At 72.2% G+C, this 57,671-nt stretch carries 48 protein-coding genes and 4 tRNA genes (1 of these 52 running past the window's edge); 25 read left to right on the top strand and 27 right to left on the bottom strand.

Translation table 11 applies throughout. The features are described from left to right. The 5 genes from ACZ52J_RS03570 to ACZ52J_RS03550 form a co-directional block, all read left to right on the top strand. On the top strand, window positions 1-284 hold the end of the coding sequence (locus ACZ52J_RS03570; RefSeq protein WP_465615482.1) for a S53 family peptidase. 1,876 nt of this gene lie to the left of the window's left edge; the window shows 284 of its 2,160 coding nt (coding positions 1,877-2,160); its start codon lies off the left edge, out of view; it ends in the stop codon at window positions 282-284. Window positions 285-622: 338 nt separating this feature from the next. After that, window positions 623-1,675, top strand: coding sequence for an XRE family transcriptional regulator (locus ACZ52J_RS03565; RefSeq protein ID WP_360498124.1), 1,053 nt, complete (start codon window positions 623-625; stop codon window positions 1,673-1,675). Window positions 1,676-1,928: 253 nt separating this feature from the next. Continuing rightward, on the top strand, window positions 1,929-2,399 hold the full coding sequence (locus tag ACZ52J_RS03560; protein WP_360498126.1) for a VOC family protein: 471 nt from the start codon (window positions 1,929-1,931) through the stop codon (window positions 2,397-2,399). Between the two features lie 48 nt (window positions 2,400-2,447). Further along, window positions 2,448-3,359 carry a pyridoxamine 5'-phosphate oxidase family protein gene (locus ACZ52J_RS03555; RefSeq protein WP_465615480.1) on the top strand — a complete coding sequence of 304 codons (912 nt, stop codon included), beginning with the start codon at window positions 2,448-2,450 and terminating at the stop codon, window positions 3,357-3,359. Window positions 3,360-3,582: 223 nt separating this feature from the next. Continuing rightward, window positions 3,583-4,935, top strand: a complete 1,353-nt coding sequence (locus tag ACZ52J_RS03550) for a peptidoglycan-binding protein (protein WP_465615478.1) — start codon at window positions 3,583-3,585, stop codon at window positions 4,933-4,935. Window positions 4,936-5,032: 97 nt separating this feature from the next. Here ACZ52J_RS03550 and ACZ52J_RS03545 read toward each other — a convergent pair whose 3' ends face one another. The 5 genes from ACZ52J_RS03545 to ACZ52J_RS03525 all read right to left on the bottom strand — a co-directional run bounded on the left by ACZ52J_RS03545 (window position 5,033) and on the right by ACZ52J_RS03525 (window position 11,322). Then, on the bottom strand, window positions 5,033-5,785 hold the full coding sequence (locus ACZ52J_RS03545; protein WP_360498131.1) for a TrmH family RNA methyltransferase: 753 nt from the start codon (window positions 5,783-5,785) through the stop codon (window positions 5,033-5,035). Between the two features lie 35 nt (window positions 5,786-5,820). Beyond that, the gene (locus ACZ52J_RS03540) at window positions 5,821-7,935 is read right to left on the bottom strand and encodes an FUSC family protein (RefSeq protein WP_465615475.1); all 2,115 of its coding nucleotides are present in this window, start codon (window positions 7,933-7,935) and stop codon (window positions 5,821-5,823) included. Window positions 7,936-7,944: 9 nt separating this feature from the next. Continuing rightward, the gene (locus tag ACZ52J_RS03535) at window positions 7,945-9,270 is read right to left on the bottom strand and encodes an HTTM domain-containing protein (RefSeq protein WP_465615473.1); all 1,326 of its coding nucleotides are present in this window, start codon (window positions 9,268-9,270) and stop codon (window positions 7,945-7,947) included. Next, on the bottom strand, window positions 9,267-9,929 hold the full coding sequence (locus ACZ52J_RS03530) for a DUF5819 family protein (RefSeq protein WP_465615471.1): 663 nt from the start codon (window positions 9,927-9,929) through the stop codon (window positions 9,267-9,269). The genes ACZ52J_RS03535 and ACZ52J_RS03530 overlap by 4 nt, the downstream gene beginning before the upstream one ends. A 130-nt stretch (window positions 9,930-10,059) precedes the next feature. Further along, window positions 10,060-11,322, bottom strand: coding sequence for a rhodanese-like domain-containing protein (locus ACZ52J_RS03525; RefSeq protein WP_465615469.1), 1,263 nt, complete (start codon window positions 11,320-11,322; stop codon window positions 10,060-10,062). 278 nt (window positions 11,323-11,600) lie between these two features. Between ACZ52J_RS03525 and ACZ52J_RS03520 the strand changes: the two genes are divergently transcribed. After that, entirely contained in the window at window positions 11,601-14,378 is a 2,778-nt protein-coding gene (locus tag ACZ52J_RS03520; RefSeq protein ID WP_465615467.1) for an ATP-binding SpoIIE family protein phosphatase, read from the top strand. A gap of 32 nt (window positions 14,379-14,410) precedes the next feature. Here the strand turns inward: ACZ52J_RS03520 and ACZ52J_RS03515 are convergent, their stop codons facing one another. Beyond that, on the bottom strand, window positions 14,411-15,124 hold the full coding sequence (locus tag ACZ52J_RS03515; RefSeq protein WP_360498143.1) for a hypothetical protein: 714 nt from the start codon (window positions 15,122-15,124) through the stop codon (window positions 14,411-14,413). A 256-nt stretch (window positions 15,125-15,380) separates the two neighbouring features. Further along, window positions 15,381-17,150, bottom strand: coding sequence for a phosphatidylglycerol lysyltransferase domain-containing protein (locus tag ACZ52J_RS03510; protein WP_360498181.1), 1,770 nt, complete (start codon window positions 17,148-17,150; stop codon window positions 15,381-15,383). A gap of 403 nt (window positions 17,151-17,553) precedes the next feature. Here ACZ52J_RS03510 and ACZ52J_RS03505 point away from each other — a divergent pair, with 403 nt between their 5' ends. Together ACZ52J_RS03505 and ACZ52J_RS03500 are read left to right on the top strand one after the other, a co-directional pair. Then, window positions 17,554-18,204, top strand: a complete 651-nt coding sequence (locus ACZ52J_RS03505; RefSeq protein ID WP_360498183.1) for a response regulator transcription factor — start codon at window positions 17,554-17,556, stop codon at window positions 18,202-18,204. Continuing rightward, window positions 18,201-19,346: a sensor histidine kinase gene (locus ACZ52J_RS03500; RefSeq protein WP_465615464.1), complete on the top strand. Its 1,146-nt coding sequence runs from the start codon at window positions 18,201-18,203 to the stop codon at window positions 19,344-19,346. Before ACZ52J_RS03505 ends, ACZ52J_RS03500 begins: the two co-directional genes overlap by 4 nt. Window positions 19,347-19,426: 80 nt before the next feature. Here the strand turns inward: ACZ52J_RS03500 and ACZ52J_RS03495 are convergent. Continuing rightward, window positions 19,427-19,510, bottom strand: a tRNA-Leu gene (locus ACZ52J_RS03495). 419 nt (window positions 19,511-19,929) lie between these two features. Between ACZ52J_RS03495 and ACZ52J_RS03490 the strand changes: the two genes are divergently transcribed. From ACZ52J_RS03490 to pknB, 6 genes are all read left to right on the top strand, one after another. Beyond that, the gene (locus ACZ52J_RS03490) at window positions 19,930-20,790 is read left to right on the top strand and encodes a DUF3662 and FHA domain-containing protein (RefSeq protein ID WP_360498147.1); all 861 of its coding nucleotides are present in this window, start codon (window positions 19,930-19,932) and stop codon (window positions 20,788-20,790) included. A 46-nt stretch (window positions 20,791-20,836) separates the two neighbouring features. Beyond that, the gene (locus ACZ52J_RS03485) at window positions 20,837-21,394 is read left to right on the top strand and encodes an FHA domain-containing protein FhaB/FipA (RefSeq protein WP_465615462.1); all 558 of its coding nucleotides are present in this window, start codon (window positions 20,837-20,839) and stop codon (window positions 21,392-21,394) included. A gap of 53 nt (window positions 21,395-21,447) precedes the next feature. Beyond that, window positions 21,448-23,094: a PP2C family protein-serine/threonine phosphatase gene (locus ACZ52J_RS03480; RefSeq protein ID WP_360498151.1), complete on the top strand. Its 1,647-nt coding sequence runs from the start codon at window positions 21,448-21,450 to the stop codon at window positions 23,092-23,094. 160 nt (window positions 23,095-23,254) lie between these two features. Further along, entirely contained in the window at window positions 23,255-24,631 is a 1,377-nt protein-coding gene (locus ACZ52J_RS03475) for an FtsW/RodA/SpoVE family cell cycle protein (RefSeq protein WP_360498185.1), read from the top strand. Beyond that, window positions 24,628-26,085, top strand: a complete 1,458-nt coding sequence (locus ACZ52J_RS03470) for a peptidoglycan D,D-transpeptidase FtsI family protein (protein ID WP_360498153.1) — start codon at window positions 24,628-24,630, stop codon at window positions 26,083-26,085. Before ACZ52J_RS03475 ends, ACZ52J_RS03470 begins: the two co-directional genes overlap by 4 nt. 260 nt (window positions 26,086-26,345) lie before the next feature. Next, the gene (gene pknB / locus ACZ52J_RS03465) at window positions 26,346-28,448 is read left to right on the top strand and encodes a Stk1 family PASTA domain-containing Ser/Thr kinase (RefSeq protein ID WP_465615459.1); all 2,103 of its coding nucleotides are present in this window, start codon (window positions 26,346-26,348) and stop codon (window positions 28,446-28,448) included. Between the two features lie 157 nt (window positions 28,449-28,605). Here pknB and ACZ52J_RS03460 read toward each other — a convergent pair whose 3' ends face one another. The 5 genes from ACZ52J_RS03460 to ACZ52J_RS03440 form a co-directional block, all read right to left on the bottom strand. Beyond that, window positions 28,606-29,418: a class E sortase gene (locus ACZ52J_RS03460; RefSeq protein WP_465615457.1), complete on the bottom strand. Its 813-nt coding sequence runs from the start codon at window positions 29,416-29,418 to the stop codon at window positions 28,606-28,608. A 36-nt stretch (window positions 29,419-29,454) separates the two neighbouring features. Continuing rightward, window positions 29,455-30,561 (bottom strand): class E sortase, encoded by a 1,107-nt coding sequence (locus ACZ52J_RS03455; RefSeq protein WP_396289017.1) that lies wholly within the window; start codon window positions 30,559-30,561, stop codon window positions 29,455-29,457. A 5-nt stretch (window positions 30,562-30,566) separates the two neighbouring features. Next, on the bottom strand, window positions 30,567-31,229 hold the full coding sequence (locus ACZ52J_RS03450; RefSeq protein WP_360498159.1) for an aminodeoxychorismate/anthranilate synthase component II: 663 nt from the start codon (window positions 31,227-31,229) through the stop codon (window positions 30,567-30,569). A 68-nt stretch (window positions 31,230-31,297) separates the two neighbouring features. Then, complete coding sequence (locus tag ACZ52J_RS03445) at window positions 31,298-31,477, bottom strand: hypothetical protein (RefSeq protein ID WP_360498161.1); 180 nt, start codon at window positions 31,475-31,477, stop codon at window positions 31,298-31,300. A gap of 68 nt (window positions 31,478-31,545) precedes the next feature. Next, window positions 31,546-32,301, bottom strand: coding sequence for a DUF881 domain-containing protein (locus ACZ52J_RS03440; protein ID WP_465615860.1), 756 nt, complete (start codon window positions 32,299-32,301; stop codon window positions 31,546-31,548). Between the two features lie 173 nt (window positions 32,302-32,474). Between ACZ52J_RS03440 and crgA the strand changes: the two genes are divergently transcribed. Next, window positions 32,475-32,723: a cell division protein CrgA gene (crgA, locus tag ACZ52J_RS03435; protein WP_360498163.1), complete on the top strand. Its 249-nt coding sequence runs from the start codon at window positions 32,475-32,477 to the stop codon at window positions 32,721-32,723. 335 nt (window positions 32,724-33,058) lie between these two features. Here crgA and ACZ52J_RS03430 read toward each other — a convergent pair whose 3' ends face one another. After that, entirely contained in the window at window positions 33,059-33,952 is an 894-nt protein-coding gene (locus ACZ52J_RS03430; protein ID WP_360498165.1) for a rhomboid family intramembrane serine protease, read from the bottom strand. Window positions 33,953-34,179: 227 nt separating this feature from the next. On the opposite strand from ACZ52J_RS03430, the gene ACZ52J_RS03425 reads away from it, so the two are divergent. Further along, window positions 34,180-34,893 carry a DUF5324 family protein gene (locus tag ACZ52J_RS03425; protein ID WP_465615453.1) on the top strand — a complete coding sequence of 238 codons (714 nt, stop codon included), beginning with the start codon at window positions 34,180-34,182 and terminating at the stop codon, window positions 34,891-34,893. 90 nt (window positions 34,894-34,983) lie between these two features. Here ACZ52J_RS03425 and ACZ52J_RS03420 read toward each other — a convergent pair. The 13 genes from ACZ52J_RS03420 to dnaA all read right to left on the bottom strand — a co-directional run bounded on the left by ACZ52J_RS03420 (window position 34,984) and on the right by dnaA (window position 50,322). After that, window positions 34,984-35,056 (bottom strand) — tRNA-Ala (locus ACZ52J_RS03420). A gap of 169 nt (window positions 35,057-35,225) precedes the next feature. Further along, window positions 35,226-35,354, bottom strand: a complete 129-nt coding sequence (locus ACZ52J_RS03415; RefSeq protein WP_014137031.1) for a DLW-39 family protein — start codon at window positions 35,352-35,354, stop codon at window positions 35,226-35,228. A 348-nt stretch (window positions 35,355-35,702) separates the two neighbouring features. Beyond that, window positions 35,703-35,776: transfer RNA gene (locus ACZ52J_RS03410), tRNA-Ile, on the bottom strand. 85 nt (window positions 35,777-35,861) lie between these two features. Beyond that, window positions 35,862-35,938: transfer RNA gene (locus ACZ52J_RS03405), tRNA-Ile, on the bottom strand. 16 nt (window positions 35,939-35,954) lie between these two features. Then, window positions 35,955-37,349 (bottom strand): class I SAM-dependent methyltransferase, encoded by a 1,395-nt coding sequence (locus ACZ52J_RS03400; protein ID WP_465615451.1) that lies wholly within the window; start codon window positions 37,347-37,349, stop codon window positions 35,955-35,957. A 259-nt stretch (window positions 37,350-37,608) separates the two neighbouring features. After that, complete coding sequence (locus ACZ52J_RS03395; protein ID WP_360502546.1) at window positions 37,609-38,337, bottom strand: DUF3566 domain-containing protein; 729 nt, start codon at window positions 38,335-38,337, stop codon at window positions 37,609-37,611. 151 nt (window positions 38,338-38,488) lie between these two features. Next, window positions 38,489-41,053 (bottom strand): DNA gyrase subunit A, encoded by a 2,565-nt coding sequence (gene gyrA, locus ACZ52J_RS03390; RefSeq protein ID WP_465615858.1) that lies wholly within the window; start codon window positions 41,051-41,053, stop codon window positions 38,489-38,491. Window positions 41,054-41,166: 113 nt separating this feature from the next. After that, window positions 41,167-43,182 carry a DNA topoisomerase (ATP-hydrolyzing) subunit B gene (gyrB, locus tag ACZ52J_RS03385; protein WP_465615449.1) on the bottom strand — a complete coding sequence of 672 codons (2,016 nt, stop codon included), beginning with the start codon at window positions 43,180-43,182 and terminating at the stop codon, window positions 41,167-41,169. A 268-nt stretch (window positions 43,183-43,450) separates the two neighbouring features. Next, entirely contained in the window at window positions 43,451-43,999 is a 549-nt protein-coding gene (locus ACZ52J_RS03380; protein WP_360502540.1) for a DciA family protein, read from the bottom strand. Window positions 44,000-44,120: 121 nt separating this feature from the next. Then, entirely contained in the window at window positions 44,121-45,254 is a 1,134-nt protein-coding gene (gene recF, locus ACZ52J_RS03375) for a DNA replication/repair protein RecF (RefSeq protein ID WP_360502537.1), read from the bottom strand. A gap of 58 nt (window positions 45,255-45,312) precedes the next feature. After that, window positions 45,313-46,188 (bottom strand): phosphogluconate dehydrogenase (NAD(+)-dependent, decarboxylating), encoded by an 876-nt coding sequence (gnd, locus tag ACZ52J_RS03370; RefSeq protein ID WP_360502534.1) that lies wholly within the window; start codon window positions 46,186-46,188, stop codon window positions 45,313-45,315. A 188-nt stretch (window positions 46,189-46,376) separates the two neighbouring features. Continuing rightward, window positions 46,377-47,507 carry a DNA polymerase III subunit beta gene (dnaN, locus tag ACZ52J_RS03365; protein ID WP_360502531.1) on the bottom strand — a complete coding sequence of 377 codons (1,131 nt, stop codon included), beginning with the start codon at window positions 47,505-47,507 and terminating at the stop codon, window positions 46,377-46,379. Between the two features lie 967 nt (window positions 47,508-48,474). Beyond that, window positions 48,475-50,322: a chromosomal replication initiator protein DnaA gene (gene dnaA, locus ACZ52J_RS03360; protein ID WP_465615445.1), complete on the bottom strand. Its 1,848-nt coding sequence runs from the start codon at window positions 50,320-50,322 to the stop codon at window positions 48,475-48,477. 354 nt (window positions 50,323-50,676) lie between these two features. On the opposite strand from dnaA, the gene rpmH reads away from it, so the two are divergent. From rpmH to ACZ52J_RS03315, 9 genes are all read left to right on the top strand, one after another. Continuing rightward, window positions 50,677-50,814 carry a 50S ribosomal protein L34 gene (rpmH, locus tag ACZ52J_RS03355; RefSeq protein ID WP_030392420.1) on the top strand — a complete coding sequence of 46 codons (138 nt, stop codon included), beginning with the start codon at window positions 50,677-50,679 and terminating at the stop codon, window positions 50,812-50,814. An 18-nt stretch (window positions 50,815-50,832) separates the two neighbouring features. Beyond that, window positions 50,833-51,261, top strand: a complete 429-nt coding sequence (gene rnpA, locus ACZ52J_RS03350) for a ribonuclease P protein component (RefSeq protein WP_097236931.1) — start codon at window positions 50,833-50,835, stop codon at window positions 51,259-51,261. After that, the gene (yidD, locus tag ACZ52J_RS03345; protein WP_465615442.1) at window positions 51,258-51,629 is read left to right on the top strand and encodes a membrane protein insertion efficiency factor YidD; all 372 of its coding nucleotides are present in this window, start codon (window positions 51,258-51,260) and stop codon (window positions 51,627-51,629) included. Before rnpA ends, yidD begins: the two co-directional genes overlap by 4 nt. Beyond that, window positions 51,626-52,777 (top strand): membrane protein insertase YidC, encoded by a 1,152-nt coding sequence (yidC, locus tag ACZ52J_RS03340; protein WP_360502524.1) that lies wholly within the window; start codon window positions 51,626-51,628, stop codon window positions 52,775-52,777. Before yidD ends, yidC begins: the two co-directional genes overlap by 4 nt. A gap of 82 nt (window positions 52,778-52,859) precedes the next feature. Next, a complete protein-coding gene (locus ACZ52J_RS03335; RefSeq protein ID WP_360502521.1) occupies window positions 52,860-53,390 on the top strand; it encodes a Jag family protein in 531 nt (176 codons plus the stop codon). Window positions 53,391-53,566: 176 nt separating this feature from the next. Next, window positions 53,567-54,391 carry a 16S rRNA (guanine(527)-N(7))-methyltransferase RsmG gene (gene rsmG / locus ACZ52J_RS03330; RefSeq protein ID WP_465615439.1) on the top strand — a complete coding sequence of 275 codons (825 nt, stop codon included), beginning with the start codon at window positions 53,567-53,569 and terminating at the stop codon, window positions 54,389-54,391. A gap of 220 nt (window positions 54,392-54,611) precedes the next feature. Beyond that, on the top strand, window positions 54,612-55,661 hold the full coding sequence (locus ACZ52J_RS03325; protein ID WP_396289032.1) for a ParA family protein: 1,050 nt from the start codon (window positions 54,612-54,614) through the stop codon (window positions 55,659-55,661). Further along, entirely contained in the window at window positions 55,658-56,737 is a 1,080-nt protein-coding gene (locus ACZ52J_RS03320; protein WP_465615437.1) for a ParB/RepB/Spo0J family partition protein, read from the top strand. Before ACZ52J_RS03325 ends, ACZ52J_RS03320 begins: the two co-directional genes overlap by 4 nt. Window positions 56,738-56,870: 133 nt before the next feature. Next, window positions 56,871-57,488 carry a GNAT family N-acetyltransferase gene (locus ACZ52J_RS03315; RefSeq protein WP_360502510.1) on the top strand — a complete coding sequence of 206 codons (618 nt, stop codon included), beginning with the start codon at window positions 56,871-56,873 and terminating at the stop codon, window positions 57,486-57,488. The last annotated feature ends 183 nt before the right edge of the window (window positions 57,489-57,671 follow it).

Below are 57,671 nucleotides of genomic sequence, written 5' to 3'. Positions count from 1 at the left end.
CCGTCTCGATCCCGGCCGGCTGCGCCTCCGCGAAGCTGACCTTCTGGCTGCACATCGACACCGCGGAGACCGGCTCCACCGCGTACGACAAGCTGACCGTCCAGGCCAACAGCACCACGCTGGCGACGTACTCCAACGCGAACGCCGCCGCCGGCTACGTGCAGCGCACCCTGGACCTGACCTCCTTCGCCGGCCAGACCGTGACCATCACGTTCACCGGCACCGAGGACTCCTCCCAGCAGACCAGCTTCGTGCTGGACGACGTCGCACTGAACATCAGCTGATCACCCACCGGTAGCGCTCGGTAACCCCGGGTCGCGCCGAGCACCACATCGATACCCCCGCCGGGGCGGCGCCGAGAGGGCCCGCCCCGGCGGTGTCACGTCCGGCCGGCAGGCCCCGCCTCGGCCCCGGGGCCGGGCCCCGGTAAGCGCCGTGTTTCCGGACTGTTTCAAGATCGATAACCATCCGGTTGACCTGCCGTGACCACTGTCATACGCACGACTGATGACGTAGCCTCTCGACCGTGCATAGGGTTCCCCAAAGCTCGGTGAAGTCGCTGGCGGCGCGCCCCGGCGTCGGTCCGGTCCCACCGAACTCACCTGGTGGGGAGGGTCACCGTATGGCCGCACAGCAACCTCAGGACGCCGCGCGGCTGCGGCTGGTCGGGTCGCACGCAGAGCGCCCCGAGCCGCCCGCACCCGCGCCGACCGCGCCACCGACGCCGGCCACCACGCCGACGCCGGCCGTGCCGCCGACGCCGTCCCCCGGCCGGCTCGCCCCGGTCGGCGGCTTCGCGGACACCCTGCACCTGGCCATCGAGGCCAGCGGTCTCAGCCTGGACCGGATCCGCGCAGCCCTCGCCCAACGCGGCGTCAGAGTCAGCGTCACGACGCTGAGTTACTGGCGACGCGGCCGCAGCCAGCCCGAGCGGGCCAGCTCGCTGCGCGCCGTCCACCTGCTGGAAGAGCTGCTCGGGCTGCCGCACAGCGCGCTCTCCTCGCTGCTCGGCCCGCCCCGCCCGCGCGGCCGCTGGGCCGCCACGGCCAACACCCTGCACCTCGGGCTGGAGGACGTCTGGCCGGGCGAGCAGGAGATCTCCTCGATCTTCGCCGAGCTGGACGCCCCGCCGGCCGGCGAACTGGAGCGCCTGAGCATCCACGACTCGTACTACGTGGACGCCGAGCGGCGGGCCAACCTGCTGCGGATGCGCCAGGTGGTGCGCGCCACCGTCGGCGGCGTCGGCCGCTGCCTGGTCGTGCACAAGGCCGACGAGGAGGCCACCGGCTGCCCGGAGATCACCTCGGTGCGGCACGGCCGGCTGGGCCGGGTCCGCCGCCGCCCGGAGGTCGGGCTGACCGTCGCCGAGCTGATGCTGGACCGCCCGCTCGGCCTCGGCGACAGCACGGTCTTCGAGTACGAGGTGGAGATCCCACCCGGCGGCCCGACGCTGGAGTACAGCCGCCGCTTCGCCACCCAGGTGCGCGAGTACGTGCTCCAGGTGCACTTCGACCCGGCCGCCGTCCCGGCGCACTGCGAGCGCTACGACCGCGAGCCGGGCGCCGACGTCGACCACCGCCGCGAGCAGCTGTGGATCGGCGCCTCGGCGAGCGCCCACGTCCTGGCCCCGGACCAGCAGCCGGGCCACATCGGCATCCGGTGGGAGTGGGCGTAGCCCGGCCCACCTCCAAGCCCCCACCTCCAAGCCCCCCACCTCCAAGCCCCCCACCTCCAAGCCCCCCACCTTCCGCCTTCCCGAGCCCCGTCGGACCGTCAGGTCCGGCGGGTTTTTCGCTTTCCCGCCCCCACAGGCCTAACCACTTCAACACCACGCACCGGTTGACGGATCATCACCTAACTCCTACTCTCATTAATACCGGTTAGGCATGAGCCCCGCCGGAAGCCCCAGCCTCCGGGAGTGACCAGGCATGTCCAGCACCACCCTGCTCCGCACCCTGCAGACCGGCCACGTGGGCCTGAACGTCACCGACCTGGCCCGCTCGATCGACTTCTACCGCGCGGTCCTCGGCCTCCAGGTCACCCACGAGGGCACCGACCCCGAGCGCCGCTTCGCCCTGCTCGGCCGTGACGGCCGCCTGGTGGTGACCCTCTGGCAGCAGAGCGCCGGCACCTTCGCCACCGCGAACCCCGGCCTGCACCACCTCTCCTTCGAGGTCGAGAGCCTCGACGAGGTCCGCGCCACCGAACGGCTGCTGCGCGAACTCGGCGCCGAGTTCGCCTACGACGGCGTCGTCCCGCACAACGAGGGCTCGGCCTCCGGCGGCATCTTCTTCACCGACCCGGACGGCATCCGGCTGGAGGTCTACACCCGCACCGGCGTGGACGAGACCGAGGCCGCCGCACCCACCACCGGCGCCCCGACCTGCGGCTTCTTCTAGACCACCACTGTCCGACCGAGTCCGACCAGCCCCCGGGAGGAGCCGACCATGACCACCATCAGCACGCCGTACCACGCCGGCGAGCGGGCCGCCCAGGCCCGGGCCGGCCGGACCGAGCGGGCCGACCACGCCGGCCGGTCGATCCGCAGCACCATCCCGGCGGTCGCCGCCCGCTTCCTGACCGAGCGGCGGATGCTGGTCGTCGGCGCCGCCGACCCGGAGGGCCGAATCTGGGCCACCCAGCTGGCCGGCCCGGCCGGCTTCCTGCGGGCGGCGGACGAGCGGACGATGTCGGTCGCCGCCCGTCCGGCCGAGGCCGACCCGCTGGCCGAGGCCCTGGACCGCCCGGCCAGGGTCGGCACCATCGCCCTGGACCCGGCCGGCCGGCGCCGGATGCGGCTCAACGGCGGCTCCGTCCCGGACGGCCGGGGCGGGCTGCTGGTCGGCGCCGACGAGGTGGTCTCCAACTGCCCGAAGTACATCCAGCGCCGCACCCCGCTGGACCGCCCGGCCGCGGGCCCGCCCCGGACGGTCGCCGCGGGCCCGCGGCTGACCACCGCACAGCGCCTCCTCGCGGCCACCTCGGACACCTTCTTCATCGCCACCACCGGGCCGGACGGCAGCGTCGACGCCTCCCACCGCGGCGGCTTCCCCGGCTTCCTGGAGGCGGTGGCCCCGGACCGGCTGCGCTGGCCGGAGTACCCCGGCAACAGCATGTTCATGACCCTCGGTAACCTGGAGCTGGACCCGCGGGCCGGCCTGCTGCTGCCCGACTGGGAGACCGGCGGGGCACTGCTGGTCACCGGTGAGGCCCGCACCGACTGGTCGCAGGAGGCCCGGCAGGCCGCCCCCGGCGCCGAGCGGATGGTCGAGCTGGCCGTCACCGGCGTGGTCGAACTCGCCGACGCCACCCCGCTGACCTGGACCGACCCCGAGTACTCGCCCGCCATCCCGCGCTGATCCCGCCTCAGGTTCGCACCGGCACTACCGGCTGCCGCCCTTCCGCGCCACGCCCGGGAGCCGAACGGCTGTCACCCGCGCAGCTCAATCCGCCGCGCCGCACTCCGTCCGTTTTGGGACTTTGGTCCCGATAACACGCGGAGCCGGCCCGGGAAGGCCAGTCCTGTCACGCCATCAGTCCGTCAGGCCGTGACCGGGAAGGACCGCAGGAAAGAGGCGGAGCATGACCGTTACCGACCCCCTGTCCCCGCTCATCGAGTTCGACGAGGTCGAACCGGAGGAGGACTGCATATGCGGGGGCTGCCGTGCCCGCCGCCGCGCCCGGCTGCACGCGGCGCCGGTCCACGAGGGCGGACACGCCGCGGCCCGCAGCATCCGCCGCCGGGCCGCCGTGCTGATGGCCGCCGTCGGCACCGCGATCGGCGGCGGAACGGCCGCCGCCGGCTCGGCCGCGGCGGCCCCCGCCCCCGGCCCCACCCCGGGCGGCAGCAGCACCGCCCAGCCCCCGCAGACCCCCCAGGGTGAGGTCACCGGCCCCTACGGCCAGGCCGCCGACACCGACGACCGCGCCTACGCCACCCCCGGCGCCGCCCAGCCGCTCAGCCGGGCCCAGGTCATCCGGCGCGCGCAGAGCTGGGTCGACCAGCGCGTGCCGTACAGCATGAGCCGCTACTGGTCGGACGGCTACCGCCAGGACTGCTCCGGCTTCGTCTCGATGGCCTGGGGCCTCGGCAGCAGCCAGACCACCTGGACCCTGCCGGACGTCGCCGAACGGATCGGCAAGAACGACCTCCAGCCCGGCGACGTCCTGATCTACAACAACCCGGCCAACCCGCAGGCCGGCTCACACGTGACGATCTTCGGCGGATGGACGGACTCCTCCCGCACCAAGTACGTCGCCTACGAGCAGACCTCCCCCGGCACCAGGAAGCGCTCCACCCCGTACGCGTACTGGAACAACTCCGGCTCCTATGTCCCGTACCGCTACACCGGCCCGTCCGGCGGCAGCACCGACGGCGCCGGCAACGACGGCAGCTCCGCGACCGCCTTCCCCGGCGCCGACAAGTTCGGCCCCGGCGCCGACAACGCGTACGTCACCAAGCTCGGCCGGCTGCTGGTGCAGCGCGGCGGCGCCCGCTTCTACACCGAGGGCCCCGGACCGCGCTGGGGCGAGGCCGACCGCAAGGCCACCCAGGCCTTCCAGCTCGCCCAGGGCTGGCGCGGCAGCGAGGCCGACGGCATCCCCGGCAAGGGCACCTGGGACTACCTGGTCAACGGCAAGGGCCGCAACATCGACGGCGGCACCCCGCTGTCCCCGCCACCACCCGTCACCGGGGCACCCGCCTTCCCCGGCACCGACACGTTCGGCCCCGACACCGACAACGCGTACGTCAAGAATCTCGGCGAGCAGCTGGTCCTCAAGGGCTTCGGCGGGTCGTACGCCGTCGGCCCGGGCCCGCACTGGAGCGAGAGCGACCGGCGGGCCGTCCAGGCCTTCCAGCTCGCCCAGGGCCGGCGCGGCGCCGAGGCCGACGGCTACCCGGGCCCGGACACCTGGCGCCGGCTCTTCTCCTGACGCCCCGATCGCCCTGATCGCCCTGAGCACCCCTGAGCACCCCTGAGCGTCCCTGACCGTCCCGCCGACGCACGGTGCCCGACCCCGGCGCCGCGCCTCAGCGCTTCCCGGACATCCAGTGGAACAGGCCCATCGCGACGCTGGTCGCCAGGTTGAAGCTGGACACCCCCGGCTGCATCGGCACCGCCACCAGCTGGTCGGCGCGCGCCTTGAGCTCCGCCGACACGCCGTGCCGCTCGGTGCCGAAGGCGAGCAGCGCGTCGTCCGGGAACGGCAGGTCCCGGATGTCCGCGCCCTCCGGGTCCAGGACGTACAGCGGCCCGGCGGGCAGCTGCGGCAGGGTCAGCCGCTCGACGGCGGTGGCGAAGTGCAGGCCCGCGCTGCCTCGCAGCACCGTCGGGTGCCACGGGTCCAGGTCACCGGTGGTCACCACCCCGGTGGCGCCGAACCCGGCCGCCAGCCGGATCACCGCCCCGACGTTGCCCAGGTTGCGCGGGTTCTCCAGCAGCACCACCGGCGCCCGGCGCGGCCGCTCGGCCAGGGCCGCCAGGTTGGCCTCGGGGGAGGGCCGCACGGCCAGCGCGATCACCCCGGTCGGGTGCGGCCGGGGCGCCAGCGTCCGCAGCACCGCCTCCGGCAGCTCCACCGCGAGCCCGTCCAGCGCCGGAACCACGTCCCCGGCCAGCTCGGCGGCCAGCGCCAGCAACGCGACCCGGTCGGCGGTCACCACCCGCCGGACGTCACCGCCGAAGCGCAGCGCGTGCTTCAAGGCGTGGAACCCGTCCAGCAGCACCGCCCCCGGCTCCCGCTCGGCCACCCGCCACGCCCGCACCAGCTCGTCGTCACCCATACCGCCCACTCTCCCACCCTCCCGAGAGCCCCCGTCTAACGAGCCTCCGCGCTCCCCCGCAGGGCCCGTTCCAGATCCCGCAGCGCCTGCCCCACCAGCCGCGTCCCCGCCCGCACCACGTCCCGTTGCACCCCCGCCGGCGCCTCCGCCAGCCGTTCCTCCAACCGCGCCTGGGCGTCCCGCATCGCCCCGAACTCCACCGGTCGCCCCGTGAGCAGCGCCCCCGCCGCGAGCGCCGTGGCCAGCCGCAGCTCCTCCGCGTAGTCCCCCGTCCCCGCGACCGGTTCGGCGTCCGCCGCCGGCAGGTGGGCCTCCAGCAGCACCGCCGCCCGCCCGAGGTGGCCGACCGCCGCCCGGGCCCGGTCGATCTGGCGCCGGCTCACCCCGGTCAGCCCGGACTCGTGGCGCCCCGGTTCGGCGTCGGCCCGCTGCATCGCCTGGACCAGTTCGGACCGGGCTTCCCGCGAGTCCAGCAGCGCGCTCCGTACGGCCCGTCCGCGCGGCGCGGCCGGCTTCTCGTAGCAGGCGATCACCGCCCCCGCGTAGCGCCCGGCCCCGGCCAGCCATTCGGCGAGCCGTTCCCCGAGGCGGGCGGTCTGCCAGGTCGGGAACAGCGCGTACGTGAGGAGTGCGAGGGACCCGCCGAGCAGGGTGAGCCCGACCCGTTCGACGGCGGTCACCAGCGGGTCGCCCGCCTGCAGTCCGAGCAGGAACACCACGTAGGTCGAGATGCCGACCGTGGTCAGCGCGTACCCGGTCCGGAAGGCGAGGTAGGCCCCGCCGATGCAGAGCACGGCGAGCGCGGCCAGCACCCATTCGCCGGGGTGGGCGAGCTGCACCACCAGGGTGGAGACGGCGACCCCGACGACCGTCCCGGCGAGCCGGGCGACGCCCCGGCTGTAGGTCTGCGCGAAGTCCGGCCGCATCACCATCGCGGCGGTCATCGGCGCCCAGTACCCGTGGTGGAACCCGGCGAGCCGGGCCAGCAGGTAGGCGACGGTGACCACCCCGGTGAGCCGGACGGCGTGCTGGAAGATCGCCGAGCGGGGCTGCAGCTGGCGGCGGACGGCCCGCAGCGCGACCGGCAGCATCCGGACGATCGACGGCTTGTGCAGCGCCCCGCCGGCCCCGACCACGGGCGTGGTGATGGTGTCCTCGTCGCTGCGGTCGAGGGTGTCCGCGGCCTTGCGCAGCAGCCCGCCGAGCCGTCGGGCGGAGCGCCGGGCGGCGCCCTGCAGCCGGGGTCCGTCGTCGTCGGGCCGGACCAGGGTGAGCGAGGGCGCGGACCGGGGGAGCCGGACCGGGTCGCCGGTGCGGATCGCCCGGGCGAGGGAGTCCATGGCGTCGGCGGAGGCGGCCAGCACCTCCCGGGCCCGGTCGCGTTCCGGTCCTTCCTCGGGGGCGCCGACCTTGGGGTCGGCGAGCGCGGCGAGGGTGGGCCGGATCCGTTCGGCGATGCCGCGCAGGCCCCGCAGTTCGGGCGGCCGGTGGCGGTCCTGCCAGGGGGTGAGGGCGGCCGCGTGCCGGGCGGTCATGAACGGCTCCGGGTCCACGTGCGCGGTGGGGTCCTGCCGCAATCGGCGGGCGTAGTCGGCGAGTTCGGCGTAGGTGTCGGCGAGGGCGTCGCGTTGGGCGGTCCAACTGCCGATCGGCCAGAGGGTGATGACGGCGGCCTGGGCGACTCCGCCGAGGGCGGCGACCAGCCCGTGGCCGAGCGCGGCGGTGGCGCTGACGGGCAGCTGCACGACGATCAGCATCACCGAGACGGTGTTGGTCGCGACCACCCCGGCGGTGGGTCCGATCGCCCAGGCGAGCCCGGCGCCGAAGGCCCACACCGCGAGCAGGACGGGGAACAGGCCGGGGACCCCGGCGGCCAGGTAGCCGAGGAAGGTGCTGATCCCGAGTCCGGCTCCGGCAGCGACGGCGAGGCTGGCCCGGGGGCGGAAGCTGCGCTGGAAGGTGGCCGAGCCGGCGATGAACGCGCCCATCGCGGCCGAGGTGGCGAGGGCGACTCCGCCGAGTGCGAGCGTCGGGAAGAGCACCAGCGCCACGGCGACCGCCCCGCGCACGGCCCGCTTGGGGTCGGTGAGCGCCCGGTCCAGGGTGAGTCCGGTCCGCGCGGTGTCACGAAGCGCAGCGAACCAGGACATACCGACATCCTAGGGTGCGGGCTCCCGCCGGATCCGACGGGTCCGGATCCGGCTCACTCGCGCCGCCGTCCACAGCAGTGCGCCGGTCGGCAGGAACACCGCGTCCGCCGCGATCATCGCGAGCGAGAACACCGGCAGCCCGAGCACCACCGCGATCCCCGCGTGCTCCAGCATCATGACGGCCAGCAGCACGTTCTTGACCCGCCGGTTGAGCAGCGTGAACGGGAAGGCGACCTGCACGATCACGGTGCCGTACGAGATCAGGAAGACCGGCAGCAGCGCCGAGCCGACCAGCGCGGACAGCCCGGGCCAGGGGGCGAAGTAGTCCAGGTGCAGCGGGTAGTAGAGCGCGGTGCCGTCCTGCCAGCGCGTGCCCTGCACCTTGTACCAGCCGGCCGTGGCGTAGATCAGCACCACCTCGACGGCGATCACCAGCATCGCGCAGTTGTGCACCATGGTGGCCAGCGCGTCGAGCAGGGCCCGCGGCTCGCCGTCCGGCCGCAGCCGCCCGAGCGTCCACCAGGTCCCGGCAACCGCCCAGAGTCCCCAGAACAGCGGCGACCAGCCGAGGTGGGGGAAGGTCCGGCTGGTCCAGGTCAGGCTCTCGCCGGAGAAGCCGCCGAACTGACAGGCCGCCAGGGCCGCCCCGAGGACGGCCCAGAGCGCCACGCCGGTCCACCCGGACCACCCGCCGGACCGCCCGGTCCGCGCCCGCCGGGCGTCCAGCGACCAGACCTCGGCGCAGCGGGTGAAGACCAGGTAGACCGCCATCAGGTGGACGACGTTGTCGCCGCCGTCGCCGAGGAAGACGTCGCGGTTCTGCAGCGACAGCACGGTGACCAGGAACAGCACGGTGCTCGCCCTGGTGCGCCAGCCCAGCAGCACGGCGAGGGCCGCCAGCACCGCCAGGTGGTAGACCAGTTCGAACCAGGGCCGGCCGCCGAACCAGGGCAGCACGGTGAACGCCCCGTCATCGCCCAGCAACCGCTCGGCCAGCTCCATCGACCAGGGGGAGCGGTCGCCGTACAGCACCCGCCGGTTGGGCCACTCGCGCAGCAGGTAGGCGAGCCAGACCAGTCCGAACCCGATCCGCACCACCGCGGCCTGGTGCCGTCCGAGCACCCGTCCGGTGAAGGCCTCGACGGCCCGTCCGAGCAGCTCGGCCGCCCCCGGCCCGCGCGGCGCCGGCGCGTGCGGCTGCCCGGCACCGGCCTGTCGGGGGATACCGTCCGCCGGTACGACTCCGTCCGACGGCGCCTCCCGCTCCGACGGCACCTCCCCGTCCGACGGCACCGCCGCGTCCGGCCGGGGATCCCGCGCCGACACCTCGTTCATCCGAGCAGCCCCCGGTAGTCCTCGTCCGCCACCGGCCACCACGGCAGCTCCCGCACCTTGGGCGCCGGCGGCGCGGCCTCACCGTTCCAGGCCGGCGGCGGGACGGTGGCGGTGGTCACCCGGAACCGGATCTCCAGGATCCGCTCGCCGTCCGCCTCCCGGCCGATCCGCTGCAGCGCGATCCGCTTCAGGTACTGCTCGGCGAGCTTGCCGCGCGCGTTGGTCGGCGCCTCGTCCTGCGGGTTGTGCGAGCTGTCGTAGAAGTCCCAGGCCCGGCGCAGCAGGTTCTGGTCGACGTGGCTGGGCGCCGGGTTGCCCCGTATCGCGGCGATGTCCCGCGCGGTCAGCCCGGTCCAGTCGCGGGTGGTGGTCGTCCCGCCGGCCGCGACGGTCCGTACCTGGGCGTCCAGGCTGACGTTCTGCTGCAGGGGGTTGGGCGCGAAGAGCTTCCAGTTCTGCTCGAACTCCGGGTACACCACGCCGTCGATCGCGTTCCGGTACTGCCGGGACAGCGAGTTGGCGGGCGCGACGTGCAGGAACACCGCGGCGAGGAACAGCCCGGTGCCGCCGATCAGTGCCACCCCGGCGAGGCCGAGGACGAGCTGCGCGGGCCTCGACCAGGCCCGCCCCCGGGCCGGCCGGTCCATCGTCTCCGTCATGGCCTCCCCAGCCCGGTCGGCGGGCGGCGCCCGGCCCGGTACCGGCGCACTCGCGCGCCCATCCTGCCCTACCGGGCGACCGGCCCGGGAGGACGGGAGGACGGGAGGCCTCCTCGGAAGCTCCGGCGCCTCAGAGGACGAAGGCGTCCTGGCCGGTGCTGCTCACCATCGGACGGCCGGCGCCCTCCCAGGCGTACATCCCGCCGTCCACGTTCACCGCGTCACGGCCCTGCTGCACCAGGTACTGGACGACCTGCGCGGAGCGGCCGCCGACCCGGCAGAGCACGTACAGCTTCCCGTCGGGCAGCTCGTCGAGCCGGCCGATCACCTGGCCCAGCGGGATGTGCAGTGCGCCGTCCACGTGGCCGGCGTCCCACTCGTCCTGCTCGCGGACGTCCAGCAGGACGGCGTCGGCGGGCACGGCGGCGGCTTCGGCGGTGGGGATCTGCGCGAACATCGTGTGGCTCTCCTGAGGGGGGTACCTCCCGGCCGAAGGCTGGGGGTCGGTCGGGTCCGTGCCATTGTCGCCCACCGGCGCCGGGCCGTGGCTCTCCACCGGGCCGTGGTCCTCCGCCGCCGGGCCGTGGCCGCCGAGCAGCCGCTCCAGCTCGGCCTGCCGGTCGGCGGCCTTGGCCAGCAGTTCCTCGGCGAGCTGCTCGAGCAGCCGGTCCGGGTCCTGCGGGGCGAGGGCGAGCAGCTCGCCCATCGGGGTCTGCTCCAGCCGGACCTGCTCGGTGGCGGTCTCGGCGATCTTGGCGGTCAGCCAGTCCAGCCGGCGGCGCAGCCAGTCCGACCGGTCGGCGGAGTCGAGGGCGGGCGCGGCCTCCGGCGCGGTGGACCACTCGGCGGCCAGGCCCTCCAGCGCGGCGGCGTCCCCGAACGCGTAGGCCTCGTTGACCCGGGCCAGGAAGGCGGCCCGGCGCTGCTGCTCGGCCGGGTCGGTGGTGAGGTCGGGGTGGGCGCGGCGGACCAGCTCGCGGTAGATCCGCTGGGCGTCCTTGCCGGGCCGCACCCGGCTCGGCGCGGCGGGCGGCGGCGGGGCCGCCTCCTCCCCCTGGCCGGACTGCTCCCGCTGCTCCTGCACGGAGTCGAACAGCGCGTCCAGGTCCGGCAGTTCCTCGACCTGCTGCCGTGCCTCGGCGGCCCGGCGCTGGTCCTCGGGCAGTCCGGTGCGGGCCGCGATGGCCTCGGCGACCAGCGCGTCCAGCTCGTCCAGCCGGGCGTAGAGCGGGCCGAGCAGCTGGTGGTGGATCAGGGCGAAGTTGTCGATCTCGACCCGCAGCGTCTGGACGTCCACGTCCATGCTGAGCCAGGCGAGCTCGGCGGCGGCGACCCGCTCCTCCAGCTCCTGCTGCTCCGGGTCCGTCCAGCGGGCGGGGCTCTGCGCGCTCACTTCTCGCCTCTGTCTCGTCCGGCCGGCTGCGTCCTGCGGGTCCGCCGCACGGGCGGTCCGGCCTGCCACCCTACCGCCGCGCGCGAAAGCCCCGTCCGGGTGAACCGGAGGTACGGACCGGCGCGCGCCGCACGACACGCAACCGATACTGATGAATCTCCCCGTTTCGGTATCAAGCCCGGCCCGGTCCGTGCTTCGCTGGTATCCGCACAGCGAGCCTTCCTCCGGAGAGACGGCCGCCTCCAGGCGTGGCGGCCAGGCGGGAGCAGAGCGAATCCATGGTGGCCGAGTCCAACTCCACACCGCGTCCGGCGGCCGACGGGACCGAACCGGGCGACCACCCGACGGGCGTGGCCGCCCTGGTCCGGCTCGCCCTCGTGCTGGTCGACCGGTCCGGCCGGATCGCGCAGTGGGGCCGGGCCGCCGAGGAGCTGTTCGGACACCGCGCCGAAGTCGCCCACGACCGCCCCGCCTCCGGCCTGCTGCCCGCCGTGGAGTCGCGGGTGCTCGGCCGGTGCGCCGTCCGCCGCGCCTGCGACGCGTTCGACACCCTCGCCGAGCTGACCGCGGCCGGCCGTCCCTGGGCCGGCCGGCTGACCGTCACCGACCGCGAGGAGCACCAGCGCGACGTGCTCTGGTGGGCCTACCCGCTGCCCGGCCCGTCCGGCGGGCTGCTCGCGCTGGCCGCCGACGCCCGCCCGCTGCGCACCACCGGCCCCCGGCTCGCGCTCGGCGAGCGGCTGCTGCCGTTCGCCGCCACGCCCGCCGCCCGGGGCGGCTTCCACGGGCTGACCGCAGCACTCACCCCACCCGCCGACCGGGTGCCCGAACCGCTGGCCCGGCTGCTGCCCGCCGGCCACCGCACGGCGATGGCGACCGCGATCGGACTCGGTGGACTGCCCGCCCTGTGGCTGGACGCGGTCACCGTGCTGCCGGTGCTGCCCGCCGACGCGCAGACCGGGACGGCGCACGCGGCCGCCGGTCTCGGCCGCCGCTACCCGACGCCGCAGCAGCGCGTCTCCCGGGTCGGCCCGCCGCCGCAGCCCGAGCAGACCGCGCCCGGCCGCCGTTCGCCCGCCCCGCTGCCCGCCCCGCGCGAGGCAGCGCAGCGCGAGGCCACCGAGCTCCCCGTCCCCCAGCCCGTCGCCGCCGTCAGCGGCGCCCCGGCGGGCGGCGGCCCGTCCGTCCCTCCCCCAGCCTCCGGCCGGGAGGTACCCCCACCCACCGGAGGAGGAGCCGCCATCGACCGAGCCGCCGTCGAGTCGTCCGCCAAGGGCCACCCGCCGCTCCGCGCCGACCAGGCCCCGCCCGCCGCCATGCCCGTCCCGCTCCCCGCCCCCGCGAGCCCCGAGGCCCCGCCGCCCGGCCGGCTCAGCCCCTTCCTCACCAACGGGCAGGCCGGCGAGCAGCTGGCCCTGCTGAACGAGGTCGGCGGCAAGGTCGGCACCACCCTGGACCTCGGCTTCACCGCCCACGAGCTGTGCCACGTGCTGGTCCCCCGGGTCGCCGACTTCGCCTGCGTGGACCTGGTGGACGGGCTGATCTCGGACTCCGAGCTGCCGGTCGGCCGCCCGGACGACGCCACCATGCTGCGCCGGGTCGCCCTGGTCTTCAACGAGACCGGCGGCGCCTGGGACCACGTGCTCACCGAGGGCTCGCTGGTCAGCATGCCCCGCCGTACCCCGCCCGGGATGGCCCTGCAGCTGAACCAGCCGGTGCTGGTCCCGGTGATCAGCGCGGACGTCGCGGTCGACTACGCGATCGCGCTCGGCGGCGCCCGGCTGGCCCCGGTGGTCTCCGGCCGTTCGATGCTGGTCGTCCCGCTCTCCGCCCGGGGCACCGTGCTGGGCATCCTCAAGCTGCTCCGGCTGCCCGACCGCGCCCCCTTCGACGAGAGCGACGCCGCGACCCTCAAGGAGCTGGCCGTCCGCGCCGCGCTGTCGCTGGACAACGCCCGGCTACACCGCGCCGAGGCGAGGGTCGCCACCACCCTGCAGCGCTCGATGATCCCGACCCGCCCGCCGCAGATCCCCGGCGTGCAGATCGCCCACCGCTACCTGCCGGGCGACCCCAAGGCCGAGGTCGGCGGGGACTGGTTCGACGCGATCCAGCTGCCCGGCAGCCGGGTCGCCCTGGTGGTCGGCGACGTGATGGGCCACGGCATCCACTCGGCCGCCGCGATGGGCCGCTTCCGCACCGCCATGCAGACCCTCGCCGCCCTGGACCTGCCGCCCGGCCAGCTGCTGCGCCACCTGGACAACCTGGCCCACAAGCTCGGCGACGACCACCTCGCGACCTGTCTGTACGCGGTCTACGACCCGATCAACCGGACCTGCGAGCTGGCCAGCGCCGGCCACGTCCCGCCCGTCCTGGTGCACCCGGACGGCACCGGCGAACTGTTGGAGATCCCGGCGGGCGCGCCGATCGGCGTCGGCGGGGTGCCGTTCGTCGCCAAGACCATCGACGTCTCGGACGGCTCGATGCTGGTGCTGTGCACCGACGGCCTGGTCGAGGTCCGGGGCGGGGACATAGGGGCGGGCCTCGCCGCGCTCTGCGGCAACCTGATCGACCCGCAGCAGAGCCCCGAGCAGGCCTGCGACGAGGTGCTGCGCCGACTGCACACCGACGACCGCAAGGACGACGTCGCCCTGCTGGTGGCCCGCTTCGACGGGGTCGCCCCGTCCGAGGTCGCCACCTGGGACCTCACGGTGGACCACCGTGAGGTGCGCCGAGCCCGGTCGCTGGTCCGCGAGCAGCTGGCCGCCTGGCACCTGGAGGCCCTCAGCGACACCACCGAGCTGCTGGTCAGCGAGCTGGTGACGAACGCCGTCCGGGTCGCCCGGGACCGGGTCCGGCTCCAGCTGATCCGGGTGGACAAGCTGCTGGTCGAGGTCAGCGACGACAACCACAACCTGCCCTCGCTGGAGCCGGCCGAACAGCTCGGCGAGACCGGCCGCGGCCTCACCCTGGTCACCAAGCTCGCCGAACGCTGGGGCACCGCCCGCAAGGCGGTGGGCAAGGTGGTCTGGTTCGAACTGGCCCTCCCACACGCCTGACGGCCGCCCCACCCTTGAGGCGAGCGGGCGAATCAGGGAATAACGGCCCCGGCCGACCGGCGCCGCCGGGCTTCCACGGCGACCTCCCGCGAGGCGGCCGCGGCCACCGAGGTGGCGGCGCCGACCCCGGCCAGCACCCGAGGCCAGAAGTCCCCGAAGACCTCGACCGCGACGGCGATCAGCAGCGCGGTGATCACCGCGACCACGTGCTCCAGGCCCGCCAGGTTCGGCAGTATGACCGCCTCGCCGACCATCACGGCCACCACCAGGCCGGCAGTGAACCAGGCCCGGCACCGGAAGGCGATGCAGATCGCCAGCGCCACCACCGCGGCCGACGGCCCGGTGTCCCGCACGTAGGCGACCCACTTCGGGAAGCCGAACAGGTGGCCCGGCCCGACCGCCACGCCGACCCGGGCGAACAACGTGCCCGCCAGGGTGCAGGCGTAGGCGACCACCAGGGTCATCCGCCGGCCGAGCACGATCTCGGCGATCGCGAAGACCACGAACACCTGGGCCAGCGCCCCCCAGACCGGCAGGTCCAGCGCCGGAACGTACAGCGACAGCGGGGTCCGCAGCAGCGAGACCTCCAGCGGCAACGCCGCCCGCACCACCCCGATGTGGCTGACGAAGTGCTCACCGCCCGGCAGGTGCTGGACGATGCTGAACAGCAGGATCAGAAACGTCGCCAGCGTGGCCAGCGGAACAGCGGCGAACTTCTTTCGCGCCACCGTGTTCCGAACCGTCACGAACAACGTTCCCCACTCGGCGACAGCGGCCGTTCTGGCTAGCGCCAGCGGCCCCTTTCGCACGCCCCCCGCGTGGGTCCTGTAAATCACAACCGTTTCTCCGAATCCCCGAACCTTCTACTACTCCAACATTAGAAGCCTGTTAACAATGGGCACATCGGCAGGGATGGGGATAAGGGTCATCCTCAGGGGGGAGAGCGATCCCCCCTCCGGACCCCCATCCGGCTACCGGCCCCCTCCGCCCCCCGACGGAGGGCTACCCCTTCCCGTCCCGGGCCGCCACCGGGACCCGGGGCGCCACCACGGGTGCCCCGGCGTGCCGGCGTCGGAACAGGGCGGGCAGGCTCGGCGCGACGATGAAACCCTCGGCGCGCGCGCTCGCGATGCCGATCCGCGGAATCTCGCTGCTCTTCTCGAACAGCAGGTAACGCGGCTCCCAGATCGGCCGGTACTTGGCATTCGCCCGGTACAGCGACTCGATCTGCCACCAGCGCGAGAAGAAACCCAGGGTGGAGCGCCACAGCCGCAGCACCGGTCCGGCGCCCAGGCGCGAACCGCGCTCGAAAACGGACCGGAACATCGCGAAGTTCAACGACACCCGCTTCAGCCCGACCTCCTCGGCGCGCTGCAGCAGCTCGATCACCATGAACTCCATCAGGCCGTTCTCGGTGTCGCGGGCCCGGCGCATCAGGTCCAGCGAGAGCCCGTCCGGGCCCCACGGGACGAAGCTCAGCAGCGCCTTCAGCTCGCCCTCGCCGTCACTGCACTCCAGCATCACGCAGCGGCCGTCGCCGGGGTCGCCGAGCCGGCCGAGCGCCATCGAGAAGCCGCGCTCGGTCGCCCCGTCGCGCCACTCGTCGGCCTTGGCCACCAGCTCGGCCATCTCGGTCTCCGAGATGTCCTCGTGGCGGCGGATCCGCACCGTGTACCCGGCCCGCTTGACCCGGTTGTACGCCTGCCGGACCACCCGCATCGCGCGGCCGTCCAGCGAGAACTCGTCCAGCTCGACGATCGCCTCGTCGCCCAGCTCCAGCGCGTCCAGCCCGTGCCGGGCGTAGATCACTCCGGCCTCCTCGGAGGCGCCCATCACGGCCGGCGCCCAGGCGTGCTCGCGGGCTTCGGACAGCCAGGCGTCGATCGCGCCCGGCCAGGCCTCCGGGTCGCCGATCGGGTCGCCCGAGGCGAGCGAGACGCCGCCGATCACCCGGTAGGTGACCGCCGCCTTGCCGCTGGGGGAGAAGATCACCGCCTTGTCCCGGCGCAGCGCGAAGTAGCCGAGCGAGTCCCGCTCGCCCTGCTTCTCCAGGAGTCCGCGCAGCTTCGCCTCGTCCTCCGGGTTGAGCAGCTCGGTGCCCCGCGGGCTGCGGAAGGCCACGTACAGCACCAGCAGGAAGAGCGCCCCGCCCATCGCGTTGATCGCGGCGTTCACCCAGGTCGGCGCGGCGATGACCGAGCGCAGGTGCTCGGACGGGGTGATGGTGATCATCCGGCCGACCGAGTACCGGAAGAGGTCCCAGAAGCCCGCGCCGGTCAGCTCGTTGGTCAGCCAGACCAGCAGCGCGCCTACCCCGCCGCCGAACACCAGCCCGCCGACGAAGGTGGCCGCCGCGGTCTTCGGGTTGGAGCTGTCGCCCTTGGACGTGAACTCCTTGCGCCCGATCAGCAGCGCCAGCACGAACAGGCAGGTCAGGATGGTGGAGAAGTAGTTGAGCGGGTGCTCGTGGAACCGCTCGTCCGGCAGCACCATGAGCGCCAGGTAGAGCAGTGCGAACAGGCCGCCGAGCGCCGCGTTGAAGATCCACGCGGCCCGCTTGCGCCGCCGCATCGCGACGGCGAGGAAGATCGACAGCACCGCGCTGGCCAGGCCCGAGGTCATCAGGTACGGGGTGAAGTACTCACCCTCGTTGTGCTCGCTGACCTGGTTGCGGAAGGGCACCAGCAGCACCGTCGCGACGTTCAGCAGGGCGATCAGCCGCAGGTACCAGACGGAGGCCACGGCGGCCCGCGGGCGCCAGCGGTCGAGCACGCCGACGGGCCGGGGCCCGGGTGACGTGGCGGACGGCTCCGACTTCACAGTGGACGACACAGCTCAATTCCAAACGATCAGATGGTGGGGCGCATCCGCGTACGGCCCGGCGGCGGGCGCCCGCACGGGCCCGACGGACTGACCGGCGACACCCGTCCGACCGTCCGCCCAGGTGAGGGAGTGGGCCGGAAAGGCTCAGCCAACTCCATGGTTCCCCACCAAGCCTGAGAATTACGTGAACCGGGTAGCGGATTCCCACCCCCGCCGAACGGCGGGGGTCGCCACCCCCCGGGCGTTCGGCGCCCCGCCCCGGCTACCCCTACCCTCGGAAACGACCCACGCGGACCGCCCCCACCCGGCCGCCCGAACCGAGGAGGCACCAATCACCACCACCCGCGTGCTGATCGTCGACGACGAGATCCTGGTCCGCTCCGGCCTCGGTCTGATCGTCGGTTCCGCCCCCGACCTGGAGGTGGTCGGCGACTGCTCCGGCGGCCAGGCCGAGGAGCACGTCCAGCGCCTGCGCCCGCACGTGGTGCTGCTCGACATCCGGATGCCCGACCTGGACGGCATCTCGGTGCTGCGCCGGCTGCGCGCCCTGCCCGACCCGCCCGCCGTGGCGATGCTCACCACCTTCGACACCGACGAGTACATCGGCACCGCGCTGCGGGCCGGCGCCGTGGGCTTCCTGCTCAAGGACACCGCCCCCGAGCAGCTGGTGCACGCCGTCCGGGTGCTAGCGGCCGGCGGCAACATCCTCTCCCCGACCGTCACCCGCACCGTGATCGGCGGCTACGTGGACGGCGGCGGCCCGGACGCCGAGGCCACCTCACTGGCCCGCACCCTCACCAGCCGGGAGCTCGACGTGCTCGCGCTGCTCGGCGAGGGCCTGTCCAACGCCGAGATCGCCGACCGCCTCTTCCTCGGCACCGGCACCGTCAAGGACCACATCAGCGCGATCCTCGGCAAACTCGGCGCCGCCAACCGGGTGCAGGCCGCGGTCCTCGCCCACCGGGCCGGCCTGGTCCGGCCCAAGCCCGGCGACGGAGCATGACGACCGCCGACCAGCTGCCGTCCGGACGGCTGCCGGCCTGGTGCACCGCCCCCTGGCTGATGCTGCTGCTGCCCGTCCTCTACTCCCTGCTGGACGCCGCCCTGGTGGCCCGGGACGCCACCTGGTGGCAGGTGACCCTCTCCACGCTGGCCGCCGTCGCACTGTTCTGGCGCCGCCGCTTCCCGGTCGTGGTGCTGCTGCTCACCATGCCCGGCAGCTGGGTGGACGAGATCTGGCTGGCCCCGATCACCGCCGTCTACACAGTGGCCGCCGAACGTCCCCGCCCGCGGTTCGTGATCCCCTGCGGTGTCCTCTTCACCCTGGTCGAGTTCTTCCACTGGCCGCTGCCCGACAACGTCTTCAACCTGAGCCGGGCCACCGCCCTCGACGCCATCCAGGCCGTGATGCTGGCCGCCGGCCCGGCCGCCACCGGCCTGCTCTCCCGCACCCGGCGGGAGCTGGCCGCCCGCCTGGACGAGCTGACCCGCGGCCAGGAGCGGGAGAGCCGGCTGCTGGCCGAGCGGGTGCTGATCACCGAGCGCGGCCGGCTCGCCCGGGAGATGCACGACGTGGTCTCGCACCAGGTCAGCCTGATCAGCATCCAGGCCGGCGCGCTCCAGGTCAGCTCCACCGACCCGGCCGCCGTGACCACCGCCCGCACCATCCGCGAACTGTCCGTTCGGACCCTGGACGAGCTGCGCCAGATGGTCGGGGTGCTGCGCGGCACGAGCGGCCGGCTGCCGGACGCCCCGCTCGCCCCGCAGCCCCGGCTGGCCGACCTGCCCCGGCTGATCGAGGAGAGCGGCCTGGCCGCCGACGCCGAGCTGAACCCCGGCGGCCCGTGGCCGGAGGCGGTGCAGCGGGCCGCCTACCGCACCGTGCAGGAGGCGCTGACCAACATCACCAAGTACGCCCCGGAGGCGCGGGTGCACGTGAAGGTCCGGGCGAAGGGCCGCCTGCTGCGGGTCGAGGTGCGCAACGACGCCCCGCCGGTCCACCCGGCCGAGCCCCTCCCGGGCGGCGGCCACGGCCTGGTCGGTCTGCGCGAGCGCGCCCAGCTGCTGGGCGGCACCCTCACCGCCGGCCCCACCCGGGACGGCGGTTTCGAGGTCCGCGCCGAGCTGCCCGCCACCCGTTCCTGAGCCACCGCGCCCCACTCCGGCAAGGACCGGTGGGACGACAAAAAAGCCCCGCAGATCCGTAGATCTGCGGGGCTTCGCTGTGCGCGAGGGGGGAGTTGAACCCCCACGCCCTTTCGGGCACTGGAACCTGAATCCAGCGCGTCTGCCTATTCCGCCACCCGCGCATGGGTGTTGTCCTCGTTGCCGACCGATCTTCCGAACCGCTCGGTACCATGAGGCCTTCGCGCTTCCTTGGACCGGCCTCCCTTCCGGGCGGCCCTTCCGACGTGGAAAACATTAGCACGACCTGCGGGGCTGCTCCGAATCGGTTCACCGACGAGACCGACCGCATCCGAACGGACGTACGCCGAACGCGTGCGCGAGGGAGGGGCGGCCGCTCCGACGGGCACACCTGGCGTGCCGTACCCGGAATGCGTCACCCTGTGTGTCCGAGCCCACCCCCGGGCACCACACGGTCCGGGAACCGTACGGAAGGGCCCGGCGTGGATACGATCAGTACGGAAGTACCGCAAGTAGGCACGGCCGGTTCGCGGGCGGGATCCGGTCGGCAGGCAGGCGAACGAACCCTGGAAGGGGGTGCCCCATGGGAGTGCTGAAGAAGTTCGAGCAGCGACTTGAGGGTCTCGTCAACGGCACCTTCGCCAAGGTGTTCAAGTCCGAGGTCCAGCCCGTGGAGATCGCCGGTGCGCTGCAGCGCGAGTGCGACAACAACGCGAGCATCTGGAACCGCGATCGCACCGTCGTGCCGAACGACTTCATCGTCGAGCTGAGCCCGCACGACCACGAGCGCCTCAGCCCCTACTCCGGGCAGCTCGGCACCGAGCTGGCCGGCATGGTCCGCGAGTACGCGGAGGCCCAGCGGTACACCTTCCTCGGCCCGCTCCAGGTGAACCTGGAGAAGGCCGACGACCTCGACACCGGCCTGTACCGGGTGCGCAGCCGGACCCTCGCCGCCGAGGAGCCCCAGCAGTACTCCCCGCCGCAGCCCGGCTACGACCGCCCGCCGGCCGCCCCGGCCCCGGGCGCACCGTGGCAGCAGCCCGGCGCCGGCCAGTACAGCGCGCCCCCGCCGCCGGCCACGCCCCCCGCGATGCCCCCGGGCCCGCCCGCGCCCGCCGGCGGCAACGTCCGCAACCTCCCCGGCGCCGGCCACGGCGGCACCTCGGTCCGCCGCTGGGTCGAGGTGAACGGCGCCCGCCACCAGATCACCGGCTCGGCCTGCGTGCTCGGCCGCTCCACCGAGGCGGACGTGCGGGTCGACGACCCCGGGGTCTCCCGCAAGCACGCCGAGATCCGGCCCGGCAGCCCTTCGATGGTGGTCGACCTGGGGTCCACCAACGGCATCGTGGTGGACGGACAGCACACCCAGCGCGCTACGCTCCGCGACGGCTCGCGAATCGTCGTGGGCTCCACCACCATCGTCTACCGGCAGGTCGAAGGGTAGTGTCCGAATTGTTCGCGCGCCTCGCTCACCGACTGGCGGGACGGTCATGTCAGAACTGACCCTCACGGTCATGCGGCTGGGATTCCTGGCCGTTCTGTGGCTGTTCGTCATCGTCGCTATCCAGGTGATCCGCAGCGACCTCTTCGGCACCAAGGTGAACCCGCGCTCCTCCCGTCGCGGCGCGTCCGCCACGGCAGGCGGCGGTGCACCCGCCCAGGCCGCGGGTCGCCCCACGCCTGTGCCGGCCGCTGCCGCCGCTGCCGCGTCGGCGGCGACCGTGGCCCAGCCCGGCGGCGGACGCCGTCGCGGCGCCCCGAGCCAGCTCGTCGTGGTGCAGGGCTCGCTGGCCGGCACCACCGTGGCGCTGCAGGGCCAGACCATCACGCTCGGCCGCGCACACGACTCCACCATCGTGCTGGACGACGACTTCGCGTCCTCCCGGCATGCCAGGATCTATCCGGATCAGACTGGGCAGTGGACGGTCGAGGATCTAGGCTCCACCAACGGCACCTATCTGGACCGGCAGCGCCTGACCGCGCCCACCCCGCTCCAGCCGGGCACGCCGATCCGTATCGGCAGGACCGTCATCGAACTGCGGAAGTAGTAGCGCATGAGGGACAGCATCCCGTCCATGACCCAGAGGGGGGCACAGGTCGCATGACCCTGGTGCTGCGCTTCGCCGCCGGCTCCCACAAGGGACTGATCCGGGAGGGGAACGAGGACTCCGGCTACGCCGGGCCGCGGCTGCTGGCCGTGGCCGACGGCATGGGCGGCGCCGCGGCCGGTGAGGTCGCTTCCTCCGAGGTGCTCGGCTCGATCGTCCGGCTGGACGAGGACGTGCCGGGCGCCGACCTGCTGACCCTGCTGGGCGACGCCGTCCAGGGCGCCAACGACCGGCTCCGGCAGATGGTCGAGGAGGACCCGCAGCTCGAGGGCATGGGCTGCACGCTGACCGCCATGCTCTGGACGGGCCAGCGGATGGGCATGGTGCACGTCGGCGACTCCCGCGCCTACCTGCTGCGCGACGGTTCGCTGGTGCAGATCACCCAGGACCACACCTGGGTGCAGCGCCTGGTCGACGAGGGCCGGATCACGCCCGAGGAGGCCGAGACCCACCCGCAGCGCTCGCTGCTGATGCGGGCGCTGGACGGCCGCGGCCAGGTCGAGCCCGACCTGTCGATCCGCGAGGTCCGGGCCGGCGACCGCTACCTGATCTGCTCCGACGGCCTCTCCGGCCCGGTCAGCCACCAGACCCTCCAGGACACCCTCGGCAGCTTCTACTCGCCGGAGCAGACCGTGCAGGAGCTGATCCAGCTCGCGCTGCGCGGCGGCGGTCCGGACAACATCACCTGCATCGTGGCGGACGTCATCGACGTCGGCGCCACGGACACCATGAGCGGCCAGTTCAACGACGTCCCGGTGGTGGTCGGCGCGGTCGCCGACGCCCCGCCGTCCTCGGCCGCCGCCGACCGCTCGATCGCGGACACCCCGGCCGGCCGCGCGGCAGGCCTCGGCCGCGGCCCGCAGGGCGCCTTCGGCCCGGCCGAGGGCTACGAGGCCGGCCACGACCCGTCGGCCGGCTTCGGCCCCGCCGAGGGCTACCAGGGCGCGTACGGCTCCGCCGAGCCCTCGGTGTACGGCACCGAGGACTTCGACGAGGAGAAGCCCCCGAAGCGCAAGCGCAAGGGCCTGACCGCCTCGGTGGCCGCCCTGGTCACGCTCGGCCTGCTCGGCGGCGCCGGCTACTTCGGCTACCAGTGGACCCAGGACCAGTACTACATCGGCGAGGATGGCGACCACGTCGCGGTCTACCAGGGCATCAACCAGAGCCTGGCCGGCCTGAGCCTGTCCTCGGTGCACGACTCGTACAGCGGCATCCAGCTCAAGTGGCTGCCGCAGGACCAGCGCGCCCACGTGAACAAGACCATCTCGGTCAGCAGCCTGAACGACGCGCAGACGACCGTCCAGGAGCTCGACGGCTGGGTCCAGCTCTGCCAGCGGGCCGCCAAGGCGGCGGCACCGGCGCAGGGCACCCAGGCGACGCAGGCCACCCATGCCGCGTTCCTGGCGACCACGCCGACCCCGGGCGAGAAGAACCGCGGCCCGGCCGCGGCGGCCCCGACCGCCGCGCCCTCGACCACGCCGACCCCGACGGCCCCGGGCACGACCCCCCCGAGCACGCCCACGCCGGGCGCGACCGCGCCCGCACCGAACGCCACTCCTCCGGCGGCCGGCGCGCAGGGCGACCAGAACCCGCTGACCGAAGACGAACTCAGCCGGGCCAACTCTTGCCCGAAGCAGTGACGTCCGTGATCCGACATAGGACCGCCCCGAGCGGGCTTGCCGGCCGTCAGGGAGCGGTCACCACGTGAGCAGCTACAACCTGAGCGAAGACAGCGAGCGGTCCGGTCGGCGCCGGGCGTCGGCCGAGCGGGCCGTCCCCCGTCGACGGGGCAACACCACCATCTCCCCGCAGGAGGCGCCGAACCGGCGCAACACCGAGCTGGCCCTGCTGCTCTTCGCGGTACTGCTGCCGGTCCTCGCGTACGCCAACGTCGGCCTGGCGATGGACTCCAAGCTGCCCGCGGGCATGCTCGGCTACGGGCTCGGCATGGGCGCCCTGGCGCTGGTCGCGCACCTGCTGGTGCGCCGCTTCGCGCCGTACGCGGACCCGCTGATGCTGCCGATCGCCACCCTGCTGAACGGCCTCGGGGTGGTGATGATCTGGCGGCTGGACAAGGCCGGGAAGCTGCTCAGGGGCAACTACCCGGCGGCCGAGAACCAGCTGATGTGGTCGGGCCTCGGGATCGCCGGCTTCATCGCGGTGATGGTCCTGCTGAAGGACCACCGGGTGCTCCAGCGCTACACCTACATCTCGATGGTGGTGGCCCTGGTCCTGCTCGCCGCGCCGGCCTTCTTCCCGTCCCGGGACGAGGACTTCGGCGCCAAGATCTGGATCCGGATGGGCAGCTTCTCCATCCAGCCCGGCGAGTTCGCCAAGATCATCCTGACGGTGTTCTTCGCCGGCTACCTGATGGTCAAGCGGGACGCCCTGGCGCTGGCCAGCCGCCGCTTCATGGGCCTCTACCTGCCGCGCGGCCGCGACCTCGGCCCGATCGTCGTGATCTGGCTGCTCAGCCTGCTGATCCTGATCTTCGAGAACGACCTGGGCACGTCCTTCCTGTTCTTCGGCCTGTTCGTGGTGATGCTCTACGTCGCCACCGAGCGGACCAGCTGGATCCTGTTCGGCCTGCTGATGTCGGTCGGCGGCGCGGTGGCGGTCGCCTCGACCGCCGACCACGTGAAGGTCCGCATCAACGCCTGGCTCGACCCGATGGCCGCCTTCGGCCCGCACCCGCCGAAGGGCGCCACCGAGCAGATCGGCCAGTCGCTGATGGCGCTCGGCTCCGGCGGGGTCACCGGCTCGGGCCTGGGCCAGGGCCGCTCCTGGCTGATCGCCTTCGCCGCCAAGAGCGACTTCATCCTGGGTTCCTTCGGCGAGGAGCTCGGGCTCACCGGCCTGATGGCGATCTTCCTGCTGTACGCCCTGCTGGTCCAGCGCGGCCTGCGCACCGCGATCGCCGCCCGCGACCCCTTCGGCAAGCTGTTCGCCGTCGGCCTCGCCTCGGCGATGGCGATCCAGGTGTTCGTGGTGGCCGGCGGTGTCACCGGGCTGATCCCGCTCACCGGTATGACCATGCCGTTCCTCGCTCAGGGCGGTTCGTCCGTGGTCGCCAACTGGGCGCTGGTCGCGATCCTGCTGAAGATCAGCGACAGCGCCCGCCGACCCGGGGCCGAACCGGCCCCGGCCACCGAGGGCCAGGGAGGACCCGCCCGATGAACAAGCCGATCCGCCGGGTCTCGATCTTCTGCCTCGTACTGATCCTGGCCCTGATGGTGCGCACCAACTGGGTCCAGGGCGTCCAGGCCGAGTCCTGGGCGAACGACAAGAACAACAAGCGCCAGGTGTACGACCGCTACGCCCACCCGCGCGGCAACATCATCGTCAGCGGCCAGCCGGTCACGAAGTCCGACTTCGTCAACGGCCTGCGCTACAAGTACAAGCGCTCCTGGGTCGACGCCCCGATGTACGCCCCGGTGACCGGCTACTCCTCCCAGGTCTTCGGCTCCAGCCAGCTGGAGAACCTGGAGGAGGGCATCCTCTCCGGGACGGACGACCGGCTGTTCTTCCGCAACACCCTGGACATGCTGACCGGTGAGCAGAAGCGCGGCGGCGACGTCCTCACCACCATCGACGCCAAGGTCCAGAAGGCCGCCTACGACGGCCTGGGCAACAAGAAGGGCGCGGCGGTCGCGATCGACCCGAAGACCGGCGCGATCCTGGCGCTGGTCTCCACCCCGTCCTACGACCCGGGGACCTTCTCCGGCAGCGACTCGGCCGACTCCAAGGCCTGGACGGACCTCAACGCGGACCCGAACAAGCCGATGCTCAACCGGGCGCTGAAGGAGACCTATCCGCCCGGCTCGACCTTCAAGCTGGTCACCGCGACCGCGGCGTTCGAGAACGGCCTCTACCAGAACGTCGACGACACCACGTCGACCCCGGAGCCGTACACGCTGCCCAACACCACCACGCAGCTGAAGAACGAGAGCCCCAACGAGCGCTGCGAGAACGCCACCGTCAAGTCCGGGATGGACCAGTCCTGCAACACGGTGTTCGCCAAGATGGGCGCCGACCTGGGCAAGGAGAAGATGCGGGCGCAGGCCGAGAAGTTCGGCTTCAACAGCACCGTCGACACCCCGGTCCGCTCGGAGAAGAGCATCTTCCCGGACAGCGCCAGCCTGGACGGCACCGCCCAGGACTCGATCGGCCAGCACGACACCCGCGCCACCCCGCTGCAGATGGCCATGGTCTCCGCCGCGATCGCCAACAACGGCAGCCTGATGCAGCCGTACCTGGTCGACCAGGAGCGCTCGGCCTCGCTGACCACCATCTCCAAGCACACCGAGAAGCAGTTCTCCCAGGCGATGAGCCCGGCCACCGCGCAGAAGATGCAGGACCTGATGGTCTCGGTGGTCGAGAGCGGCACCGGCACCAACGCCAAGATCCCCGGTCTGCAGGTCGGCGGCAAGACCGGCACCGCGCAGCACGGCGAGGACAACGCCGGACTGCCCTTCGCCTGGTTCACCTCGTGGGCCAAGGCCTCGGACGGCCGGTCGGTCGCGGTCGCGGTGGTCGTCGAGGACGGCTCCCAGAACCGCGACGGCATCAGCGGCGGGCGGCTCGCGGCCCCGATCGCCAAGGCGGTGATGCAGGCCGCACTCGGCAAGTAACGAGCCGGGTCGCGGGTGAGGGGAATGTCACGATCGGCACCCCCGTCCGGATACCGGTCTGATATCGGCCGACGGCTGACTCCGGTCCGATGGGGTGCGACCGGTAGCGTATCCGCCAGCAGCGGGTGTGCCCGTTGCCGCCCGCGAGGCACCGAACGGCCCGGCCGGAGAACCGGTAGCGGACCGCGCGGCGTCACCCAGAGCGTGCGGGGACACCTACGTCACAACCTCACCGGCGGGTGAGGGAGAGGGTCGGAACTATGGAAGAGCCTCGTCGCCTAGGCGGCAGGTACGAGCTCGGCGGCGTCCTCGGACGCGGCGGCATGGCCGAGGTTTACCTCGCCCATGACACCCGGCTCGGCCGTTCCGTCGCAGTGAAGACGCTCCGGGCCGACATGGCCCGGGATCCGTCGTTCCAGGCCCGCTTCCGCCGCGAGGCACAGTCGGCGGCGTCCTTGAACCACCCCGCGATCGTCGCCGTGTACGACACGGGCGAGGACTACATCGACGGCATCTCCATCCCGTACATCGTGATGGAGTACGTCGAGGGGTCCACGCTGCGCGAGCTGCTGCACTCCGGCCGCCGGCTGCTGCCCGAGCGGGCGCTGGAGATGACCATCGGCATCCTCCAGGCCCTGGAGTACTCGCACCGGGCCGGCATCGTGCACCGCGACATCAAGCCCGCCAACGTGATGCTGACCCGGCAGGGCAACGTCAAGGTGATGGACTTCGGCATCGCCCGCGCGATGGGCGACGCCGGGATGACCATGACGCAGACCTCTGCCGTCATCGGCACCGCCCAGTACCTCTCCCCCGAGCAGGCCAAGGGCGAGCAGGTCGACGCCCGCTCCGACCTCTACTCCACCGGCTGCCTGCTCTACGAGCTGCTGACCGTCCGGCCGCCGTTCGTCGGCGACTCGCCGGTCGCGGTGGCCTACCAGCACGTCCGGGAGGAGCCGCAGCCGCCGTCGGTCTTCGACCCCGAGGTGCGCCCCGAGATCGACGCGATCGTGCTGAAGGCGCTCGCCAAGGACCGCGACTACCGCTACCAGAGCGCCGACGAGATGCGCGACGACATCGAGCGCTTCCTCGACGGCCTGCCGGTGGCGGCCGCCCAGCAGGCCGCGTACGGCATGGGCGCCGGCTACGGCTACGACCAGAACGGCTACCCGCAGCAGCACGACCCGTACGGCCAGACCAACATGCTGCCGCAGCAGCCCGGCGGCGGCCCGACCACCGTCCTGCCGCAGGCCGGCGGGCAGCCCGGCTACGGGCAGGGCGGCTACCAGGACGACGGCTACGGCCAGACCCACGGCGGCGGCGCGGGCGGCGACGACGGCTACGGCCAGGGCGGCGGCCGGCGCGGCGAGGACCGGCCGAAGAAGAGCAACACCTCCTGGATCGTGCTGGCGGTGGCCGCCGTACTGGTCCTGGTCGGCACCTTCTTCGTGGCCCAGGCGATGTTCGGCAACGACAAGGGCAAGGACGCCGCGAAGGTCACCGCCCCGAACCTGGTCGGCAGGAGCCTGGCCGAGGCCAAGACCGCCGCCGCGGCGGCCGGTGCCAAGCTCGTGGTGACCGAGGGCGAGAAGATCGCCTGTCCTGACGCCGCCGTCAAGAAGGACCAGGTCTGCACCCAGAACCCGACGGCCGGCAGCCAGATCGCCGAGACCGCGACCATCACGGTGCAGGTCTCCACCGGCCCGGCCAAGGCGCAGGTCCCGAACGTGGTCGGCAAGCCCAAGGACCAGGCGCTGCAGGCCCTGGCCGCGGCCGGCTTCACCAACGTCGGCACCCCCGAGTACAAGGACGACGACACCGCCCCGCAGGACACCGTCACCGGCCAGGACCCGGCGGCCAACCAGACCGCGGACCCGACCGCCCCGATCAAGCTGACGGTCTCGCAGGGCAAGACCAAGATCAACGTCCCGAACGTGGTCGGCGCCCAGAAGGAGGCCGCGGAGAGCACGCTGACGGGCCTCGGCTTCCAGGTCGACTCCTCGAAGACGGCGGCGGCCCCCGACCCGTCCAAGATCAACACCGTCGCCGCGCAGTCCCTCCAGGCCAACTCCAAGGCCGCGGCCAACACGAAGATCGCGCTGACGATCTACAAGGCCCCGGACAAGGCCCAGGTCCCGCCGGTGCAGAACCTCAAGCTGTCGGACGCCATCGCGGCGCTGTCGAAGGCCGGCCTCGGCTACAGCGTGATCGGCCCTCAGGACCCGAACGCGATCGTCCAGATGAGCACCCCGGGGGCCGGCACCCCGCTGGACCCGAACACCCAGGTCCAGCTGCTCACCAAGCCGGCCGACCCCCCGAAAGGGGGCGACCCCACCACCCCACCCGCCAAAGGGGACCACTAGGCCTCCGATATTCCCCTGGTTCAACTGAACCGGGGACCCGGAGCCCGGTAGGGCCGGACAGCGACGCCCGAGGGCCCGCCGCAGCGGATGCGGCGGGCCCTCGGGCGTTCTCGACCCCCATGAGGCCCCACGAGGCCCCACCAGACCTCACGAGGCCTCAGGAGTGGCGCAGCTCCGGCGGCGGAGTGCGCTTGGCGTCCATGTCGTCCACCCGCACCAGGCTCCCCCAGACCGCCATCCGGTAGCGCGAGGTGTAGACCGGCGTGCAGGTGGTCAGGGTGATGTAGCGGCCGGGGCCGGCGTACCCGGAGCGGGCCGGGACGGGCGCCACGATGCCGGTGTCGAACTTGGACGTCTCCGGCAGGGTGCTGTCGACCTTGTAGACGTACCACTTGTCCTTGGTCTCGACGACGACCGCGTCGCCCTTGTGGACGGCGTCCAGGTCGTGGAACTTGGCGCCGTGGCCGTCCCGGTGGGCGGCCAGCGCGAAGTTGCCCGCCTGGTCCCAGGGCAGCGCGGCCTTGTACGGCTGCTCGTAGACGCCCGCCACACCCTCGTCCAGGACCTCGGTGGAGGTGCCCATCCGGATCAGCACCTGGAAGTCCCTGCCCATCGCCGGGACGTGCAGGAAGCCCACGTCGTCCCCGGCCGCGAACTGCGCCGGCCCGGGCGGGGCGCCGGGGGCGGGGGTGGTCCCGGGCGCGGCCGAGGGGGCGGCGGTCGGGCCCGCGGCCCAGGCGCCGCGCAGCCGGTCGGCGGCCTCCGACGCCGAGCGGTCGGCCTGCACGTTGGTCCACCACAGCGAGTAGGCCACGAACAGGCCGAGCACCAGGCCCAGGGTGATCAGCAGCTCGCCGAACACCCCGAGCGCGGCCAGCGCCCGGCGCCTCCCCCGCCCGGCCCGCTGCCCGGGCGGGGGGAAGGCGTCCTGCCCCGGTTCGGCCGACTGCGCGGCCTCGTCGTCCTGCATGTCCGGTGCTCCCCTCCGGGCCGGGCGTCCGGGCGGCTACCCGCCCGTGATCGCCGCCGGCTTGCCTTGGCTGCGCGGCCGTTCCTCGATCATCTTCCCAAAGACGATGAGACGGAACTTGGAGGTGAACTCCGGGGTGCAGGTGGTCAGCGTGATGTAGCGGCCGGGGCCGGCGTACCCGGCGCCGTTCGGCACCGGCTTGATCACGCTCACGTTGCTGGGGGAGGTCTCCGGGATGCCCCCGGTGATCTCGTAGGTGTAGTACCCGGCGGCGGTCTCCACCACGACCTTGTCGCCCTTGGAGAGCTGGTTGATGTACCGGAACGGCTCGCCGTGGGTGTTGCGGTGGGCGGCCAGCGCGAAGTTGCCCGCCTGGTCGCCGGGCATCCCGGTGCCGGGGTAGTGGCCGACCAGGCCCTTGTCGAGCACCGCCGACTTGGAGGTGCCCTCGGCGATCGGGAACTTCAGCCCCAGCTTGGGCAGGTAGATGATGGCGAAGCCCTTGCCGGGCTCGAACACCTCGGGCTTGTTCGGGTCCGGAGCCGGCTGCCCCGGCTGCGCGGGTGCCTGGGCCGCGTCGAACTGCTGCTCCAGCTGGTTGCGGGCCCCGCTGGCGGCCGCGTCGGCCTGCACGTTGGTCCACCAGAGCTGGTAGGCGACGAAGAGCAGCATCACCACGCCGAGCGTTATGCACAGCTCGCCGACGGCTCGGGCGGCCACGACGACCGCGGACTCCTTGGGGCGCACCCGTCCGGCGGCCCGGCCGCCCGCCCGGCGCCGCCCGTTGCCCGACCGGATCGCCGGACGGCCTTGGGCGGCCCGTCGACGCTCGGCCCGGCCGCCGGTGGGCGGGGCCGGCTCGGCGGCCGACGCGCCGACCCCGGCGGGCAGTCGCAGCTGGAGGGTCTGGTCGGGCAGCCAGGGGTACTCGGGCCCGCCCGCGAGGGGCTCCTCGGCCTGCTCGTAGACGCCCCAGGCGTCCTCGGGCGCGGTCTGGGCCGGGAACGCCTGCTGGTACGGGGCGGTGCCGGTGCCGTCGCCGTACTGCGGGCCCGCATACGGCTGGGCGCCGTCGAACTGCCGCGCGCCGCCGTACGGGTCCGCCTCCGGCTGGTAACGCCCCTCCGGACGCAGCGTGGTCACGCCGCTCAGCCCCGGCCGATCACCGGGGCGAGCCCGGCCGACCGGTCCACGGCCTGCGGGAAGCCGCACTCGGCGAGCCAGTTGGCGAGCATCCGGTGCCCGCCCTCGGTGAGCACCGACTCCGGGTGGAACTGCACGCCCTCGACCGGCAGTTCACGGTGCCTCAGGCCCATGATCACACCGCTCTCGGTCCGCGCGGTGACCACCAACTCCGCCGGAACGGTGGACGGTTCGACCGCGAGCGAGTGGTAGCGGGTCGCGGTCAGCGGCGAGGGCAGGCCCTCGAACACCCCGCCGTCCTCGTGCTCGACCAGCGAGGTCTTGCCGTGCAGCAGCTCAGGCGCCCGGCCGACCACCGCACCGTACGCGACCGCGAGCGACTGCAGGCCCAGGCAGACGCCGAACACCGGCAGCCCGATCCGCGCGCAGTGGTGCACCATCTCGATGCAGACCCCGGCCTCCTCCGGCGCGCCGGGCCCGGGGGAGAGCAGCACCCCGTCGAAGCCCTCCGCCCCGGCGCGGCGGACGGCGTGCTCGACGGTCACCTCGTCGTTGCGTACCACCTCGCAGGTGGCACCGAGCTGGTACAGGTACTGGACCAGGTTGAAGACGAAGCTGTCGTAGTTGTCCACCACCAGGATGCGGGGCGGGTTCGACTGGGTGGTCATGCGCGCGTGGTCTCCGTGGGATGCGGTGCCGGATGGCGGTGCTGGATGGAGGTGCCGGGGCCGCCGGTTCAACCGGCCGCGGCGCCGTCGCCGCCGTCCACTGTGACGTCACCGAAGGGGAGCAACGGTTCCGCCCACGGGAAGACGTAGGTGAAGAGCAGGTAGACGATCCCCAGGATGAGGAGCACCGAAAGGACGGCCTTGATCAGGGTGTTCCCCGGGAGGTGACGCCAGATGAAGCCGTACATGGTGCTCCCTCGTCGTAGCAGGCTGGGTCAAGAGTAGACCCGGCTTCCACGGCCGCGAGGCCGGTCCGCTACTGCCCGCCCGCCGACCGCAGCTCGGTGGTGCCGGAGTAGCCCGGCAGTGTCAGGTCGCCGCTCTCCTGGACCTTCCAGCCCAGCCCGTAGGCCTGGACGTACTTCAGGTAGTTGCGGATCGTCGGGTCCGCGTCGACGGCCGAGCGCAGCGCCTCGGTCTTCCCCACCGCCTTGACCACGTACGGCGGGGAGTAGACCCGGCCCTGCAGCAGCAGGGTGTTGCCGACGCAGCGGACGGCGCTGGTGGAGATCAGCCGCTGGTCCATCACCTGCACGCCCTCCGCGCCGCCCCGCCACAGCGCGTTGACCACGGCCTGGATGTCCTGCTGGTGGATGACCAGGTCGTTGACGCCGGGCTCGGGGACCCCGGGGATGCGCGCGGTGGCGTTCGGCGGGGCGTCGTTGAGGGTGACGCTCAGTCCGCCGCCCTGCAGCGGCTCCAGGGCGGCGCCGAGCCGCAGGCCGTCCAGCTGCGCCGCGTCGGCGGGGCTGTGGCCCTGCTGCTCGGTGAGGTCCTGGGCACGGGCCTGGAGGTCGGCGAGCTGGGACTGCGCCTGCTGGTTCTGCGCGCTGCGCTGGCGGATCACGTCGCCGAGGCTCAGCAGCGAGTTGTCGGTCCGCAGGTCGGTGCCGCGGGCGGTCTGCGCGCTGATGTAGAAGAGCAGTCCGGCGAGCGCGAAGACCGCGCAGGTCAGGGCACGTCCGACAATTCGGATATCGGAGCGGCGGGTACGGACCGGCTCAGGGGGAATCGACAAATTAGTCACCGTACCCTTATCTCCTCAGGACCCGCCGAGCCACTACGCTAACGGACGCCGGTGGCACGTGCGGAGCGTCCCTCAGTGCGTTCCCACGGCCGACCGCCGACCGACTCACCCGCTGCACCCCTGCGCGGTCTTCCAGCGCATCGACAGGAGAACCCCTCGTGCCGAAGTCTCGACTCCGCAAGAAGTCCGACTACACCCCGCCGACCGCGGCCGCGGTGAAGATCAGCTCGGGCCGCGGTTGGGTCGCGCCGCTGATGCTGGCACTGTTCCTGATCGGCCTGGTGTGGATCGTCACCTATTACGTGACCAGCGGCACCTACCCGGTCGAGAGCTGGCGGAACTGGAACATCCTGGTCGGCTTCGGCTTCATCGCCGCGGGGTTCGGCGTCTCCACCCAGTGGAAGTGACGACCCGCTCGTCCTGAGGCCCGGAAGGGCCGATTCCCGCCGCTCCGGATCGCTCGTCCCGGGGCGGCGGTCAGGCGTGCCCGGACGCGGGCGGGCATCCGGTCGGTTATCCCCACCATCGGACTGTCAGGCTTATCCACATGGTTATCCACACTGGGGAAAAGTCTCCCCAGCCTGTGGATAACTTTCCCGGGGGGACCGCCCACAGCCGTGCGCACCATCCCGGGAACCGGGGAAATCGCACAGCAGGACACGCGTAGAACAGCCGTCCGCACCGGGGGCGACGCACAGCCTGTGCACAACCCCGCACCCGCTGTGGACAAACGCCCGAGTCCTCAGGCGCCGTAGAGCGACATCCCGATCAGCAGCATCCCCGCCTCCAGGGCCAGCGCCCCGGCCACCGTCAGCCCCTGGACCAGGCCGCGGCGCTCGCGCGGGGCGTACATCAGGCCGGCCGCGGTCAGCGCGCCCACCGCCAGGCCGCCCAGGTGCGCCCGCCAGTCGATGCCGGGACGCGAGAAGGTGACGACCAGGTTGAAGACCAGGAACGCCATCACCATGGCCAGCGGGCCCTTGTTCCGCAGCTGCATCACGATCGTGGCGCCGATCAGCCCGAAGATCGCCCCGGACGCCCCCACCGAGTTCATCAAGTCGCCGGCCACCAGGAAGCCGAAGGTGCTGCCGCCCAGACCGGAGAGCAGGTAGAGGGCCAGGAAGCGGAGCCGGCCGAGCGCCTCCTCGAGCGGCGGACCGAGCCGGAGCAGCACCAGCATGTTCAGCCCGATGTGCCACCACTCCAGGTGCAGGAAGGTGGCGGTCAGCAGCCGGTACCACTGGTCCGGGCCGTCGGCGAGGCCGGCCGGACCGCCGAGGACGTCCCGTCCGGCGCTGAACAGCGACCAGGTCTGGCCCAGCCGTGGCGTGAGCACGTAGGCGGCCAGCAGCCAGACCACCACGTTGGTCCCGATCAGCAGCCTGGTGACCAGCCCGCCGTCGACGGTCGGCGCCCCGCCGAACCGGGTGGTCGCCCGCCGGGTCCCCGCGTGCCCCGTGCCGACGCACTCGGGGCACTGGAAGCCCACCGCGGCGGTCACCATGCACTGCGGGCAGATCGGCCGCTCGCAGCGGGTGCAGGAGACCCCGGTGGGCACCTGGGGGTGTCGGTGGCAGCCGGGCAACCCGGCCTCCGGGGACCGATCGGCCGACGACCGCGGCTCGTCCGGGCGCATCAGCGGGTCCCCTTCCGGTTCACGACCTCCAAAAAAGTCAGCCTACTGCCGCACCCCCGCCCCACGGCCCGCTCCGCCGCATCCCGCCCCACCCGAACGCCCCACCGAGCCACAGCTCCCGGGGGACCGCGTACGGCCCACCCGACGTGCCATCGGACAAATCAGGATGCATGATCAGCATTCAGGTGGATATGTGCGTAAAGGACGCCACCCAGGAGGAGAGACTCGTGAGCTTTTCGGACTCAGCCCGTGAGACGGCCACCAGGACCCGGGACACCGCCGCACAGGTCGCGGAGGGCGCCAAGCAACGCCTCGGCCCCGCCCTGGACGCCCTCGGACCGATGGCCACCCAGGCCGGCCACAATCTCCGCGTCCAGTACGACAAGCACCTCGCCCCACAGTTCGGCCATGCCTTCGCCAGCCTGCCGCCGGAGGCCCAGCAGCAAGCCCTGAAGGCCCTCCACCGGGCCCAGGAGGCCGCCCTGGCGGCCCGCATCTCCGCCGCCCGGGCCGCGGACCAGGCGCGCACCACGGTCGTCCCCAGGGTGGCCCAGGCGGTCGACGACGCCCGCGCCGCGGTCGTCCCGGTCGCCCAGGAGGCCCAGACCCGGGGAGCCGCCGCGCTGACCGCCCTGCACGGCCACGTCAGCTCGGCCGAGATCAGCGAGCTGGCCGCCCGGAACGCCCGGAAGGAACGGTGCAACGGCTGGGCCACCGGCCTCGCCGTGGCCGGCCTTGTGGCGATCGGCAGCGGCCTGGTGGCCTGGCAGTGGTGGCGCCGGCACAGCAACCCGGAGTGGCTGGTCGAGCCCCCGGCGGCGCAGGAGTCCCGGCCGGCCGGCGCGCACGCCGCCACCGCCCCGGTGAACGGCTCCGGTCCCGAGGCGGAAGCCGTCGAGCCCGGCAAACCCGTCGACGACGAGGGCCCCACGACGGACTGACCGTGCGGAAGACGCGGCGAGGCCCGGAAACGCCGATCGGCCGCTGACCAGGATCCTGGTCAGCGGCCGATCGGCGACTGCTGTGAACTGTGGAGCATAGGAGACTCGAACTCCTGACATCTGCCTTGCAAAGGCAGCGCTCTACCAACTGAGCTAATGCCCCTCGACGGCACCGCCGGTGCCAACGGGCACTAGCGTACCGGGTTCCGGCGCGTTTCCCAGCGCCGTCCCCTGAAGGGGACCGGCCGGTCCGGTCGGTAGACCGGGCCGGCCGGCCCGGGAGGCGCGGGTCGGCGCCTCCGAAGACCGTCGATCGTCAGATCGCCCGGGGCTCAGCGACCGGCCGGGACCGGGTCGGTGGCCTCGGTCCACAGGTCCTGCTCGGCGCGGTCCGCCTGGACCTGACGGTAGACAAAGAAGCCGCCGAGGGCGACCAGGGCGACCAGGAGAAGCTTCTTCACCGCGGGACCTCGTCCTTCTTGCGTTGACGGACTCAAGAGCCGGATCCGGCCGGATTGACCGGTCCGACGAGTCCAGATGTGTTTCGAGCGCAAACGGGCGGCCGGGTGCCAGACTGCCCTTGCGGCCGATGATACACACCGGTATCCCAATCGTGACCAGCCACCGGTGCGGCCAACCCGGCGGTCCGGTCCGAGGATTGACGCAGCACCTTCTGCCGGGCGCCGCGCCGGCGTGCGGCCGGCCCGGGAATCCCCGGTCAGGCCCGGTCCGCCGGGCCTCCCGAGGGGCACGAGCGGGCGCGAACGCCGAAGGGCCCGGAGTGGATCACTCCGGGCCCTTCGGGGAGGTGGGCCTAACAGGACTTGAACCTGTGGCCTCTTCCTTATCAGGGAAGCGCTCTAACCGTCTGAGCTATAGGCCCTCGCCGAACAGAGAGCGTACCGGAATCCGCCCGATCCGCGAAAACGTCGAAGGCCCCGGAGTGGATCACTCCGGGGCCTTCGCGGTGGTGGGCCTAACAGGACTTGAACCTGTGGCCTCTTCCTTATCAGGGAAGCGCTCTAACCGTCTGAGCTATAGGCCCTTGCCGCACTGAAAGATTAGCGGACCGACGGCCGATCCCCCAAATCCGGGTCGGCCCGGCCTGCGGCGTGGATCCCGGCGGTCGGCCGCGGCGGGAGGGCGGCGGGTCGCAGCAGCCACTGCTCGCGGGTCGACGGGAGGCCCGCCGCGCCCTCCTCGGTGCTGCGGACGGCGAGGACCTGGTTGATCCCGATCCGGTTCTGCTCGAAGGCGAGCGCGCAGGCCGTCATGTACAGCCGCCAGACCCGGGCCCGGCCGCGGCCGACCAGCCGGACCGCCTCCGTCCAGTGCGCCTCGAGGTTGGCCACCCATTCGCGCAGGGTCAGCCCGTAGTGCTCGCGCAGCGACTCGACGTCCCGGACCTCGAAGCCGGCCTCCTCGAGCCGGGCCACGGTGGAACCGACGGGGGAGAGCTCACCGTCGGGGAAGACGTAGCGGTCGATGAAGGGGCTGGCGCGGTACGGCTCACCGGGGTGGTCGGGGCGGCGGGCGATCTGGTGGTTGAGCAGCCGGCCGCCGGGCGCCAGCAGCCGGTACAGGCCCTCGGCGTAGACCCGGTACTGCTCGGCGCCGACGTGCTCGGCCATCCCGACACTGGAGATCGCGTCGAACGGCCCGTCGGTGATCTCCCGGTAGTCCTGGAGGCGGACCTCGACCCGGTCGGCCAGGCCGGCCTCCTCGACCCGCGCACGGGCCAGCGCGACCTGTTCCCTGGAGATGGAGACGCCGACCGCGGTGACGCCGTAGTGCTCCGCCGCGTGCAGCAGCAGCGATCCCCAGCCGCAGCCGACGTCGAGCAGCCGCATCCCGGGCCGCAGGCCGAGCTTGCGGCAGATCAGGTCGAGCTTGGCCTCCTGGGCGGCCTCCAGGCTCTTCGCCTCCGGCGTCCAGTAGGCGCACGAGTAGACCATCGAGGGGCCCAGCACGAGGCCGTAGAAGTCGTTCCCGACGTCGTAGTGGTGGCTGATGGCCGCACGGTCCCGGTGGCGGCTGTGCAGCCGCCCCTCGGCCTTCCTGACCTCCTCCTGGGGCGGGGCCGGCTCGGGGCCGAGCGCCCCGGCCCGCAGGAGGGCCGCGAGGACCTGTCGGCCCTTGGCGCCGACGACGTCGCGCGGCCCGAGGTGGAGCGTGCGGATCTCCGGCCGCTCGGCGAACCGACCGACCACCGAGAGCACCTCGTAGAGGTCGGTGCCGGGGGCGATCTCCAGGTCCCCCGAGACGTAGGCCCGGGCCAGGCCCAGCTCGCCCGGCTGCCAGAGCAGCCGGCGCAGTGCCCGGCGGTTGCGCAGGACCACGGTGGGGGCCCCCGGCGGCCCGGCGACGCTGCCGTCCCAGGCCTGCACCCGCAGCGGTGCCGGGACCCCCAACAGCCCGTCCAGGGCCTCGACCAGTTGACCTGCGAGCTTCGCCACCGCGCGCCTCCGTCCAGTCGTCCTGCTGAACCTCTCCTGACCCGGCCGTACGGACCGGGGGCGGCCTGCGGCACTCCCAGGCGCGGAACGGGCGCCACCCAGCAAATCCCACCGCGGCCGACCGGATTCCGGGCGGCACGCCGCGGGGTGCCGGCTGTCACCCGAATGCCGACGGGCCCCACCGGCTGCAACAGTCGGTGGGGCCCGTACATTCCGTCCGTGGACGGGAAACTGAGTGTGAGTCAGGATCCGGCCGGGATCAGTCCTCCTCGGCCAGGGTCAGCTCGATGCCGCCGGTGAAGCCGGCCGCCGCGTTGTAGATGAACGCGGAGAGGGTGGACAGGGCGGTCAGCAGGACGACGTCGACCACGGCGATCAGCGTGGTGAAGGTCATCACCTTGCCGAAGCCGACGTAGTCCATCAGGTTGAGGCCGCCGTTGCTGTCCGAGCCCGTGACGTCCTTGAGGGTCTTGGTCAGCGAGTCGAAGACGCCGAGCGAGTCCAGCGTCATCCACAGCACCGCCGAGGCCACGATGATGATGATGCCGACGGCCAGCGACAGCAGGAAGCTGACCTTCATCACCGACCACGGGTCGACCTTGGTCACCCGCAGCCGGGCCTTGCGGGTCCGGCCGAGGCCGGGGCCCGCGGCGGCGGCCGCCGCCGCGGGCGGGGCCGCGGGCGCTCCGGCGGGGCGGCGCGCCGCCCCGGGAACGGGGGTGCCCCGGGGCGGGGTCGGCTGCCCCTTGGCGTACGTGGTCGGCTGGGAGAAGCCCCCCGAGCCGGCCGCCGGGGAGCCCCCCGGCGGCGGGGGCGTCTGGCCACCGTAGGCCGCGCCGCCCTGACCCGCGCCGCCGGCCTGCGGCATCAGCGAGGTGGACGCGGTCGAGTGCTCGGTCGGCGGCTGCGGGACGCCGTACGAACCCCCGCCCTGCGCGCCCGGACGGCCGCCGGAGGTCCCTCCCGCAGCACCCGTGGCTCCACTCACCTGGTCCTCCCGCACTTCCCACCAGGGCGGCGGCGCCGCCCTGCTTCGTCACTCGTCATCCAGCGCCCGGCGGGATTGCCCGGAACTGGTCGGCGTCCGGTGTCGCCACGCCCACTGTGGGGGACGCGGCGACACCGGTCTGCGGTTCGGTTCAGGCCTCGACGTCTCCGTCGACCGCCGTCTCCGCACCCTCGGCCGGCTCGGTGGACTCGGTGCCGGCGATCTCGTCCTCCGCCGGCTCCTCGTCCTCGGCTTCGGCGTTGCGGGCCATGCCCACGACAGCGTCGCGCTTTCCGAGGTTGATCAGTTGGACGCCCATCGTGTCACGTCCGGTTTCACGAACCTCGGAAACCCTCGTGCGGATCACCCCACCCGAGAGGGTGATCGCCATGATCTCGTCGGTTTCGTCGACCACGAGCGCGCCGACGAGCGAGCCCCGGCCCTCGACGATCTTCGCCGCCTTGGTGCCGTAGCCGCCGCGTCCCTGGACACGGTACTCGTCCACACCGGTGCGCTTGGCGTACCCGCCGTCGGTGGCGGTGAAGACGTAGGTTCCCGGGCGGACGACGTTCATCGAGAGCAGCTCGTCGTCCTCGCGGAAGGCCATGCCCTTGACGCCGGAGGTGGCGCGGCCGGTGGAGCGCAGGGCGTCGTCGGTCGCGGTGAAGCGGATCGACTGGGCCTTCTTGGAGACCAGCAGCAGGTCGTCCTCGGCGGAGACCAGCTCGGCGCCGATCAGCTCGTCGTCCCGGCCCTCCTCGTCCTGGCGCAGGTTGATCGCGATCAGGCCGCCGGAGCGCGGGGAGTCGTAGTCCTTCAGCGCGGACTTCTTCACCAGACCGGCCCGGGTCGCGAGGACCAGGTACGGCTTGTCCTCGTAGGTCCGGACGGCCATCACCTGGGCGATGTGCTCCTCCGGCTGGAAGGCCAGCAGGTTGGCCACGTGCTGGCCGCGGGCGTCGCGCCCGGCGTCCGGCAGCTCGTAGCCCTTGGCGCGGTAGACCCGGCCCTTGTTGGTGAAGAACAGGATCCAGTTGTGGGTCGTCGTCACGAAGAAGTGGTCGACGATGTCGTCCTGCTTCAGCTGGGCACCGCGCACGCCCTTGCCGCCGCGCTTCTGCGAGCGGTAGAGGTCGGAGCGGGTCCGCTTGACGTAGCCGCCACGGGTGATCGTGACGACGATGTCCTCCTCGGCGATGAGGTCCTCGATGGAGAGGTCGCCGTCGGAGGGGATGAGGGTGGAGCGCCGCTCGTCGCCGTACTTCTCGACGATCGCGGTGAGCTCCTCGGAGATGATCTCCCGCTGGCGGGTCGGCGAGGCCAGGATCGCGTTGTACTCGTCGATCTTGCGCTGCAGCTCGTCGTGCTCGTCCATGATCCGCTGGCGCTCGAGGGCGGCCAGGCGGCGCAGCTGCATCTCCAGGATGGCGTTGGCCTGGAGCTCGTCGATGTCGAGCAGGCCCATCAGGCCGGTGCGGGCGGCGTCGGCGCTCGCCGAGGCCCGGATCAGCGCGATGACCTCGTCGATCATGTCCAGGGCGCGCAGCAGCGCGCGCAGGATGTGGGCGCGCTCCTCGGCCTTGCGCAGGCGGAAGGTGGTGCGTCGGACGATGACGTCGACCTGGTGGTTGACCCAGTGTCGGATGAAGGCGTCGAGCGAGAGCGTGCGCGGCACGCCGTCGACCAGGGCCAGCATGTTGGCGCCGAAGTTGGTCTGCAGGTCGGTGTGCTTGTAGAGGTTGTTCAGCACGACCTTGGCGACGGCGTCGCGCTTGAGCACGATCACCAGGCGCTGGCCGGTGCGCGAGGAGGACTCGTCGCGGACGTCGGCGATGCCGGCGACCTTGCCGTCCTTGACCAGGTCGGCGATCTTCAACGCAAGGTTGTCCGGGTTGACCTGGTACGGCAGCTCGGTGATCACCAGGCACTGGCGGCCCTGGATCTCCTCGACCTCGACCACCGCGCGCATGGTGATCGAGCCGCGCCCGGTGCGGTACGCCTCCTCGATGCCGCGGCGGCCGACGATCAGGGCGCCGGTCGGGAAGTCCGGGCCCTTGATCCGCTCGATCAGGGCGTCCAGCAGCTCCTCGTTGGAGGAGTCCGGGTGCTCCAGCGCCCAGAGGGCACCGGAGGCGACCTCGCGAAGGTTGTGCGGCGGGATGTTGGTGGCCATGCCGACCGCGATGCCGGTGGCGCCGTTGACCAGCAGGTTGGGGATGCGCGCGGGCAGGACGGTGGGCTCCTGCGAGCGGCCGTCGTAGTTGGCGGCGAAGTCGACGGTCTCCTCGTCGATGTCGCGCATCATCTCCATGGCCAGCGGCATCAGCTTGCACTCGGTGTAGCGCATGGCCGCGGCCGGGTCGTTGCCCGGGGAGCCGAAGTTGCCGTTGCCGTCCACCAGCGGCATCCGCAGCGACCACGGCTGGGCCAGGCGGACCACGGTGTCGTAGATCGAGGTGTCGCCGTGCGGGTGGTAGTTGCCCATCACGTCGCCGACGACGCGGGCGCACTTGTAGTAGCCCTTCTCGGGGCGGTACCCGCCGTCGTACATCGCGTAGAGCACGCGCCGGTGCACCGGCTTGAGGCCGTCGCGGACCTCGGGCAGCGCGCGGCTCACGATGACGCTCATCGCGTAGTCGAGGTACGAGCGCTGCATCTCGGTCTCGAGCTCGATCGGCTCGACCCGGGACACGAAGCCCGCCTCGCTGTCAGACAGGGTGGTGGCGGTGCTGGCGTCCGGCTGCTCGCCGTCGGGACGGTTGTCGTCGACCACTGGTGGTCAGTTTCCTTTCACGCGTGACTGGACCGTGCTGGCAGGGGCGGGCCCCGTCACACGTCCAGGAAGCGGACGTCCTTGGCGTTGCGCTGGATGAAGGAGCGGCGGGCCTCGACGTCCTCGCCCATCAGGACGGAGAAGAGGTCGTCGGCACGGGCCGCGTCCTCCAGGGTGATCTGCTGCAGCAGGCGGTGGGCCTGGTCCATGGTGGTGATCCGGAGCTCCTCGGCGTTCATCTCGCCGAGACCCTTGAAGCGCTGGATCGCGTCGTCCTTGGGCAGCCGGCGCCCGGCCGCGACGCCTGCCGCGATGGTGGCGTCGCGCTCGCGGTCGGAGTAGACGTAGTCGAAGTCGTCCTTGCCCCACTTGATCTTGTACAGCGGCGGCATCGCCAGGTACACGTACCCGGACTCGACCAGCGGCCGCATGAAGCGGAACAGCAGGGTCAGCAGCAGGGTGCGGATGTGCTGCCCGTCGACGTCGGCGTCCGCCATCAGGACGATCTTGTGATAGCGGAGCTTGGACTCGTCGTAGTCCTCCTGGATGCCGCAGCCGAAGGCCGAGATCAGCGCCTGGACCTCGGTGTTCTGCAGCACCTTGTCGATCCGGGCCTTCTCGACGTTCAGGATCTTGCCGCGGATCGGGAGGATCGCCTGGATGCGCGGGTCGCGGCCCTGCTTGGCCGAGCCGCCTGCGGAGTCACCCTCGACGATGAAGATCTCGCACTCGGACGGGTCCTTGGACTGGCAGTCGCTCAGCTTGCCCGGCAGCGAGGCGCTCTCCAGCAGGCCCTTGCGCCGGGTCAGGTCGCGCGCCTTGCGGGCGGCGACGCGCGCGGTGGCGGCCTGGATGGACTTGCGGATGATGTCCGCGGCCTCGTTGGGGTTGCGGTCCAGCCAGTCGTTCAGCTGCTCGTGGACGACCCGCTGGACGAAGGTCTTCGCCTCGGTGTTGCCGAGCTTGTCCTTGGTCTGGCCCTCGAACTGCGGCTCGCCGAGCTTGACCGAGATGATCGCGGTCAGACCCTCGCGGATGTCCTCGCCGGAGAGGTTGTCGTCCTTGTCGCGGAGCAGCTTCTTGTCCCGCGCGTAGCGGTTCACCAGGCCGGTCAGCGCGGCGCGGAAGCCCTCCTCGTGGGTACCGCCGCCGTGCGTGTGGATGGTGTTGGCGAAGCTGTAGACCCCCTCGGTGTACGAGGAGTTCCACTGCATGGCGACCTCGACGGAGATCGTCTTGTCCTTGTCCTCCGCCTCGAAGTCGATCACCGAGGGGTGGATCACCTCGCCCTTGCGGGAGTTGAGGTGGGTGACGAAGTCCGCGATGCCGCCGTCGTACTTGTAGGTGACGGAGAGCGGGTTGCCGTCCTCGTCCGCGTGCTCCGGGCGCTCGTCGGTCAGCGAGATGGTCAGGCCCTTGTTGAGGAACGCCATCTCCTGGAAGCGCCGGGAGAGCGTCTCGAAGGAGTAGACCGTGGTCTCGAAGATGTCCGGGTCGGCCCAGAACGTGACGATGGTCCCGGTGCGCTCGGTGGCCTCGCCCTTGACCAGGGGGGCGACCGGCGCGCCCATCTTGTAGTCCTGGGTCCAGCGGTGGCCGTCCCGGAGGATCTCGACCGCGAGGCGGGTGGAGAGCGCGTTCACCACGGAGACGCCGACGCCGTGCAGACCGCCGGAGACCGCGTAGCCGCCGCCGCCGAACTTGCCGCCCGCGTGCAGCACGGTGAGCACGACCTCGACGGCCGGCTTCTCCTGCCCGGGGACGATGTCGACCGGAATGCCTCGGCCGTTGTCGACCACCCGGACCGCGCCGTCGGCCATGATCGTGACGTCGATGGTGTCGGCGTACCCCGCCATCGCCTCGTCGACGGAGTTGTCCACGACCTCCTGCACCAGGTGGTGCAGGCCGCGCTCGCCGGTGGAACCGATGTACATGCCGGGGCGCTTGCGGACGGCGTCGAGGCCTTCCAGCACCTGGATGTTGCTACCGGTGTAGGAAGCCTGGTCGGACTGGTCTGGGGTCTGGCTGGGGTTGCCGGAATCGGCCACGAAGCGCCCTCTCTGGCACAGCACGGGCCGCATCCCCGCCCCGTGCGGGCGAGCGTGCGACCACGGCGTTTCGACTCGGTTGCCACTAGCAACAGTGTTTGGCTTTCAGTCTACCGGTACGACTGACAGAGATGGGCGTTTGGCAGCCCTTGAAGGCAGATACGCCGCCCTGAATCCCCTCTGCACATGTCCCGATACTCGCCCGGGGGCCCCAGAGCTCCTGGGAGGGCTGTCAGGGGTTCCGGAAGATCGCCGTCCGATCCGCGCCGCTGCCGACGGACCGGCGTTCCGGTCACCCCCAGGTGTCGCCCGGCCCCTTGCTCCCCGGCGCACGCAGCCGGCCGTAGCCGCGGGCGGGCGCCGCCGGGCCCAGCACCTTGATGGTCTTGACCGTGCCGTGGCCCAGCTCGTGATTCAGACGGGCCACCAACTGCCGCGCCAGCCACCGCAGTTGAGTGGCCCACGCGGTGGAGTCGCACTGCACGGTGAGCACCGCGGCGGCCTCGTCGTAGGAGGAGGGGTGGCAGTGCGCGGCGATGTCCGGGCCGACGATCTGCGGCCAGCGGCCCATCACCCCGCCGACGGCGGCCGAGGACTCCCAGCCGCGCTCGGTCAGCAACCGGTTCAGCGCCGCGCCCAGTGGGACCGGGTCGCGTCCGTCCGAACGGGCCCCGCTGCGCAGGCCGTGCCGCTTGGCCTCGCGCTTCTCCCGGACCTGCTCGCCGCGCTGGCGGGCCTGGGCGCGGGCCGCCCGCAGCGCGGAGCGGGCGAGATCGGCACCGGTCGGCTCGGGGGTACCGGGGGTGCCGGGCTGGGGGGAGTTCTCCGCCGGCTCGCTCACGGCGATCTCCTTTCCCCAGCCTGTGGACAACGGTCGCGGTCGCACGCCCGCCGAGCCCTCCAGCCTACGGGAGCGCTCGGCAGCCGCGGATCGCGGCGGGGGTCGTGGAACGGGTGCGCGGTCAGGCGTCGATGCGGCGCACGGCGCCGTCGGAGACCGTGAACCGGGCACCGGCCAGCGCCTTCGGCACGTCCTCGGCGACCGCCGCGGTCACCAGCACCTGCTCGCCGTCGGCCACCAGTTCGGCCAGCCGGTCCCGGCGGGCCGCGTCCAGCTCGGCGAACACGTCGTCCAGGATCAGCACCGGCTCACCGCCGTCGGCGCGCAACAGCTCGTACGAGGCCAGCCGCAGCGCGAGCGCGTACGACCAGGACTCGCCGTGGCTGGCGTAGCCCTTGGCGGGCAGCGGGCCGAGCTTGAGCACCAGCTCGTCCCGGTGCGGGCCGACCAGCGTGAGGCCGCGATCGACCTCCTGCTTGCGGGCCGCCTGCAGCGCCCCCAGCAGCTGCTCCTCGGCCTGCTCGCGGCTGGTCGGCAGCTCGCCCTCGAAGGAGCTGCGGTACTCCAGGGTGGTCTCGCCGCCGCCGGGGGCCAGCTGCCCGTACGCGGCCGTCACCAGCGGCTGCAGGGCGGCCACCAGCTGGATCCGGAAGGCCGTCAACTCGGCGCCGGCGCGCGCCAGGTGACCGTCCCAGACCTCCAGGGTGGACAGGTCCGCGCCCTTGCCGCCACCGGCCCGGCGGGCCATCGCGGCGGTCTTCAGCAGGGCGTTGCGCTGCTTGAGCACCCGCTCGTAGTCCTGCCGCACGCCGGCCAGCCGGGGCGCGCGGGCGGTCAGCAGCTCGTCCAGGAAGCGCCGGCGCTCGCCCGGGTCGCCCTTGACCAGGCTGAGGTCCTCGGGGGCGAACAGCACGGTGCGCAGCAGGCCCAGCACGTCGCGCGGGCGGACGTTGTCGGAGCGGTTGATCCGGGCCCGGTTGGCCTTGCCCGGAGTCAGCTCCAGCTCGACCAGGGTGGATCGGCCGCGGTCCACCACCGAGGTGCGGATCACCGCCCGCTCGGCGCCCAGCCGGATCAGCGGGGCGTCGGTGGCGACCCGGTGGCTGCCCAGGGTGGCGACGTAGCCGATCGCCTCGACCAGGTTGGTCTTGCCCTGGCCGTTGGGCCCCACGAACGCCGTCACGCCCGGGTCGAGGGGCACCTCGACCCGGGCGTACGACCGGAAGTCGGCGAGCGACAGATGCGCGACGTGCATGGCTGTGGACTGCGCCCGCCTTCTGTGGATGGAGCCGGGGCCTGCGCCCCGATAGGGACTACTTCGACTCGACCGCGTGGCCGCCGAACTGGTTGCGCAGCGCGGCGATCATCTTCATCTGCGGCGAGTCGTCCTGGCGGGAGGCAAAGCGGGCGAACAGCGAGGCGGTGATCGCCGGCAGCGGCACGGCGTGGTCGATCGCGGCCTCGACGGTCCAGCGGCCCTCGCCGGAGTCGGCGGCCCAGCCCTTGAGCTTGGCCAGGTGCTCGTCGTCGTCCAGGGCGCGGACGGCCAGGTCCAGCAGCCAGGAGCGGATGACGGTGCCCTCCTGCCAGCTGCGGAAGACCTCGCGCACGTCGGTGACCTCGGGGGCGGCCTCCAGCAGCTCCCAGCCCTCGGCGAAGGCCTGCATCATCGCGTACTCGATGCCGTTGTGGACCATCTTGGCGAAGTGGCCGGCGCCCACCGCGCCCGCGTGCACCGAGCCGAAGTCGCCCTCGGGCTTGAGCGCGTCGAAGACCGGCTTGGCCTTGGCGACGTGCTCGGCGTCGCCGCCGTACATCAGCGCGTAGCCGTTCTCCAGGCCCCAGACGCCGCCGGAGACGCCGCAGTCGACGAAGCCGATGCCCTTGGCGGCCAGCGACTCGGCGTGCTTGATGTCGTCCGTCCAGCGGGAGTTGCCGCCGTCGACCACCACGTCGCCGGGGGAGAGCAGCTCGGCGAGCTCGTCGACGGTCGCCTGGGTGGCGGCGCCGGCCGGGACCATCACCCAGACCACGCGCGGGCCCTGCAGCTTGCTGACGAGCTCCTGCAGGCTCTCGACGTCGGAGATGTCCGGGTTGCGGTCGTAGCCGATGACGGTGTGGCCGGCGCGGCGGATCCGCTCGCGCATGTTGCCGCCCATCTTGCCGAGACCGATGAGGCCGAGCTCCATGACCAAGTCCTTACCTGTGGTGACGTGCCTGCCGGCGGCGCCGTTGCCGCGCTCCTTGAGCCTACGCGCTGAACCGCCGTGGCCCGCCTGCGGTCGGGCCGACCGGGGGAGACGTCCACAGGCTGTGCACAGCGGGTGTGCACAGCCTGTGGACGGTCACGCGGAACGGGATCAGCCGATCCTCGGCATCAGCCGGAGAGGCGGACCGGCATGATCAGGTACTGGTAGGCCTTGTCCTCCTCGGCGTCCACCGAGACCTTGCCGCTGAGCAGTGCGGGCTTGGTCGGGGTGGTGAAGCTGAGCTGGGCGTAGGCGGAGTCGATGGCCTTGAGGCCCTCCTCCAGGTAGCCCGGGTTGAAGGCGATCGAGATGGCGTCGCCCTCCAGGGAGGCCTCGATGCGCTCGGTGGCCTGGGCGTCGTCGCCCGAACCGGCCTCCAGGGTCAGCACGCCCTCCTCGAAGTTGAGGCGGACCGGGGTGTTGCGCTCGGCGACCAGCGAGACGCGCTTGAGCGCCTCCAGGAAGGGCTGGGTCTGGATCGCGGCGATCGCGTTGAACTCGGTCGGGAAGAGGCTGCGGAACTTGGGGAACTCACCCTCCAGCAGCCGGGTGGTGGTCCGGCGGCCGGCGCCCTCGAAGCCGATCAGGCCCTCGCCCGCGCCGCCCGAGGAGAGCGCGATGGAGACGGTGTCGCCGCTGCCCAGGGACTTGGCGATGTCCTGCAGGGTCTTGGCGGGGACCAGGGCGACTGCGGAGATGTCCGACTGCTCGGGCTTCCACAGCAGGTCGCGGACGGCGAAGCGGTAGCGGTCGGTGGCGGCCAGGGTGATCCGGTCGCCCTCGATCTCGACCCGGACGCCGGTGAGCACCGGCAGGGTGTCGTCCCGGCCAGCGGCGACGGCGGCCTGGCTGACCGCGGAGGCGAAGACGTCCCCGGAGACGGTGCCGGTGGCGGTCGGCATCTGGGGCAGGGCCGGGTACTCGTCCACCGGGAGGGTGGGGAGGGTGAAGCGGGAGCTGCCGCAGACCACGCTGACCCGCTGGCCGTCGGTGGAGATCTCCACAGGCCTGTTGGGAAGGTTGCGGGAGATGTCGTTCAGCAGTCGACCGGAGACCAGGACGGTGCCGGCCTCCTCGACGTCCGCCTCGAGCTCGACCCGGGCCGAGACCTCGTAGTCGAAGCCGGACAGGGCCAGGCTGCCCTCCTGTGCCGTCAGCAGCAGGCCGGCCAGCACCGGCACCGGCGGCCGTGCCGGGAGGCTGCGGGCAGCCCAGGCCACCGCCTCCGCGAGGACGTCACGCTCCACCCGGAACTTCACCGGTAACCGCCTCCTGGATCGAGCGCTCCCGCTCGCACTCTGGTTCGTCTGATCTTGATCGTCGGTTGGGCTGTCCGCCGAGCTCTGCTCACTCCGCTTCCAGTCGCAAGGACAGTCTGACGTACTCCGCCGACAGACGGGGCAGACGGGCGGAAGCAACCCGAACAGATGTCGGGGAGCGGTTGTCCACAGATTTGGGGCCCACCCACTTTGAAAGCAGGTTCATGGTCTAACTGTGTAGTGGTAGTAGTAGGGCCTGTGGAAACCGTGGATAACCTCGTTTCCGCAGGTCAGGGCCCGAATTTTGTCCACAGCGGGTGTGGACGGCGGCTGTGGACGGGCAGGCCGCGCTGTGGACAGCCGAGCGTTACCCACAGGGCACGCTGGGTATCCACAGGTTATCCCCAGGGCTATCCCCAGATCCGGGCCCGGTTATCCACGGGCGCCGGTCAACTTTTCGTGACGCCTTTCACACCAGGGTATGAACACCGGCACACGGTTGTCGAACTGTGGACGATGCTGTGGACAACCTGGGGATAACCGCCTCCAGCCTGGGGACAACCGGTGGACAACCCGGATGGCCCACTGGCGGGCCGTCAATTGTCCACACCCTGTGGATAACCGTTGTGCACAAGTCCACAGGCACCTGACCTGCGCGGAAGAGCGTAGCGGCGACCGGCCTGTGGACGAATTCTGGATAACTCCGGACGCCCCGGCCTGTGGACTACGGGGAAGGCGTCCGTCCTGTGGACAACGGCCTTGCGCGCCCCGGGTTTTCGAATCACCGGTCAGTTGTTCGGCGCGGGCTGTGGACTGGCCCATCATCCGTCGACCACATCCCTGCCCAGCCGGCGCCGGATACACACCCGTGGATATGCCGAAAGGGCGTCAGGATCGCTCCTGACGCCCTCCGGGCAGCGCTGTGCGGTGGTGTCGCGGCGGGTGTCGCGACGGTGTGCCGCGGCGGCTAGCTCTTGATGCGGTTGGTGAGTTCGGTGACCTGGTTGTAGATCGAGCGGCGCTCGGCCATCAGCGAGCGGATCTTGCGGTCCGCGTGCATCACCGTGGTGTGGTCGCGGCCGCCGAACTGCGCGCCGATCTTCGGCAGCGACAGGTCGGTGAGCTCCCGGCACAGGTACATGGCGATCTGGCGGGCCGTCACCAGCACGCGGCTGCGCGAGGATCCGCAGAGGTCGTCCACGCCCAGGCCGAAGTACGCGGCGGTCTGCTGCATGATGACCTGCGCGGTGATCTCCGGGCCGGCGTCCTCGTCCCCGCCCGGGATCAGGTCCTTGAGGACGATCCCGGCCAACTCCAGGTCCACCGGGGCCCGGTTGAGGTTGGCGAAGGCGGTGACCCGGATCAGGGCACCCTCCAGCTCCCGGATGTTGCGGGTGATCCGGGACGCGATGAACTCCAACACGTCGGCGGGAGCGTTGAGTTGCTCCTGGATCGCCTTCTTGCGCAGGATCGCGATCCGGGTCTCCAGCTCCGGCGGGGTGACGTCGGTGATCAGACCCCACTCGAAGCGGTTGCGCAGCCGGTCCTCCAGCGTGGTCAGCAGCTTGGGCGGCCGGTCCGACGAGAGGACGATCTGCTTGTTCGCGTTGTGGAGGGTGTTGAAGGTGTGGAAGAACTCCTCCTGCGTGGACTCCTTGCTCGCGAGGAACTGAACGTCGTCCACGAGCAGGATGTCCATGTCCCGGTAGCGGCGGCGGAAGGTGTCCGCCTTGCCGTCCCGGATCGAGTTGATGAACTCGTTGGTGAACTCCTCCGAGGACACGTAGCGCACCCGGGTGCCCGGGAAGAGGCTGCGCGAGTAGTGCCCGATGGCGTGCAGCAGGTGGGTCTTGCCCAGCCCGGACTCGCCGTAGATGAAGAGCGGGTTGTAGGCCTTGGCCGGAGCCTCGGCGACCGCCACCGCCGCCGCGTGCGCGAAGCGGTTGCTGGCGCCGATGACGAAGGTGTCGAACAGGTACTTGGGGTTCAGCCGGGCGGCCGGCTCGTCCTTGCGGGAGCCGCCGGCCGGGGGAGCGCCGGGCGGGGCGGGCACGCCGGGGACGCCGGGACGGTCGCCGGACCGCTCCGGGCCGGCCTTCTCCGCCGGGCGGCCGCCGGAGGGCCGGGAGCCCGCGGACCGGCGGCCGGCGCCGCCGCGGGGCTGCTCGTTCGGGCCGGGGCCGTAGGCGCCGCCGAAGAGGTCGCCCTGGGTGGTCGCGGGCGGGCCCGGGAGGGGGCGCGGCGCCGGACGGGCCGCGGGCTCGTCGGACTCGTAGTGGCCGGGCCCCTGCTCCTGGTAGCCAGGCCATCCCTGTGGGCCGCCGGACGGGCCGCCGTACGGTGCCGGGCGCTGCTCGTAGCCGCCGGTGTCGTAGCGGGGCCGCTCGTAGTCCTGCCCGTAGGGCTGGTCCTGCTCGTACGGCTGGCGCTGCTCGTAGGGCTGGTCCTGCTCGTACTGCTGCTGGTAGTCCTGGCCGCCGTAGCCGCCGGTGTCCTCGGCCGGGCCCGGGTACGGCTCAGGGGCCTGGGGGGCGGGGGTGGTCGGTACGGCGTTGGCGTCGACCATCACGGCGATCCGGACCGGTCGGCTGAGCTCGCGGCTGAGGGCCTCGGTCAGCTGCGGCAGCAGCCGGCCCTCGAGCACCTGCTTGGCCCGCTCGTTCGGGGTCGCCAGCAGGGCGGTGTCGTGCATCATCCACATCGGCTGGGTGCGCTGCACCCACTGCTTGTCCATCTCCCCGACATCGGGGTCGTTGACCAGCCGCTCGACGACCCTGGCCCAGACCGGGACGAGGTCGCTGTTGACATCAGCCACTGGTGCACGCTTTCCAAGAACAAACCAGACAAGTTCTGCAACGGTAGTCAGCGAACAGGGCCGGATCAAGTCGTTGTCCACAGGCTGTGGGTAAAGCGGGTCGCAGACGGCTGGTTTGACCCTCGGCCCTCGTCCCGCGTACCGTAACCAGGTCGAGTTGTCGATGGCCGCTGCCGCATGTCCGCGGGTCCACCCGCTCCATAAGGCGCGCAGCACGGGCGCCGTGGATTGCCTCAAACCCCAGCCGAACTGGGGCGATGGGCCGGATTTCCGATATCAGGGGAGATCACGCGGACGCACGGTGACGGCCAAGCGACTTCCCGTCATCCTACGATTCACCTCAGGAGCCCCCGAGTGAGCAAGCGCACCTTCCAGCCGAACAACCGTCGCCGCGCGAAGACCCACGGCTTCCGGCTGCGTATGCGTACCCGCGCCGGCCGTGCCATCCTGGCCGCCCGCCGTGGCAAGGGCCGCACCAGCCTGTCCGCCTGATCCGCGCCAGAGTCTGTTGTGCTGCCCTCCGAGAATCGGCTGCGGCGGCGCCAGGACTTCGCGACCGCGGTGAAACGCGGTCGCCGGGCAGGTCGGCCCCTTCTGGTCGTCCATCTCAGCAGAGATGGTGACCCCCAGGGGCAGACCGACCGGACCAGCGACTCCCGCCCGCACGTCGCCGAGGGGACTCCTTCGGCGCGTGCGGGTTTCGTCGTGAGCAAGGCCGTTGGCCCGGCGGTCGTCCGCAACCTGGTGAAGCGCAGGTTGCGCCATCTCGTTCGTGATCGTCTGTCCAGGCTGCCCGCCGGTAGCCTGATAGTGGTGCGTGCGCTGCCCCAGGCCGCGTCCGCCTCGTACCAGGATCTCGAGCGTGACCTGGACGCGGCGCTGAAGCGGTTGCTGAAGGCCGAGCCCGCTGCCACGGCGCCGACGGGAGCAGGGCGATGAAGTACCTGCTGATGGGTCTGATCAGGGTCTACCAGTGGACGATCAGCCCACTGCTCGGTCCGGTGTGCCGCTACTACCCCTCCTGCTCGCACTACGGCTTCGAGGCCGTGAAGGTGCACGGGGCGGTCAAGGGCGGCGGACTGACCGCCTGGCGCATCCTGCGCTGCAATCCGTGGACGCCCGGCGGGGTCGATCACGTCCCGCCGCGTAAGCATCCGGTGTGGCACCGGCGGTTGCGAGACTGGCTGAAGAGCCGGTCCGCCACCGGAGATCCGGTGACCGCCACCCCCGCCGGTCCGGACCCCGAGGGCCCGGCGACCATTGGTCCCGTGCGGCCAATCCACCTGTCCAAGGAGCCTGACCGGTGACCTTCTCCTTCCTGAATCCCCTGTACACAGCGGTGTCCTGGATCATCGTCCAGTTCCACTCGCTGTACAGCAACGTCTTTGACCCGGACGGTGGCTGGGCCTGGGGTCTGGCCATCGCCTCGATGGTGGTCGTCATCCGGATCTGCCTGATCCCGCTCTTCGTGAAGCAGATCAAGGCGACCCGGGCCATGCAGGCGATCCAGCCGAAGATGAAGGCCATCCAGGAGCGCTACAAGAACGACCGGCAGCGCCAGTCCGAAGAGATGATGAAGCTGTACAAGGAGGCGGGTACCAACCCGTTCTCCAGCTGCCTTCCCATCCTCGTGCAGGCGCCGTTCTTCACCGCCCTCTACGGCGTGCTCGCCAAGGTCGCCAAGGGCCACGACATCGGCGTCATCCACGGCGACCTGCTGGTGAGCGCCGGCAAGGCACACATCTTCGGTGCCCCGCTCTCCGCGACCTTCGTCAGCAGCAGCGAGACCAGTGTCAAGATCGTCACCGCGGTGATGATCATCATGATGTCGCTGTCGCAGTTCGTCACCCAGCGCCAGCTGATGACCAAGAACGTCGACCTCACGGTGAAGACGCCGTTCATGCAGCAGCAGAAGATGCTGATGTACGTCTTCCCGGTCATGTTCGCCGTGATGGGCATCAACTTCCCGGTGGGTGTCCTGGTCTACTGGCTGACCACCAACGTGTGGTCGATGGGCCAGCAGCTGATCGTCATCCACAACAACCCGACCCCGGGCAGCAAGGCCTTCCAGGAGCGCCAGGCGCGGCTGAAGAAGGCGGGCCGACTGCGTCCGGACGGCACGGAGATCAAGGGCGCGCTCTGGGGCATGCTGCCCCCGTCCAAGGAGGCCATCACCGCTGCGGCGACCGCCTCCGCGGTGGTCGAGGAGTCGGTGCAGGCACGTCGCCAGCAGCCCCGCCGGCAGTCCAAGTCGCAGCGCCAGCAGGGCGGACACCCGACGGCCGAGCTGAGCAAGGACACCGAGGCCGAGGAGCCCGTCGACGCCGTCCCGGTCGAGCCGGAGGCCAAGCCCGAGGCCGCCAAGCAGGGCGCGGCCAAGCCGACCGGTACCAAGCAGGGCACCCGGCAGCAGCCGAAGCGTGGCGGCGGCCAGCGGCCGAAGAGGAAGTCCTGACCGGCCCCGGGCCGGTCAGGACAGCCGCGAAGAGCTTCGTTCCCGGCCCGCCAGACGGGCCCATCTCCGAAGGAGTCCATCAGTGACGGAAGGCACCACCTCCGCCGTCGAGGCCGAGGCCGTCGCCAGCGCCGACGAGAGCATCATCACCCGCCTGGAGCAGGAGGGGGACATCGCGGCGGACTACCTGGAGGGTCTGCTCGACATCGCCGACCTCGACGGTGACATCGACATGGACGTCGAGGGCGACCGCGCCCTGGTCTCCATCGTCGGCGACGGCAACGACCGCGCGCTGCAGCGCCTGGTCGGCCAGGACGGCGAGGTGCTGGAGGCGCTGCAGGAGCTGACCCGGTTGGCTGTCCACCGGGAGACCGGCGAGCGCAGCCGCCTCATGCTGGACATTGCCGGCTTCCGGGCCCGCAAGCGCACCGAGCTGGCCACGCTCGGCGCCGAGGCCGCCGAGCAGGCGAAGAGCAGCGGCGAACAGGTCAAGCTGCGTCCGATGACGCCGTTCGAGCGCAAGGTCGTCCACGACGCGGTCGCCGCGGCCGGTCTGCGCAGCGAGTCCGAGGGCGAAGAGCCCCAGCGGTGCGTGGTCGTGCTGCCGGCCTGAGGCCGGCTGTCGATGACCGGCCGCCGAGGCGGCCGGAGAGCTTCACCGGACGCGACCCCGTCCGCCTCGTGCGGGCGGGGTCGTCGTCCCTTCCGCGGGGAGCGACCCGCGGGAGACGTTTCACGTGAAACAGTGCGTTGAGCGGGTCGGTGGATCCGGGGATCGGAGAGGTCGAGATGGACACGGAGAACGCGGCTGCCGGCCGGCCGGGGGCGGACGTGGACCCGGCCGCCGAGGTGGCTGAGCCGAGCGAGGTGGCCGGGCCGGGTGAGGCGCCGGCCGCCGCCCAGGAGGTCTTCGGCGATCGCTTCGACGCCGCGGTCCGCTACACGGAGCTGCTGGCCACCGCGGGTGTCCAGCGCGGGCTGATCGGGCCGCGCGAGGTGCCCCGGCTCTGGGACCGCCACGTGCTCAACTGCGCGGTGCTGGCCGAGCTGCTTCCCGGCGGCATCACCCTGTGCGACGTCGGCTCCGGCGCCGGGCTGCCCGGCATCCCGGTGGCGCTGGCCCGTCCGGACGTCTCGGTGACGCTGCTGGAGCCGCTGCTGCGCCGGACCACCTTCCTGGAGGAGGTCGTCCGGGAGCTCGGGCTGGACAACGTCACGGTGCTGCGTGGTCGCGCCGAGGAGATGGTCGGCAAGCTCGCGGTGGACGTGGTGACCGCCCGGGCGGTGGCGCCGCTGGAGCGGCTGGCCGGCTGGGGCATGCCGCTGCTGCGCCCGCACGGTCAGATGCTGGCGCTCAAGGGGGACAGCGCGGAGCAGGAGCTGGCCGACTCGCGCGCCGGGCTGGCCAAGCTGGGCGCGGTCGAGTGGAGCGTGATCTCGGTCGGCGAAGGCACTCTGGAGACTTCGACCCGGGTGGTCCAGGTCAAGGCGGGGGAGAGCCCCGGCGGTGTGAAGGCCGCGACCCGGCGGGCCAAGGCGGCCCGGGCGGGCCGCAACGCGACCGCCCGCAACGGCGAGCGGGGCGCCCGGGGCGGGCGGCGCCGCACCCGCTGATCCGGGCGACACCGGACACGAACGGAGACGGGCGGACGGGCCTCCTGAACGGGAGGAGCGTCCGCCCGTCGTCGTTCGGGTGACCGACGGACCCGGTCTCCCCAGGCCTCCGGCCGGGAGGTGCCCCGGGGAGACCGGAGTGTCGCAACGTCAGATTTCCGGCATAGCGGGCATGGTGTTTCACGTGAAACGTCGCTCCTTGCTCTCGGACAGTCTTGATCTGCGGCTCCGCCGCGGGCTCGGCCTCTTCCGGGCGGCGACTGTTGCCGCTCCGGTTTCACGTGAAACACTGACCCCCATGCAGGACTCGGAGACCATCGACCAGATCGATGACACGCCCATCGCACGGGCTGCCCAGGCTGCGGTTCAGGCGATCGGCCGAGCGGGTGAGGGGCTGCCCCGGCCCGCCGCGACCCGGGTGATCGTGGTCGCCAACCAGAAGGGCGGGGTGGGCAAGACCACCACCACCGTGAACATGGCCGCCTCGCTGGCCATGCACGGGCTGCGCGTCCTGGTCGTCGACCTCGACCCGCAGGGCAACGCCTCCACGGCGCTGGGCATCGACCACCACGCCGAGGTGCCGTCCATCTACGACGTCCTGGTGGAGGGCAAGCCGCTGGCCGACGTGGTGCAGCCGGTGCACGACGTCGAGGGACTGTTCTGCGTCCCCGCCACCATCGACCTGGCCGGCGCAGAGATCGAGCTGGTCTCCCTGGTGGCCCGGGAGAGCCGGCTCCAGCGTGCCATCGCGGCCTACGAGCAGCCGCTCGACTACATCCTGATCGACTGCCCGCCCTCACTGGGCCTGCTGACGGTCAATGCCCTGGTCGCCGGCCAGGAGGTGCTGATCCCGATCCAGTGCGAGTACTACGCGCTGGAGGGCCTCGGCCAGCTGCTGCGCAACGTCGAGCTGGTGCGCGCGCACCTCAACCCCGCGCTGCACGTGTCGACGATCCTGCTCACCATGTACGACGCCCGGACCAGGCTGGCGGCCCAGGTCGCCGAGGAGGTCCGGACCCACTTCCCGCAAGAGGTGCTGAGCACGGCGATCCCGCGCTCGGTGCGCATCTCGGAGGCGCCCAGTTACGGGCAGACGGTGCTCACCTACGACCCGGGCTCGACCGGGGCGCTCTCCTACCTGGAGGCCGCCCGCGAGCTCGCGCTGCGTGCGGTGGGCGAGGGCGGCTCGCTGGTGAGTCAGCGGCGGGACGGCCAGCAGGGGCACGGCGCCCCGGTGGCACAGCACGGCACGACGGAGGGTCATCAGTGAGTGGTCGCAGGGGTCTGGGTCGAGGGCTGGAGGCGCTGATCCGCCCCGCCGCGCCGGTGGACGGCGAGGCGGCGGCGAAGTCTGCGACAGCCGCGCCCGCACCGGCCCCGGTGGGGGCGAACGGCGGGACGGCGCCGGCCTCGGTGCCGCCGCTGCCGAGTGGCCGCGGCACGGTGGCGGCCCGGGCGGCCGCGGAGAAGCAGGCCGAGCAGGCCCAGCCGGCGGGTGCCTACTTCGCCGAGCTGCCGCTGGACGCGATCACCCCCAACCCGCGCCAGCCGCGTGAGGTCTTCGACGAGGACAAGCTGGCCGAGCTGGCGACCTCCATCAAGGAGGTCGGTCTGCTCCAGCCGATCGTGGTGCGCCAGGTCGGTGTCGACAGCTTCGAGCTGATCATGGGCGAGCGCCGCTGGCGTGCCTCCCGGGAGGCCGGGCTGGAGCGGATCCCGGCGATCGTCCGGGCCACCGAGGACGACAAGCTGCTGCTGGACGCCCTCCTGGAGAACCTGCAGCGCGCCGAGCTGAACCCGCTGGAGGAGGCCGCCGCCTACGACCAGCTGCTGCGGGACTTCTCCTGCACCCACGACCAGCTGGCCGACCGGGTCGGTCGCTCGCGCTCGCACGTCTCCAACACGCTGCGGCTGCTGAAGCTGCCGCCGACCGTCCAGACCAGGGTGGCGGCCGGCACCGTGATGGCCGGGCACGCGAGGGCGCTGCTGGGCCTGTCCGCCCCGGAGCGCCAGGAGCAGGTGGCGGCCCGGATCAACGCCGAGGGCCTGAGCGTGCGCAACGTCGAGGAGATCGTCATGATGATCAATTCGGCGGCGGAGACCGAGGCGGACAAGCCGAGGCGCCAGGCCCCCAAGGCGGGCAAGCTGCTCTCCCCGGCCTTCAACGACCTCGCGAGCCGGCTGTCGGACCGTTTCGACACCCGGGTCAAGGTCGAGGTCTCGCAGCGTGGCGGCAAGCTGGGCAAGGGCAAGGTGGTGCTGGAGTTCGGTTCGGTGGAGGACCTCAACCGGATCCTGGACAGCATGGCCCCCGGCGAGGACGGTCTGCGGCTGTCGCAGGGCTGAGCCGGACTTCGGGGCCGAGGGCACCGACCCGATGGGTGCATGCTTCACGTGAGCGCTGTTTCACGTGAAACATGCACCCATCGGTGTTCGTGGGGGAATGCTCGACGGTGAGGTGGAGGAGGAGGTACGGGCAATGGGACGCCGGATGGCTCCGCTGACGCTGGACAACCTCGGGGACCTGCCGAACGGCTGCCGTTCCTGTGTGTTCTGGGAGCTGGACCCGGTCAGCGCGAAGGAGGCGGTGGAGTCCGGGAAGCCGGAGCTGGAGAAGGAGGGGTGGATCTCCACGGTGCTGCTGGAGTGGGGCTCCTGCGGTCGGATCGTCTATGTGGACGACCAGCCCGCGGGGTTCGTGCTCTACGCGCCGCCCGCTTACGTCCCCCGCTCGCAGTCCTTCCCGACCAGCCCGGTCTCGCCGGACGCCGTTCAGCTGATGGTCAGCCGGGTGCTGCCGGGCTACCAGCGCCAGGGGCTCGGCCGGGTGCTGGTGCAGACGGTGGCCAAGGACCTGATCGGGCGCGGGGTGCGGGCGATCGAGGCCTTCGGCTCGGCCGGACGGCTGCCGACCAGCTGTGTGCTGCCGGCCGACCACCTGCTCGCGGTCGGCTTCAAGACCGTCCGGCCGCACGTCCGCTACCCGCGGCTGCGGCTGGAGGCGCGGACCACGCTCTCCTGGCGGGGGGACGTGGAGGGGGCGCTGGAGCGGCTGCTCGGCGGCGGGCGCAAGGAGCCGGCGCTGCGACCGTTCTGAGCGCGGGCGGTGCGGGAGGCTCCGAGCGCGGGCGGTGCGGGAGGCTCCGAGCGCGGGCGGTGCGGGAGGCTCCGAGCGCGGGCGGTGCGGGAGGCGGAGGAACGAGAACGGCGGCGGGGGTCCCGGATGGGGGGCCCCCCCCCCCTGCTGTTTCCAGTTCCCCCACCCCGACTAACCCTACCC

The organism is Kitasatospora sp. NPDC034035 (genome assembly GCF_055575755.1).
The sequence above is the reverse complement of the archived record's forward strand: the minus strand, read 5'-3'. Positions and strand labels throughout refer to the sequence as shown.

Bases quoted from the DNA above. Each gene is read 5' to 3' on its own strand.
- ACZ52J_RS03565 (WP_360498124.1), top strand. From the start codon at position 623: ATGGCCGCACAGCAACCTCAGGACGCCGCGCGGCTGCGGCTGGTCGGG.
- ACZ52J_RS03560 (WP_360498126.1), top strand. From the start codon at position 1,929: ATGTCCAGCACCACCCTGCTCCGCACCCTGCAGACCGGCCACGTGGGC.
- ACZ52J_RS03555 (WP_465615480.1), top strand. From the start codon at position 2,448: ATGACCACCATCAGCACGCCGTACCACGCCGGCGAGCGGGCCGCCCAG.
- ACZ52J_RS03550 (WP_465615478.1), top strand. From the start codon at position 3,583: ATGACCGTTACCGACCCCCTGTCCCCGCTCATCGAGTTCGACGAGGTC.
- ACZ52J_RS03545 (WP_360498131.1), bottom strand. From the start codon at position 5,785: ATGGGTGACGACGAGCTGGTGCGGGCGTGGCGGGTGGCCGAGCGGGAG.
- ACZ52J_RS03540 (WP_465615475.1), bottom strand. From the start codon at position 7,935: ATGTCCTGGTTCGCTGCGCTTCGTGACACCGCGCGGACCGGACTCACC.
- ACZ52J_RS03535 (WP_465615473.1), bottom strand. From the start codon at position 9,270: ATGAACGAGGTGTCGGCGCGGGATCCCCGGCCGGACGCGGCGGTGCCG.
- ACZ52J_RS03530 (WP_465615471.1), bottom strand. From the start codon at position 9,929: ATGACGGAGACGATGGACCGGCCGGCCCGGGGGCGGGCCTGGTCGAGG.
- ACZ52J_RS03520 (WP_465615467.1), top strand. From the start codon at position 11,601: ATGGTGGCCGAGTCCAACTCCACACCGCGTCCGGCGGCCGACGGGACC.
- ACZ52J_RS03500 (WP_465615464.1), top strand. From the start codon at position 18,201: ATGACGACCGCCGACCAGCTGCCGTCCGGACGGCTGCCGGCCTGGTGC.
- ACZ52J_RS03490 (WP_360498147.1), top strand. From the start codon at position 19,930: ATGGGAGTGCTGAAGAAGTTCGAGCAGCGACTTGAGGGTCTCGTCAAC.
- ACZ52J_RS03485 (WP_465615462.1), top strand. From the start codon at position 20,837: ATGTCAGAACTGACCCTCACGGTCATGCGGCTGGGATTCCTGGCCGTT.
- ACZ52J_RS03480 (WP_360498151.1), top strand. From the start codon at position 21,448: ATGACCCTGGTGCTGCGCTTCGCCGCCGGCTCCCACAAGGGACTGATC.
- ACZ52J_RS03470 (WP_360498153.1), top strand. From the start codon at position 24,628: ATGAACAAGCCGATCCGCCGGGTCTCGATCTTCTGCCTCGTACTGATC.
- pknB (WP_465615459.1), top strand. From the start codon at position 26,346: ATGGAAGAGCCTCGTCGCCTAGGCGGCAGGTACGAGCTCGGCGGCGTC.
- ACZ52J_RS03460 (WP_465615457.1), bottom strand. From the start codon at position 29,418: ATGCAGGACGACGAGGCCGCGCAGTCGGCCGAACCGGGGCAGGACGCC.
- ACZ52J_RS03450 (WP_360498159.1), bottom strand. From the start codon at position 31,229: ATGACCACCCAGTCGAACCCGCCCCGCATCCTGGTGGTGGACAACTAC.
- ACZ52J_RS03445 (WP_360498161.1), bottom strand. From the start codon at position 31,477: ATGTACGGCTTCATCTGGCGTCACCTCCCGGGGAACACCCTGATCAAG.
- ACZ52J_RS03430 (WP_360498165.1), bottom strand. From the start codon at position 33,952: ATGCGCCCGGACGAGCCGCGGTCGTCGGCCGATCGGTCCCCGGAGGCC.
- recF (WP_360502537.1), bottom strand. From the start codon at position 45,254: ATGCACGTCGCGCATCTGTCGCTCGCCGACTTCCGGTCGTACGCCCGG.
- gnd (WP_360502534.1), bottom strand. From the start codon at position 46,188: ATGGAGCTCGGCCTCATCGGTCTCGGCAAGATGGGCGGCAACATGCGC.
- yidD (WP_465615442.1), top strand. From the start codon at position 51,258: ATGAAGTACCTGCTGATGGGTCTGATCAGGGTCTACCAGTGGACGATC.
- rsmG (WP_465615439.1), top strand. From the start codon at position 53,567: ATGGACACGGAGAACGCGGCTGCCGGCCGGCCGGGGGCGGACGTGGAC.
- ACZ52J_RS03315 (WP_360502510.1), top strand. From the start codon at position 56,871: ATGGGACGCCGGATGGCTCCGCTGACGCTGGACAACCTCGGGGACCTG.